At 67.9% G+C, this 56413-nt stretch carries 57 protein-coding genes (2 of these 57 only partly in view); 14 read left to right on the top strand and 43 right to left on the bottom strand.

What is annotated here, in order from left to right; genetic code table 11:
• The 4 genes from AMYHA_RS01385 to AMYHA_RS01400 all read right to left on the bottom strand — a co-directional run.
• Positions 1-238, bottom strand: the beginning of a protein-coding gene (locus AMYHA_RS01385; protein ID WP_231104590.1) for a redox-sensing transcriptional repressor Rex. It extends 590 nt beyond the left edge of the window; only the first 238 of its 828 coding nucleotides appear in the window; it begins with the start codon at positions 236-238; its stop codon lies off the left edge, out of view.
• A 227-nt stretch (positions 239-465) separates the two neighbouring features.
• The gene (locus tag AMYHA_RS01390; RefSeq protein WP_051400297.1) at positions 466-2034 is read right to left on the bottom strand and encodes a molybdopterin-dependent oxidoreductase; all 1569 of its coding nucleotides are present in this window, start codon (positions 2032-2034) and stop codon (positions 466-468) included.
• Positions 2035-2300: 266 nt separating this feature from the next.
• The gene (locus tag AMYHA_RS01395; RefSeq protein ID WP_034267165.1) at positions 2301-2537 is read right to left on the bottom strand and encodes a glutaredoxin family protein; all 237 of its coding nucleotides are present in this window, start codon (positions 2535-2537) and stop codon (positions 2301-2303) included.
• Positions 2538-2723: 186 nt separating this feature from the next.
• On the bottom strand, positions 2724-4232 hold the full coding sequence (locus tag AMYHA_RS01400) for an AMP-binding protein (protein WP_407919865.1): 1509 nt from the start codon (positions 4230-4232) through the stop codon (positions 2724-2726).
• Positions 4233-4689: 457 nt separating this feature from the next.
• Here AMYHA_RS01400 and AMYHA_RS01405 point away from each other — a divergent pair, with 457 nt between their 5' ends.
• From AMYHA_RS01405 to AMYHA_RS01415, 3 genes are all read left to right on the top strand, one after another.
• A complete protein-coding gene (locus AMYHA_RS01405; RefSeq protein ID WP_231104900.1) occupies positions 4690-5298 on the top strand; it encodes a sigma-70 family RNA polymerase sigma factor in 609 nt (202 codons plus the stop codon).
• Between the two features lie 187 nt (positions 5299-5485).
• On the top strand, positions 5486-6694 hold the full coding sequence (locus AMYHA_RS01410) for a DUF5667 domain-containing protein (RefSeq protein WP_034267171.1): 1209 nt from the start codon (positions 5486-5488) through the stop codon (positions 6692-6694).
• Positions 6695-6834: 140 nt separating this feature from the next.
• Positions 6835-7932 (top strand): HAD family hydrolase, encoded by a 1098-nt coding sequence (locus AMYHA_RS01415; protein WP_330758938.1) that lies wholly within the window; start codon positions 6835-6837, stop codon positions 7930-7932.
• Between the two features lie 37 nt (positions 7933-7969).
• On the opposite strand, the gene AMYHA_RS01420 is transcribed toward AMYHA_RS01415, so the two are convergent.
• The 12 genes from AMYHA_RS01420 to AMYHA_RS01470 all read right to left on the bottom strand — a co-directional run bounded on the left by AMYHA_RS01420 (position 7970) and on the right by AMYHA_RS01470 (position 19242).
• Positions 7970-9031: a lysophospholipid acyltransferase family protein gene (locus AMYHA_RS01420; protein ID WP_034267176.1), complete on the bottom strand. Its 1062-nt coding sequence runs from the start codon at positions 9029-9031 to the stop codon at positions 7970-7972.
• Between the two features lie 87 nt (positions 9032-9118).
• A complete protein-coding gene (locus AMYHA_RS01425; protein WP_034267179.1) occupies positions 9119-10168 on the bottom strand; it encodes an NAD-dependent epimerase/dehydratase family protein in 1050 nt (349 codons plus the stop codon).
• Between the two features lie 241 nt (positions 10169-10409).
• Positions 10410-10511: a 30S ribosomal protein bS22 gene (locus AMYHA_RS26155; RefSeq protein ID WP_005453035.1), complete on the bottom strand. Its 102-nt coding sequence runs from the start codon at positions 10509-10511 to the stop codon at positions 10410-10412.
• Positions 10512-10648: 137 nt separating this feature from the next.
• On the bottom strand, positions 10649-10861 hold the full coding sequence (locus tag AMYHA_RS01430; RefSeq protein ID WP_034267182.1) for a helix-turn-helix domain-containing protein: 213 nt from the start codon (positions 10859-10861) through the stop codon (positions 10649-10651).
• 272 nt (positions 10862-11133) lie between these two features.
• The gene (gene proC, locus AMYHA_RS01435; RefSeq protein WP_084036690.1) at positions 11134-12000 is read right to left on the bottom strand and encodes a pyrroline-5-carboxylate reductase; all 867 of its coding nucleotides are present in this window, start codon (positions 11998-12000) and stop codon (positions 11134-11136) included.
• Between the two features lie 118 nt (positions 12001-12118).
• Entirely contained in the window at positions 12119-12970 is an 852-nt protein-coding gene (locus AMYHA_RS01440; protein ID WP_034267185.1) for a thioesterase family protein, read from the bottom strand.
• A 25-nt stretch (positions 12971-12995) separates the two neighbouring features.
• Positions 12996-13922, bottom strand: a complete 927-nt coding sequence (locus AMYHA_RS01445; RefSeq protein ID WP_034275355.1) for a proline dehydrogenase family protein — start codon at positions 13920-13922, stop codon at positions 12996-12998.
• A 118-nt stretch (positions 13923-14040) separates the two neighbouring features.
• The gene (locus AMYHA_RS01450) at positions 14041-14814 is read right to left on the bottom strand and encodes a sugar phosphate isomerase/epimerase family protein (RefSeq protein ID WP_034275356.1); all 774 of its coding nucleotides are present in this window, start codon (positions 14812-14814) and stop codon (positions 14041-14043) included.
• A gap of 60 nt (positions 14815-14874) precedes the next feature.
• Positions 14875-16065: a hypothetical protein gene (locus AMYHA_RS01455; protein WP_157361698.1), complete on the bottom strand. Its 1191-nt coding sequence runs from the start codon at positions 16063-16065 to the stop codon at positions 14875-14877.
• A gap of 55 nt (positions 16066-16120) precedes the next feature.
• Positions 16121-17095 carry a Ppx/GppA phosphatase family protein gene (locus AMYHA_RS01460; RefSeq protein ID WP_034267188.1) on the bottom strand — a complete coding sequence of 325 codons (975 nt, stop codon included), beginning with the start codon at positions 17093-17095 and terminating at the stop codon, positions 16121-16123.
• Positions 17096-17296: 201 nt separating this feature from the next.
• Positions 17297-17995, bottom strand: a complete 699-nt coding sequence (locus AMYHA_RS01465) for a response regulator transcription factor (RefSeq protein ID WP_034267190.1) — start codon at positions 17993-17995, stop codon at positions 17297-17299.
• Complete coding sequence (locus AMYHA_RS01470) at positions 17992-19242, bottom strand: sensor histidine kinase (RefSeq protein ID WP_330758961.1); 1251 nt, start codon at positions 19240-19242, stop codon at positions 17992-17994. Before AMYHA_RS01470 ends, AMYHA_RS01465 begins: the two co-directional genes overlap by 4 nt.
• 184 nt (positions 19243-19426) lie before the next feature.
• On the opposite strand from AMYHA_RS01470, the gene AMYHA_RS01475 reads away from it, so the two are divergent.
• Complete coding sequence (locus AMYHA_RS01475) at positions 19427-20182, top strand: dioxygenase family protein (protein WP_157361700.1); 756 nt, start codon at positions 19427-19429, stop codon at positions 20180-20182.
• 70 nt (positions 20183-20252) lie between these two features.
• On the opposite strand, the gene AMYHA_RS01480 is transcribed toward AMYHA_RS01475, so the two are convergent.
• The 6 genes from AMYHA_RS01480 to AMYHA_RS01505 all read right to left on the bottom strand — a co-directional run bounded on the left by AMYHA_RS01480 (position 20253) and on the right by AMYHA_RS01505 (position 27043).
• Positions 20253-21002 (bottom strand): phosphoglyceromutase, encoded by a 750-nt coding sequence (locus AMYHA_RS01480; protein ID WP_034267196.1) that lies wholly within the window; start codon positions 21000-21002, stop codon positions 20253-20255.
• 488 nt (positions 21003-21490) lie between these two features.
• The gene (locus AMYHA_RS01485; protein WP_051399416.1) at positions 21491-22459 is read right to left on the bottom strand and encodes a DUF4349 domain-containing protein; all 969 of its coding nucleotides are present in this window, start codon (positions 22457-22459) and stop codon (positions 21491-21493) included.
• 77 nt (positions 22460-22536) lie between these two features.
• On the bottom strand, positions 22537-23055 hold the full coding sequence (locus AMYHA_RS01490) for a type III secretion system chaperone family protein (protein ID WP_034267198.1): 519 nt from the start codon (positions 23053-23055) through the stop codon (positions 22537-22539).
• On the bottom strand, positions 23052-24302 hold the full coding sequence (gene mshA / locus AMYHA_RS01495; RefSeq protein ID WP_051400301.1) for a D-inositol-3-phosphate glycosyltransferase: 1251 nt from the start codon (positions 24300-24302) through the stop codon (positions 23052-23054). The genes AMYHA_RS01490 and mshA overlap by 4 nt, the downstream gene beginning before the upstream one ends.
• A gap of 271 nt (positions 24303-24573) precedes the next feature.
• A complete protein-coding gene (locus AMYHA_RS01500; RefSeq protein ID WP_034267201.1) occupies positions 24574-25737 on the bottom strand; it encodes a L,D-transpeptidase in 1164 nt (387 codons plus the stop codon).
• 229 nt (positions 25738-25966) lie between these two features.
• Complete coding sequence (locus tag AMYHA_RS01505) at positions 25967-27043, bottom strand: UDP-N-acetylmuramate dehydrogenase (protein WP_034267204.1); 1077 nt, start codon at positions 27041-27043, stop codon at positions 25967-25969.
• 62 nt (positions 27044-27105) lie between these two features.
• On the opposite strand from AMYHA_RS01505, the gene AMYHA_RS01510 reads away from it, so the two are divergent.
• Positions 27106-27606, top strand: coding sequence for a DUF2505 domain-containing protein (locus AMYHA_RS01510; protein WP_034267207.1), 501 nt, complete (start codon positions 27106-27108; stop codon positions 27604-27606).
• Positions 27575-28507, top strand: coding sequence for a formyltetrahydrofolate deformylase (purU, locus tag AMYHA_RS01515; RefSeq protein WP_051399417.1), 933 nt, complete (start codon positions 27575-27577; stop codon positions 28505-28507). Before AMYHA_RS01510 ends, purU begins: the two co-directional genes overlap by 32 nt.
• Positions 28508-28553: 46 nt before the next feature.
• On the opposite strand, the gene AMYHA_RS01520 is transcribed toward purU, so the two are convergent.
• The 14 genes from AMYHA_RS01520 to AMYHA_RS01580 form a co-directional block, all read right to left on the bottom strand.
• Entirely contained in the window at positions 28554-29108 is a 555-nt protein-coding gene (locus tag AMYHA_RS01520; RefSeq protein ID WP_034267213.1) for a YbaK/EbsC family protein, read from the bottom strand.
• A gap of 5 nt (positions 29109-29113) precedes the next feature.
• Positions 29114-29416 carry a DUF2516 family protein gene (locus AMYHA_RS01525; RefSeq protein WP_034267216.1) on the bottom strand — a complete coding sequence of 101 codons (303 nt, stop codon included), beginning with the start codon at positions 29414-29416 and terminating at the stop codon, positions 29114-29116.
• 140 nt (positions 29417-29556) lie between these two features.
• Entirely contained in the window at positions 29557-30288 is a 732-nt protein-coding gene (locus tag AMYHA_RS01530; RefSeq protein WP_034267219.1) for a DNA recombination RmuC family protein, read from the bottom strand.
• Between the two features lie 54 nt (positions 30289-30342).
• Positions 30343-30765: a helix-turn-helix domain-containing protein gene (locus tag AMYHA_RS01535; RefSeq protein ID WP_034275364.1), complete on the bottom strand. Its 423-nt coding sequence runs from the start codon at positions 30763-30765 to the stop codon at positions 30343-30345.
• A 398-nt stretch (positions 30766-31163) separates the two neighbouring features.
• Positions 31164-31538 carry a VOC family protein gene (locus AMYHA_RS01540; RefSeq protein WP_034267222.1) on the bottom strand — a complete coding sequence of 125 codons (375 nt, stop codon included), beginning with the start codon at positions 31536-31538 and terminating at the stop codon, positions 31164-31166.
• Between the two features lie 64 nt (positions 31539-31602).
• Positions 31603-32253 (bottom strand): AAA family ATPase, encoded by a 651-nt coding sequence (locus tag AMYHA_RS01545; protein ID WP_034267225.1) that lies wholly within the window; start codon positions 32251-32253, stop codon positions 31603-31605.
• 4 nt (positions 32254-32257) lie between these two features.
• A complete protein-coding gene (locus AMYHA_RS01550; RefSeq protein WP_084036694.1) occupies positions 32258-32686 on the bottom strand; it encodes a TFIIB-type zinc ribbon-containing protein in 429 nt (142 codons plus the stop codon).
• A gap of 86 nt (positions 32687-32772) precedes the next feature.
• Positions 32773-34026 carry an ABC transporter permease gene (locus AMYHA_RS01555; protein ID WP_084036696.1) on the bottom strand — a complete coding sequence of 418 codons (1254 nt, stop codon included), beginning with the start codon at positions 34024-34026 and terminating at the stop codon, positions 32773-32775.
• The gene (locus AMYHA_RS01560) at positions 34014-34634 is read right to left on the bottom strand and encodes an ABC transporter ATP-binding protein (RefSeq protein WP_231104592.1); all 621 of its coding nucleotides are present in this window, start codon (positions 34632-34634) and stop codon (positions 34014-34016) included. The genes AMYHA_RS01555 and AMYHA_RS01560 overlap by 13 nt, the downstream gene beginning before the upstream one ends.
• Positions 34635-34708: 74 nt before the next feature.
• Entirely contained in the window at positions 34709-35896 is a 1188-nt protein-coding gene (locus tag AMYHA_RS01565; protein WP_034267231.1) for a peptidoglycan-binding domain-containing protein, read from the bottom strand.
• A gap of 10 nt (positions 35897-35906) precedes the next feature.
• Entirely contained in the window at positions 35907-36923 is a 1017-nt protein-coding gene (locus AMYHA_RS01570; RefSeq protein WP_157361702.1) for a hypothetical protein, read from the bottom strand.
• Complete coding sequence (locus tag AMYHA_RS26720; RefSeq protein WP_157361703.1) at positions 36898-37320, bottom strand: hypothetical protein; 423 nt, start codon at positions 37318-37320, stop codon at positions 36898-36900. The genes AMYHA_RS01570 and AMYHA_RS26720 overlap by 26 nt, the downstream gene beginning before the upstream one ends.
• On the bottom strand, positions 37317-38126 hold the full coding sequence (locus tag AMYHA_RS01575; protein ID WP_034267236.1) for a response regulator transcription factor: 810 nt from the start codon (positions 38124-38126) through the stop codon (positions 37317-37319). Before AMYHA_RS01575 ends, AMYHA_RS26720 begins: the two co-directional genes overlap by 4 nt.
• A 189-nt stretch (positions 38127-38315) precedes the next feature.
• Entirely contained in the window at positions 38316-39626 is a 1311-nt protein-coding gene (locus AMYHA_RS01580; RefSeq protein WP_407919866.1) for a DUF445 domain-containing protein, read from the bottom strand.
• A gap of 29 nt (positions 39627-39655) precedes the next feature.
• Here AMYHA_RS01580 and AMYHA_RS01585 point away from each other — a divergent pair, with 29 nt between their 5' ends.
• Positions 39656-40822, top strand: coding sequence for a pyridoxal phosphate-dependent aminotransferase (locus AMYHA_RS01585; RefSeq protein WP_034267239.1), 1167 nt, complete (start codon positions 39656-39658; stop codon positions 40820-40822).
• A gap of 243 nt (positions 40823-41065) precedes the next feature.
• Entirely contained in the window at positions 41066-41980 is a 915-nt protein-coding gene (locus AMYHA_RS25420) for a hypothetical protein (RefSeq protein ID WP_157361705.1), read from the top strand.
• A 458-nt stretch (positions 41981-42438) separates the two neighbouring features.
• Here the strand turns inward: AMYHA_RS25420 and yczR are convergent, their stop codons facing one another.
• Positions 42439-43902 carry a MocR-like transcription factor YczR gene (yczR, locus tag AMYHA_RS01595; protein ID WP_051399419.1) on the bottom strand — a complete coding sequence of 488 codons (1464 nt, stop codon included), beginning with the start codon at positions 43900-43902 and terminating at the stop codon, positions 42439-42441.
• Positions 43903-43988: 86 nt separating this feature from the next.
• Here yczR and yczE point away from each other — a divergent pair, with 86 nt between their 5' ends.
• On the top strand, positions 43989-44609 hold the full coding sequence (yczE, locus tag AMYHA_RS01600) for a membrane protein YczE (protein WP_034267242.1): 621 nt from the start codon (positions 43989-43991) through the stop codon (positions 44607-44609).
• A gap of 44 nt (positions 44610-44653) precedes the next feature.
• Here yczE and AMYHA_RS01605 read toward each other — a convergent pair whose 3' ends face one another.
• Entirely contained in the window at positions 44654-45700 is a 1047-nt protein-coding gene (locus AMYHA_RS01605; RefSeq protein WP_051399420.1) for a D-cysteine desulfhydrase family protein, read from the bottom strand.
• A gap of 296 nt (positions 45701-45996) precedes the next feature.
• Here AMYHA_RS01605 and AMYHA_RS01610 point away from each other — a divergent pair, with 296 nt between their 5' ends.
• Complete coding sequence (locus AMYHA_RS01610; protein ID WP_034267245.1) at positions 45997-46527, top strand: DM13 domain-containing protein; 531 nt, start codon at positions 45997-45999, stop codon at positions 46525-46527.
• A 241-nt stretch (positions 46528-46768) separates the two neighbouring features.
• Entirely contained in the window at positions 46769-47638 is an 870-nt protein-coding gene (locus AMYHA_RS01615) for a hypothetical protein (RefSeq protein ID WP_034267248.1), read from the top strand.
• Between the two features lie 61 nt (positions 47639-47699).
• Here the strand turns inward: AMYHA_RS01615 and AMYHA_RS25425 are convergent, their stop codons facing one another.
• Positions 47700-48524, bottom strand: coding sequence for a GAF domain-containing protein (locus tag AMYHA_RS25425; protein ID WP_051399421.1), 825 nt, complete (start codon positions 48522-48524; stop codon positions 47700-47702).
• 619 nt (positions 48525-49143) lie between these two features.
• Between AMYHA_RS25425 and AMYHA_RS01625 the strand changes: the two genes are divergently transcribed.
• The gene (locus AMYHA_RS01625; RefSeq protein WP_034267251.1) at positions 49144-49569 is read left to right on the top strand and encodes an archease; all 426 of its coding nucleotides are present in this window, start codon (positions 49144-49146) and stop codon (positions 49567-49569) included.
• A 143-nt stretch (positions 49570-49712) separates the two neighbouring features.
• On the opposite strand, the gene AMYHA_RS27720 is transcribed toward AMYHA_RS01625, so the two are convergent.
• The 3 genes from AMYHA_RS27720 to AMYHA_RS01635 form a co-directional block, all read right to left on the bottom strand.
• Positions 49713-50258, bottom strand: a complete 546-nt coding sequence (locus tag AMYHA_RS27720; protein WP_231104593.1) for a sigma-70 domain-containing protein — start codon at positions 50256-50258, stop codon at positions 49713-49715.
• Positions 50255-50671: a sigma-70 factor domain-containing protein gene (locus AMYHA_RS27725; RefSeq protein ID WP_231104594.1), complete on the bottom strand. Its 417-nt coding sequence runs from the start codon at positions 50669-50671 to the stop codon at positions 50255-50257. Before AMYHA_RS27725 ends, AMYHA_RS27720 begins: the two co-directional genes overlap by 4 nt.
• Positions 50672-50787: 116 nt before the next feature.
• Complete coding sequence (locus AMYHA_RS01635) at positions 50788-52248, bottom strand: bifunctional aminoglycoside phosphotransferase/ATP-binding protein (protein WP_034267254.1); 1461 nt, start codon at positions 52246-52248, stop codon at positions 50788-50790.
• Between the two features lie 278 nt (positions 52249-52526).
• Between AMYHA_RS01635 and AMYHA_RS01640 the strand changes: the two genes are divergently transcribed.
• Both AMYHA_RS01640 and AMYHA_RS25430 read left to right on the top strand, forming a co-directional pair.
• Complete coding sequence (locus AMYHA_RS01640) at positions 52527-54677, top strand: heavy metal translocating P-type ATPase (RefSeq protein WP_084036700.1); 2151 nt, start codon at positions 52527-52529, stop codon at positions 54675-54677.
• A 121-nt stretch (positions 54678-54798) separates the two neighbouring features.
• Positions 54799-56214: an HNH endonuclease signature motif containing protein gene (locus AMYHA_RS25430; RefSeq protein ID WP_169732883.1), complete on the top strand. Its 1416-nt coding sequence runs from the start codon at positions 54799-54801 to the stop codon at positions 56212-56214.
• A 12-nt stretch (positions 56215-56226) separates the two neighbouring features.
• Here AMYHA_RS25430 and AMYHA_RS01650 read toward each other — a convergent pair whose 3' ends face one another.
• A protein-coding gene (locus AMYHA_RS01650; protein ID WP_051399423.1) for a MerR family transcriptional regulator crosses the window boundary here: on the bottom strand, positions 56227-56413 show its 3' portion. 170 nt of this gene lie beyond the right edge of the window; 187 of the gene's 357 nt are visible here — the last part of the coding sequence; its start codon lies off the right edge, out of view; it ends in the stop codon at positions 56227-56229.

The following is a 56413-nucleotide window of genomic DNA, read 5'->3' on the forward strand; positions in this document are numbered from 1 at the left end:
TGGAGACGGTGACCGCACCCTGCTCTGCCATGCCGGACAGCACCCGCAGGTAGACGGCGAGCCGCGCGACAGCCGCTTCGGGAATCGCCCGCGCCTTGTCCGTTGCCATGGGCACCTTGCGCCCGTTCACCGAGCCAGTGACTGGCTCGCTGACTGCCGAGGGGTCCTGGTCCCGCACGGCGGGCAGCTCGGTGGTCGGCGCCGAGTCGTCGCCGCCATCACGCTGTACCCGTGCCACCTGCTCTCCTTGCTGACCGATTTGTCCGCGCACGCGACTGTGGGACAACCCCTGCGAGAAATGCAAAAATTGCGGAGGAAGCGCCGCGCGCGGCACAAGGTGTAGGTACCTACGGTAGCCGCTTGTGAATGCGTGCACAAAATCCGTGGTCGCGCCGGGTGAGCAGGCCCACGTCATCCCGGCCGCGGGCGGCTCACGCGCGGCCAACCGCACCGGCCTGTCGCGGCCTACTGTGCCGTGAACGTCACGCTGTGCCATCCGGTCGCACCATCCGGCGCCACCGGGGTCTCCACCTCCGGCTGCGTCGCCCCGGTGCGATCCGTCGCCCGGCACGTCACCGTGTTCCGCCCCGGCGACATCCGCACCGTAGCGCGCCACATCCGCCAGGTGTCGACGCTGACCTCGGTCGACAGCTCGGCCCGCTGCCACGGCCCATCGTCGACGCGAACCTCCACGGCGTCAATACCCACGTGCGGCGCCCACGCCGTGCCGGCGACGACGACATCGCCAGCCGTGATGTCGCCGAGTGGACCATCGATGCGGGACTGCGTCTTGACCGGCGCCTCCCGCGCCCAGCCGCGCGGCTGCCAGTAGCCCTGTTTGGCCTTCCACGTCGTCAGCTCCAGATCGACCAGCCACTTCGTCGCGGACACGAAGCCGTACAGGCCGGGCACGATCATCCGCACCGGGAAGCCATGCGAGACCGGCAACGGCTCGCCGTTCATGCCAAGCGCCAGCATCGCGCGCCGATCGGGCTCCATGACGGCGTCAACGGGGGTGCCAGCGGTGAAGCCGTCATGGCTGGTGGAGTAGAGCTGCTCCGCGCCGGGTTTGACGCCCGCTTCCCGCAGGAGGTCGCGGAGGTCGACGCCGATGAAGTTCGCGGTGGAGATCAGCGTGCCGCCGACTGGGTTGGACACGCACGCCAGCGTGAGGGTGCGCTCGACGAGCGGCCGCTGGCGCAGGTCGTCGTAGGTGAGGGTGATCGGGCGCTCGACCATGCCGTGAATCCGCAACGTCCACTCGTCGACCGGCACGCGCGGAACGACCAGTGCGGTGTGGATGGTGTAGAAGTCGCGGTTCGGTGTGATCAGCGTGGGTGTGCCGTTGGCGGCGAAGTCCGCGCCTGCCGGGATGGGCGGGGCGGTGGTCGCTGGGGCGAAGGGCGCGATGTCCGCACGAGACGCCTGGATGTCCGGCCCGGCGAACGTCTGCCCGGTGAGCCCCGCGACGCCCGCTCCCGCCGCGACACCGATCGTCGAGCCGAGGAAACGACGACGGGAGGCATCGGTGACGGCACGGGGCTCCCGCACCTCGACAGCACCGCCAGCGTCACCAGTTCCGGACACCGTCCTCGGCCCGTACGTTTCGAGCGCCAGCCGGTGCAACCACGGAAACACCGCGATGCCAACGAGGAAGCTGACGATCGGCGCGGTCACGGCGAGTTGCCCCAGTTCGGGGCGGGTCACCACGGCGGCGAGCCCTACCGCGCCCAGCGCGATGATCAGCCCAATCCCCGGCGCGGCCCTGCGCCGGGACACAGCGCCCGCGGCCAGCGCGATCAGCACGAGGGCGACGCCGATGCCGAGCAACAGGGCGAGCTTGTTCTTGGTGCCGAAGACGTCCTTGCCGAACTCCACCAGCCACGACGGCGCGAGGTCGATGACGCTGTTGCCGACAGCGAGGAACGGCGACGCGCCAGGCCCGACGAACGCCGCGACGAAATGTCCCGCGGTGAGCGCGGCGAGCAGCGCGAGCACGACGACGAGTACAGCCGTGCCCAGCGGCAGACGCATCGGCCCTTCCGACTCGGTACGCGTCGCGTCGTCCGGTCCAGGGCTTACGTCGTCTGGCAGGCCAGGCGAGGTGTCCATGTCTCCATCATCGCCGCGGGCTCGACGTCCGGCCCGCATTCGGCGGTTACGAGTGCCTTACGTCGTCAGAGCCGCTCACCTGCTCCGCCGTCCGAAGCCCAGCCACACGCCCGGCACCCATCGCGAGCAGACGATCTTGAGGCGTTTCGGTCGCCATAGCGACCACGACGTCTACAGATCAACACGGGTCACGACGTCAGGGCCTGGCGGAAGCGGTCTTCTTCGACGCGCCAGTAGCCGTGCTCCTTGCCGTCGATCAGGATGACGGGCACCAGGTCGCCGTACTCGGCGCGCAGCTCGGGGTCGGTGTCGACGTCGGTCAGCGACCACGGCACGCCCAGCTCGCCGCAGATTCGCTCGACCTCCTGCTCAGCCGTCACGCACAATGAGCAGCCCTGCCTCGTCATCACGGTCACCTCGTGCATGCGCCCCATCATGCCGGAGGGTGGCGCGCGATGGGTCTCGGCCGCACGCCGGGAATGAGGAACACAACGTCGTGAACGTCGAACACAACGTGTTGAGCGACGAACACGGCGTCCCGAATGCATGACACAGCGTTCTGAGTGTCGGACACGACGCAACGGGGGCCAGGCATCCCGCCGCGCCCGTCCCTATCGCAGCGGCGTGCGGCTGAGCTTGCCGAGGGCGGTGTAGGGCAGTTCCTCCGTGAACTCCACGAAGCTCGGCACCTTGTAGCGCGCCAGTTGCTCCGTGCAGTGGTCAATCACCTGTTGTTCGGACAGCGCCGCCGACGGCGCGACGACGACAACGGCCTTTACCGCCTCGCCGCTGCGCTCGTCCATCACACCGACCACGGCGACCTCGGCCACCCCGGGCAGCTCCGCGATGACGTCCTCCACCTCGTGCGGATAGACGTTGAAGCCGTTGACGATGATCAGGTCGTTCACACGGTCGACGAGGTGCAGGTCGCCGTCGGTGTCCAGGTAGCCGACGTCGCTGGTCTGGAACCAGCCGTCGGCGTCAGGACCGCCGTCGCCGTCCGGCCAGTAGCCGGAGAACAAGTTGTTGCCGCGCACCGTGACCAGCCCGGTGACGTCGTCCTCTTCAAGCAGGTCGTCGGGGTCGTCCTCGTCGAGCGGGACGGGACTGCCGATCTCGGCGCCGTCGTTGCCGATCAGCCGCAGCTCGACACCGGGGATCGCCTTGCCGACCGAACCAGGCTTCGGATAGCCGGTGACGATCGTCGAGGTCAGCACGGGCGCGGTCTCGGTCAGCCCGTAACCCTCGTACACACCGAGGCCGGTCGCGTTCTCGATCGCGGCAAGCACCTTCGGGTGCAGCGGCGCCGCCCCCGACGTCAGCAGTCGCACGCTGGCAAGCCCCGAGGCCAGCGCCTCGGCGGGCAGCTCGGCGAACTCGCGGAACATCGTCGGCACACCGGCCACGATGGTGATCTCGTGACGCTGGCAGTACCCCAGCGCCTTGGCCGCGTCGAACCGTTCCGCGAGCACCGCCGTCGCGCCCCGCGCGGCCACCTGCAGCAGACCAAGGCCGAAGCCGTAGACGTGGAACAGCGGGATCGCCACGAGCACCCGGTCGCCGTGCGCGACCGGCGCCGGCCGCAGCTGGCCCACCTGCTCGACGTTCGCGAGCAGCGCCCGGTGCGAGAGCATCACGCCACGCGGCGAGCCCTTTGCTGACGTCGTGTAGCAGAGCATGGCGATGTCCTCGCCGCTGGTCACCGGCTCGACCACGTCGGCGGGCGCGACATCGACGCCGGGCGGCGGCAGCACCGTGCCACGCTCCCCTGGCCACTCGACGTCCTTGGTGCTGATGACGGTGGCGGCTTCGCTGTGCGCGAGCAGCCCGCGCAGTTCGGCGACCGGCGACTGCGGCGACGACGGCACCGCGATCCCGCCAGCGCGCAGCACGCCGAGCACCGCGACGGCGTAGGCGGCCGACGTCGGCAGCCGCACCACCACCCTGTCGCCCGGCGCGACGCCGGACTCCCTGAGCGTGGCCGCGGCGGCGTTGACGGCGTTGTCCATGTGTTGCCAGGTCAGCGCCAGCTCGGACGAGCTGTCCACAAGCGCCGTCACGGCAGGCCAGTTCGCCGCCGCCGATGCGGCGAGGTCGGCCACGTTCGCGTCAGCAGCCACGGGTTCTCCTATCGGGTTTCGCAGTCCGTACGTTCACTCGCACGGCGCAGCGCGCAGGGGGGTCACCAGCATGGCAAGCGACCCACGAACCCACCACAGGGCCCCGATCGTCCGCGCGGTTATCGCCAACCGAACGAGCCCTTGTCAGCACTGGGGCGCGCGTAAACTGAAGCTTTACGCCCGCCATCAAACACGTCACGTAGTCACAGCAGCGCACAACCGTTACCCACAACACACCAAACTAGATGAAGTGTCCCGCGTCATAGGCCGATCGGATGAGCATCTCGTTATTGGTTCTGCCCGACCACTACCTAGGAGCGTGACCACGACGTATGCTTCCTACGCCCGAGTAGCTAACTCGGGCATCACTAGCCACTAGGTGTAACCGGCGCCGTGATCGAGGGAGACCATGTCGAATGCCCTTGTCAGCTTGGTGGACACCGGCGACGACATCGCGATGAAGTCGGCGGACAGCACGGACACCGAGGACACCACGTCGGAGCAGGCGTGGGGTCTGGTCCACGCGGCCCAGCAAGGCGACACAGCTGCCTTCGGCATGCTCTACGACCAATACGTCGACACCGTGTACCGGTACGTCCTGTTCCGGGTCGGCGACAAGGAGCTCGCCGAGGACGTCACCAGCGAGACGTTTCTCCGCGCGTTGCGCCGGATCACCTCCGTCAGCTATCAGGGCCGCGACGTCGGCGCCTGGTTCGTCACCATTGCCAGGAATCTGATCCTCGATCACGTAAAATCGAGCCGCTACCGCAGGGAGATCGCCACCGGCGAGATCGCCGACGCGGGCAGCGTGCCGTTTCTCGCCGAGAAGCAGGCGGACGCGGGCCCCGAGCAGCAGGTCATCGCGATGGCGACCAAGGACGAGTTGTTCCGATGTATCCAGGAACTCGGCGACGACCAGCAAGAATGCATCGTGCTGCGGTTCCTGCAGGGACTGAGCGTCGCGGAGACCGCGGAGATCATGGATCGCAACGAGGGCGCGATCAAGGCGCTGCAACACCGGGCCGTGCGAAGGCTCGCGCAACTGATGCCGAACGGCCTGCGATGAGGAAACTTCTCATGACACTCGAACGGGTTAACCTACGCCACACCTGGCAGCCAGGTCGTAACTACCACGACCCCGAGGTCGTTAAAAAGCAGCAACGAATCGACAGCCGGCAACGCGCGCAACACACGCGCACGGCGCCGGTGTCCGGTGACCACCGGACACCCCTCTTGGGAGGTGGGGACGCAGGGTGAACGAGCCCGTTTGGTATCGGCGCAACAGGGATAGAAGCGACCGCTTCGCCCGAGTAGTCGACAGCGCCGAAACACACGACGACCACGAGTTCGGCGACGAACTCGCTGTCGTCTCAGCGCTGCGCGAGCTCGGCTCACAGCCTGCTCTCGACAAGAGCGGTCGCGACCGGATCTTTGCCGCCATCGAAGCGAAGTCAGCCACCGCTGTCGTAGGCGACACAACCGACAGCGCGCAGGAGACGACCACCGACAGCGCGAACGAGCCTGTTCCCACACACACCCTCCGCAGCCCGGAGTCGCCCAAGCATCGCCAGAAGCGCAAGGCCTCGCTGCTCGCCGCCGCGACGGCGGCCAGCATCGTCGCGGCTGGGGCGCTCGGCATCGAACTCTCGCAGACCGCCATCCCTGGTGATCTGCTCTACGACCTCAAGCGCACGACCGAGTCGATCGCGCTCGACCTGACCTTCTCCGACGAAGGCAGGGCTCGCAAACACATCGAGATCGCATCCACTCGCATCGACGAGCTCACGGCGCTGGTCGAGCGAGACGACGCCGACGGCGGCGCCACGGCCGACGAGGCGACCGACTACCGCACGCTGCTGATCGACCTCGACCGCTCCGCGATCATCGCGTCCCGGGTCATCACGGACAACGCGGCCGACAACGACGACCGCGGCGACCTCACCATGCTGCGCGACTGGGCCATGCGATCAGGCGATCGGCTCGCGACGCTGCAGCCCTCCATCCCCGACACGGTCCTGAACCGTTTCGGACAGAGCACACAGCTGGTGCGCGACATCGAGGACAGGACCGTCGCGCTGCTGGGTCGCGCCCACTGCGATGCGATGGTCGCGGACGCGTCCGACATCATTGGCGTCTTGCCTGCGACAGGACAATGCGACACCGCGCAAGACGGGCGCGAACACGTCGCGGTGCAGCCAAAGGCGAGCTCGGAGTCGACGAAGACGGAAAAGTCGGGGCAGGACGCCGCGTCGCCACTTCCCGCGACGACAGCGCCGGATCTCGACCCGACCGGCAGGACAAGCGATCCCGAGAACACCGGCGACGACACCGCGGACGAACCGCTCACCGTGCCCGAGCTGCCTGAGCCGTCGCTACCAGGGACCGACGAGGAGCCGGTCGAGGAGTCCTCTGAGGCGAATTCCCCCGGCATCCCGCTGCTGCCGGAACTCGGCATCGGCTGACGGCGACACGGTGGTGTCTTACCTGCACACAGCCACTAACGGGGGTATGAAGATCGCTCAACCACCTCGGCGATCACCCCGCGCACAATGACACACTAGGAGCCAGCACTTTCCACATCCTTGACTGGAGGCTGGTGCGGGTGGCGCTGTGGCGTGGCAAGGACAAGAACCGCGAGCTAGAGCGGCTGGCGGCGATGGCGGGTGAAGCATCAGCCGAGGCCGCCGTGTCCTTAGAGCACGCGCGGACAACCGCCGATGATGGCGGGCCTGAGCCGGACGTCGTGCCGGGCACACTCCCCGATGGCGATCCGGACGCCGTCCCCGATGTCGAGCCGGAGCCGCTGGACGTCACCGCGGAACTCGCCGAGTCCGTCGACATCGAGAACGGCGAAGCGGCCGCCGAGAAGGGCCAAGCGGCAGCAGCCGCGGCGGAGAAGCTCGCCGAGGACGAACCGGGACCGCCTCAGCCGGTCGCCCCCGATCTGACCGCGGCGGCATTCTTCGACGTCGACAACACGATGATGATGGGCGCGTCGATGTTCCACTTCGCGCGCGGGCTCGCGGCGCGCAAGTACTTCACGACGTCCGATCTCGCCGGGTTCGCCTGGCAGCAGGTCAAGTTCCGGGTCGGCGGCAAGGAGGGCGACGTCGGGTCTCCGCGCGAGCAGGCGTTGTCGTTCGTAGCCGGACGCAGCGTGGAGGAGCTGAATCAGGTCGGCGAGGAGATCTACGACGAGCTGATGGCGGACAAGATCTGGTCCGGCACCAAGGCGCTCGCGCAGATGCACCTCGACATGGGCCAGCGGGTGTGGCTGGTAACCGCGACCCCGGTCGAGCTGGCGACCATGATCGCGCGCAGGCTGGGGCTGACCGGCGCGCTCGGCACCGTCGCGGAGCAGGTCGACGGCGTCTACACCGGCAGGCTCGTCGGCGATCTCCTGCACGGCAGGGCGAAGGCCCACGCCGTCCGCGCGCTCGCGGCGAAGGAGGGGCTGAACCTCAAGCGCTGCACCGCGTATTCCGACTCGCTCAACGACGTGCCGATGCTGTCCGTCGTCGGCACGGCGGTCGCCATCAATCCGGACACCGGCCTGCGTGACGTCGCACGGCAACGGCACTGGGAGATCAGGGACTGGCGCACCGGCCGCAAGGCGGCGAAGATCGGCGTGCCGTCCGTGCTCGGCGCTGGCGCCGTGGCGGGCGCCGTCGCGGCTGGCCTGGCGTACCGGAAGCGGTAAGGGGCGGTCTGAGCAGATCAGCCCGAGCCGCGGCCCGTCAATTCCCGAACACGCCACCGCGCTGCGCGAGGCGTTCGTACAACAACTGCTGCATGGACTCGCGCACCCGGTCGGTCAGCGACAACACGCGCATCGGGTCGTCCCAGGCGTCACCGTCTTCGAGGTCGGTACGGACCGGCTCGCCGAACTCGATGTGCCACTTCGTCGGCAGCGGCACGGCACCGAGCGGGCCAAGGAGCGGGAAGAACGGCGTCACCGGGAAGTACGGCAGCCCGAGCAGCCGCGCGAGCGGCTTGATGTCGCCCAGCTTCGGGTAGATCTCCTCAGCGCCAACGATCGCGCACGGGATGATCGGCACCCCGGTGCGCAGCGCGGCGGAGATGAACCCGCCCCGACCGAACCGCTGCAGCTTGTACCGCGCGCTGAACGGCTTGCCGATGCCCTTATAGCCCTCGGGGAACACCCCGACCAGCTCACCGCCACGCAGCAGTCGCTCCGCGTCGGGGTGGCAGGCCAGCGTGTGCCCTGTCTTGCGCGCGAGCATGCCTACGAACGGCAGCCGGAACAACAGGTCGGCACCGAGCAACCGCAGGTGGCGCTGCTTCGGGTGGTTGTCGTGGACCGCGACCATCGTCATCAGCGCGTCGAGCGGGATGGTGCCGGAGTGGTTGCACACCACCAGTCCGCCGCCACCGATCGGCAGGTTCTCCGCGCCGTGGACCTCGACCCGGAACCACTTGTCGTACAGCATCCGCAACGCGGGCAGCAGCATTGTCTCGGTCAGCTCGGGGTCGAAGCCGAACTCGTCGATGTCGTACTCGCCCGTCAGCCGCCCGCGCACGAAGTCGAGAGCCTTGGCGACGGCTTCGGGCACCGCCTCATCGGCACCTGCTTCGTGCCCAGGCAATGTCGGCTCGACGCGGACACGCTGGCCGGGGACATCGGCCGAACCGGGCAGGTTGACTACGGCGGCACCCCCGTACTGCTCGACGGCCTCAGCAGCGTGTCTCCTGCGCTGGCTACCACCCCGTTCCGCCGAGCGCAGCGGGATGACCTGGGCGGACTGGCCATCCTGAGCCTCGTCGCGCGCGTCCCTCACCGACGTCGCGCTAGTAGGCCCTGATCCGCTGACTGGGTTCCTGTCAACCATGACGGGTTTCTCCGAGCTTGTTGAGATCGGTTGCGATCACTGTGATGGGACGTGCTCGTTCGTCGAGGGCAGCGCGACCTTGCGCAGCAGTGCCGACAACGAGCGGCCGTCAATGACAGGACGCAACGCCCTGCCCTGGACATAGTCCTCGAACGCCTCGCGGGTCGACCAACGAGGCGCGTAGCCGAACTCCCGCTTCAGCAAGTTCGTGTCAACGACCCTGCCGAAATTGAGCAGCTTGAGTTGATCACGGGAGAAGTCGACCAAGTTGGCGCCGCGAAGCAGCCTGCTCACCGACGGCAACGCCGGCATTGGCAGCGGCAACTCTGCCCTGCCTGCCAGCCGGACGGCCTGCGACAGCGCGAGCACGCCATCGCCGCCGACGTTGAACACGCCGGGCTTCTCGCGCACCGTCGCTAGTTCAAGGACGCTCAATGCGTCGCTGGAATGCACCAATTGCATGCGCGCGTCGTAGCCGAGCACGGTCGGCACGACGGGCATCGCGAAGTAGCGCGTGGTCACCGTGTCGACCTCGGGGCCGATCATGCTGGTGAACCGCGCGACCGTAACCGTAATGTCCGGCCTGCGACGTTGCAGGCCGCGGACATAACCCTCCATCTCGACGGCGTCGGAGGCGAAACCTTTCGGCGACACCGCCATCAGCGGCGAGTCCTCAGTGAACACCGCTGGCGAGCGGGCGCTCGCGCCATAGACGGCAGCCGTCGACTTCACCACGAGCTTGCGCACCAACGGCGAACGCTGGCACGCGGCGAGCAGCCGCATGGTGCCGATGACGTTCATCTCCTTGACCGGCGTGCGGCGAGCCGGCCCAGGCGGGTGCGCTGTCGTCGAGGCGTGCACCACCGTGTCGACCTTCGCGGCGCTGATGATCTTGGCGATCAACGGGTTGCGAATGTCCGCCCTGACGAACTCCGCATTGCCCATGCGCGCGATGATCCGTTTCGGGGGCGGGCTGGTGTCGACGCCGATGACCCGCTCGAAATCCGGATTGTTGCCAAGCCGTGCGAGTAACTTGCCACCGAGTTCCCCCGAGACCCCGGTAACCAGCACGATATTCGACGGCATGGGTCTCCCTTACAAGCGAGATTGAAGATCGCGGGTCGCGTCACCGATGCGGGGTCCTGGCACTTGACGCAGTCGTGATCCTACCGCGTACATAGCCGTTATCGGAGGTCGCTAACAAGCTGTTAACCCGCGAGCGGGAATCTCGCCACGGAGACCACCCGGATGGCCGCAGAGCGTCCACAATGTGGACGCTCCGGCGGGTGGTGGAAGTCTGCCCGCGCTCAGGCGCGGGGAATGTGGGTTACTTGCCCTGCTTACGCCGCTGGACGCGCGTCCTCCGCAACAGTTTGCGGTGCTTCTTCTTCGACATGCGCTTACGACGCTTCTTGATCACAGAGCCCACGGGTGCTCCTAACACTGCGGCTACGGTTGCGGAACTAGGCCGACGGATATCACGTGGCCGACCAGCGGCGTGCCAGATTACCCGCAGTTCATCGCCCGGCGAGCAGCGGGTATGGCTACACCGGACGCGGCGGTCTTTCAGCCGACGTCGAAGTAGGCGCTCTCCAGGTAGTCGTGCACGGCTTTCTCCGGCACCCGGAACGACTTGCCGACCCGCAGGGCTGGCAGCTCGCCCGAGTGAACGAGCCGGTAGACGGTCATCTTCGACACCCGCATCAGCGAGGCCACCTCGGCCACCGTGAGGAACTGGACCTGCCCGGCGGCGGGCAGGTTATCGGAGTTGTGCGGCATGGTTCACCGTGCCCTTGATCATCCGGCACGTGTCGCGCCACCGGGCTTCCCCACCGGGTGGTACGGACACGTACACGTGCGTATGTCCGAGCCTAACGGGACGGGTGTGGCAATAGCGACGCGTGAAGCCAAGTTCGCACTCAAGTTGCAACGATCGTGGGCGTTTCGCTACCGCTCGGGTACCACTTGATGTGGTATTAGGCACCGTCTCCAACGAGCTGACCCGCCCGATTCGGATGTCGGGCGGGAGCCTCGCGACCCTGGGGCGCGGCTTACTCGTGCGCCTTGCCGAGTTCCACCGCGCGGTCCCTCGCGGCCTCGATCGCGGCGAGCAACGCCGCCCGGACGCCGTGTTTCTCCAGCTCACGGATGGCGTTGATCGTGGTGCCCGCTGGGGACGTCACGGCTTCGCGCAGGATGACCGGGTGCGTGTCGGAGTCCGAGAGCATCTTGGCCGAGCCGACCGCCGACTGGATGATCAGCTTCTCCGCGATAGCGCGCGGCAGCCCAAGCAAGATGCCCGCGTCGATCATGGCTTCGACCAGGTAGAAGAAGTACGCCGGGCCGGAGCCCGACAGCGCCGTCACCGCGTTGAGCTGCGACTCCGGCAGCTCAACGACCTGCCCCACGCAGGACAGCATCTTCTCGACCGTCGCCATGTGGTCCGGTGTCGCGTACGCGCCGGCGGAGATCGCGCTCATCGCCTCACCGACGACCATCGGTGTGTTCGGCATGACCCGCACCACCGGGACGTCACCGAGCCGGTTCTCGAACAACGTCGTCGACAGGCCAGCGCACAGCGTCACAACCAGCTTGCCCGGCGTCATCAGCGGCCGGAGCTTCTCCAGCAGCGGCTCGATATCCTGCGGTTTGACGGCGACGACCAAGACGTCGGCGCGCTCGGCCGCCTCCTCGATCTCGACGCTCCGGATGCCATAGGCGTCGGTCAGCTCGGCGGAGCGTTCCGGGTGTCGCTCGGTGAACAGCAGCTCATCGGCGGTGTGCCCGCCGTGCAGCAGGCCGGACATCAACGCCTCGCCGATCTTGCCAGCCCCGAGTACAGCGATCACGGGCTTGACCTGGTCGTCGTGCGCGGTGCCGGACGTGGCGAGGTTGTCGGACTTGTCGAACGCAGCCATGGGCTAAGCGTGCCAGACGCCGAACGGCGAGGCTGGTCAGGAGGGCGGGTGGGTGTCCGGCGGCACGTGTGGGCGCCGTCGCGCCGGTTCTCCAGGGCCAGAGTGGCGTCCGCGTCCCTTAACGCCCCGGAGTCACCGCCAGCTGGCGCATCTGGCACACCAACTGCCCCGCGGCGTCGATCACCGTCGCGTCGGAGTCGAACCACGGGCGGCTCACCGCGCGGGAATCGACGTGCACCCGGAGCCACCCCGGCGCGGGACGCGCGCGGACCAGCGCCGTCAACTGCACCGGCGGCGCGAACCCGCCGTGGCCGAGATTGGACGGCACCGGCGGGCTGACATCCCCAGCGAGCAGCGCGAAGTAGACGTCGGTCGGCCCGGACTTCGGCCGCACCCACAACCGCAGCCGCAGTCGGGGCACCTTCGCGTTGCCCGCCGTGACGGGCGGCCGCCGACCGGCGAGGAACAGCGCGGTACTGGCGTCCAGCCTGACCTCACAACCCTCCGTCAGCCGGGCGCCATCGCCGGACTGCGTCTTGCTCAGCGCGATGGCGTTGCTCGGGGGTTCCGCGGGCATCACCGGCAGCTCGGACCACACCGATCGCTGCCAAGGCAGCCTGCTGATCATCACGGTCGCTTCGACGCAACAGCGGCCGCGCTGTTCAAGCCGCACCCCGACCACCGTCAGCTGACCGCCTGCCTTGCGGACGTCGGTCCGCAGCAGCGCGGGCCCGAGACTGGCCGCGCGCAGGAACTCGACGCTGATCGAGATCGGGTCGGATGCCAGTTCGGCGTGCTCGGACACCACAGTGACCGCCGCGCGTGCCATCAGCGCGACGAGGAAACCGGCGTGCGGGTGGCCGCCGACCGACCACTCCGGCCGCAGGGTCGTCGTGAACGTGCCGTCGCCCAGCGAGCGCGGCACACTCGCGGCGCCGAACGGCACCGCCTGTTCGGCCACTGCCTTCACAAAATCACTCCCGGATGGAGCGCGATCATGAACGGGTCACCACCGACCGCAGGAAGAATGTCGTGTTTGCTGGGCGTTCGGCGAGCCTGCGCATCAGATACCCATACCACTGTTCGCCGTACGGCACATAGACCCGCACGTTCTGTCCCGCGTCAGAAAGTCGTACCTGTTCGTCCGGACGGACCCCGTAAAGTAGCTGGAATTCGTAGCCGTCGCGCGGCACGCCGTGCGCCGCTGCCCTGTCCCTGACCAGCTCGATCAGCCGAGGATCGTGCGTACCGAACATCGCGTACGCTCCCCCGGCGAACAACGCGTTGGCACACCGGACGAAAGCGAGATCGACGTCGTGACTGTGGGAAAAAGCCACATTGTGCGGCTCGGCGTACGCACCTTTGACTAATCGCACCCGCGAGCCTGGCACGGCAAGCGCGGCGACGTCGTCCTCGGTGCGGAGCAGGTACGACTGGAGCACCGCGCCGACGTCGGGCCAGGGCTTGCGCAGCTCGGCCACCGCGTCCAGCGTGTCGTCCGTGGTGGTGTGGTCCTCCATGTCCACGGTGACCGTGGTGCCGCATTGTTCGGCCGCCGCACAGATCCGGAAGGCATTGTCGACGGCGAGCCGCTGGCTGACCCGCTGCCCCAGCGCGGACAGCTTCACGCTCACCTCAGCGAAGGCGGCGAGCCCCGCGTCGTGCAGCCGGTCCAGCACGGTCAGATACGCCTGCACGATGCGCTCAGCCTGCGCCGCGTCGTGAGTGTCCTCGCCCAGGTAGTCCAACGTCGCGTACCGTCCGGTCTCGGCGAGTGCGGCGACGGCGTTGATCGCGTCGTCCACGCTCTCACCAGCGACGAACCGGTCGACCATGGCGCGCGTGCCCGGCGCCGTCGTGATCATCTTTCGGACAGCGTCGCTACCTGCGGCAGCGAGAATGATCGAACGCAGCGGGTTCACGGTGAGCACGATACGACGATCACCCGGTATGTCGCCGCTCAAGAGTCGCTGGACGTACCGGCGAGTCACCGGCCCAGCGCGCGTCGCGGCCCGGCCAGCCACACCGGAGCGCGGTCAGTTACTGGCCGAGGTGCAACCGCGCGAACAGCAGCGACTCGGCAAGCAACCGCGCGCGGTCAGCCGAGTTCCGCGCGCTGCGGGTGTTGACCTCGAGCACGACCTGGCCGTCGAAATCCTGCGCGACCAGCTTCTCCAGGATCTCCGCGCACGGCTGGGTGCCCTTGCCTGGCACGAGGTGCTCGTCCTTCGGCAGTCCCGTGCCGTCAGCGAGGTGCAGGTGCGTCAGATTCGGCCCCATCCGATCCGCGAGATCGAAGGCGTCCATCCCGGCTGCGGCGGTGTGCGACAGGTCAAGGGTGTAGTGCGCGTAGCCGACGTCGGTGGGGTCGATCGATGGCCGGAACGCCGATACCCTGCGGTTTCGGTCGCCCACCGGCGGCTTCACCTTGAACATGTTCTCCACGGCCACCTCGACGCCGCTGGCCTCCTCCAGCTCGGCGACCAGGTCGGGGAAGGCGTCGGCATAGCGGCGCTGCCACCGGAACGGCGGGTGGACGACGACGGTGCGCGCACCAAGTTCGAGCGCGGCGTCGACGGTCCTGCGCAGCCGCACCTCGGGGTCAGGCGACCAGATCCGCTGCGTAATGAGCAGGGACGGCGAGTGCACCGACAGCACAGGGACGCCGGTCTTCTCCGACAGCCACTTCAACGCCGAGACGTCCTGGCTGATCGAGTCGGCCCACACCATGACCTCGACGCCGTCGTAGCCAAGCTCAGCAGCCAGCTCGAACCCCGCGTTGGCGCGCAGCGGCCACACCGACGCCGTGGACAACCCAACCGGAACGCGCTTGATCGTTCCCCACGGTGTTTCGTTCAAGTACCTACGTCCCACTCATTTATCAAGCAAGAGCAGCGCGGCGGGTGACACCGTGACCACGACGCCAACCAGCACGGCGAGCACCGTCGTCTGCATGTCCTCCGCCTTGCGGATCTTGCGCACGATCCACACCAGGCCAACGACGACGGCCAGCGCCGCGACAAGCGCGGCGGCGGGGATCTGCATCCACAACCAGTTGAACAGCAGCCACACGCCAGCACCGCCGACGACGCCGAGGGTGAGCTGCGCGGCGACCGCCAGCCACTCCTTGCCGTGCGTCTCAGGTTCGTCGTCGGCGTCGAACCGCTCGACATCGGCCTTCGCGTCCGGCGGACCGACGGAGGCGATCACTCCCGTCGGGGCGCGTCCATCGGGATCACCGGGGATGGGCGGGCCGTCGACATCCCTCTGGTAGCCGAGTGGGTAGTCGGCCGGGTAGTCGTCCTCGTAGTCCTCGACGAAGCCGTAGGGGTCATCATGCTCGGCGGCGCCGGGGTAGCCGGGCGGGTAGCCCTGGTAGTCCTCGTCGTACTCGTCGTACTCGTAATCGTCCTGGAAGTCCTGGTAGACGGGATAACCGCCCTGGTAGTCCTCCTGGAAATCCTCGTAGCCGTAGGCGTCCTCCACCGGCGCGTCGACGGCGGGCATCTGGTCGGTGGCATCCTCGACCGGCGGCCGCTGCCGCGACGCGGCGAAGCCACCCAGCCGCGCGCCGAGACTCTGCTGCTGTTGCGGCGGCTGCTGCTGAGGTGGTTGCGGTGGCTCCGGCGGTTGCTCCTGCTTCGGCTGTGCCATGGCTGGCCACGACGGCGAGCTTGGCGGAGGCACCGTGCGGTTGTAGCCGCTAGCGGGTGGCTGAGGTGGCTGTTGCGGCGGCTGCGGGGCTTGCTGGGGCGCTGGCCGCACCGGTGGCGGCTGCGGGGCCCTCGGCTGGGCCGCGTGCGGTGGCGCGGGAGGTTCATCCGGCGAGGCGTGACTGTGCGGACCGCCGTTGCGACGGGTCGGGGCCGAGTCGGCGTCCGGCTGCTCGCTGTTGATGCGGTCGATGATGGCCTGCGGGGCCGTGGTGGTGAGCTCGTCCTCACCGTCGTCCTGCGCGGCACGACGACGATGCCTGCGCGGCGAGTTGGCAGGCTTCGCACCGTGTTGTTCGAGCAACTCCGCGACCGTGCGCCGAGTCGGCTGATCACCGCGTTCTCGCGACATCCCTTCCACCGTGCCTAGTGCCGATTCCGACATTCAACAGTGTTGCTGACCAGCCTCACTGCTTCGAGCTGGCTGGTTGCGTTGTGAGTTCAGTCTGATCCTCACCGTTGGCGTGGTCCAGCCTTCGAAGGATGACACCTTCCCGCAACGCCCACGGGCACATTTCCAGTTCCGGCAGTCCCAGCTCCGCCATCGTCGCCTGTGCGACGAGGGCTCCCCCGACCAACTGGTGCGATCGGCTGCTGCTGACTCCCTCCAACTCGGCGATGTCGGCCGCCGTCATCCGGGAGATGAAGGCGATCAGCTGCCGCAGCCCGACGTCTGTCAGCACCCTACGCACCCTCGGCCCCGCCGACGACGGGGCGGCCCCCGTCAACCTGGCCAACGAGCGGAACGTCTTGGACGTAGCGACGACGTGATCAGGCTCGCCATGCTTGGCGACCTGCTTGTGCAGCCCGGACAGCTCCTTCTCCAGCCACGCCGATGTGTCGATCAACTCGGAGCGCGACGGCGGGTCGTTGCTGAACATCGTGCGGGTGATCGTGCCAGCGCCGAGCGGCAGCGACGCGGCGAAGTCAGGGGCCTCGTCGATGCCCATCGCGACCTCGAGCGAGCCACCGCCGATATCGAGTACCAGGAGCATTCCCGCCGACCAGCCGAACCAGCGGCGCGCGGCCAGGAAGGTGAGCTTCGCCTCGTCGGCGCCGGACAGCACTCGCAGGTCGACGCCGGTCTCCTTGGCCACCCTGCGCAGCATCTTGCCGGAGTTGGTTGCTTCCCGCACCGCTGACGTCGCGAAGGCCAGCATCTCCTCGCAACCGAGCTTGCCCGCTGCTTTCTTGGCATCGTCGACAGCCCGCACCAGGTCGTCGGCACCGTCCTTGCTCAGCTCCCCCGACTTCGTGATGCGCTCGGAGAGCCGGAGCACGGTCTTCTCCGAGTGCATGGGGGTCGGGTGGGCGCCACGGTGCGCGTCGACCACAAGCAGGTGGGTCGTGTTCGACCCGACGTCAAGTACTCCTAGGCGCACACCCAGTCACGTTACCCTGCGCACCCGTCCTGAGCGCACTGTGATCTGCCCGACGTCCGGCAGGGTGCGGTGAACTACACCCTGGCTGCGCTGGGTGGATGCGCTGGCGATCATCTCTGGTGAATGCCGCCGTCCCGCGCTGAGTGTGGCGAACGACGCTTTCGCCGCGCCGAACGCGAAGAATACGTCAATATCAACGCATCAGACACCGGACTCGAACTTATAACCGAGGCCGCGCACGGTGACCAGGTAGCGCGGCGAGCCGGGGTCGGGCTCGATTTTGGCGCGCAGCCGCTTCACGTGGACGTCGAGGGTCTTGGTGTCGCCGACGTAGTCCGCGCCCCAGACCCGGTCGATCAGCTGCGCCCTTGTGAGCACGCGGCCCGCGTTTCGCAGCAGGTACTCCAGCAGGTCGAACTCCTTCAGCGGCAGCGAGACCTCGTCGCCGCCGACGGTCACCACGTGACGTTCGATGTCCATCCGCACCGGGCCAGCGGCGAGCACGGCGGGCACGCCGTCGGCCTCACCGCCACCGCCATCGGCCCCGCGCCGCAGCACCGCCCTGATCCGCGCGATCAACTCCCGCGCGGAGTACGGCTTGGTGACGTAGTCGTCGGCGCCGAGTTCCAGGCCGACGACCTTGTCGATCTCGCTGTCCCGAGCCGTCACCATGATCACCGGGACGGCGGCGCGCGCCCGCAGTTGCTTGCACACGTCGGTGCCGCTCATGCCCGGCAACATCAGGTCGAGCAGCACGATGTCGGCGCCATTGCGGTCGAAGTCGTCGAGTGCCTCCTGGCCCGTGGTGGCCACTGTCGCCGTGAACCCCTCCTTGCGCAGCAAGAACGTCAGCGGGTCGGCGAACGACTCCTCGTCTTCGACGATGAGAACCCTGGTCACAACATCCCTCCGTGGTTGGTTGGCTCGCTCGTCACGACGAGGCCGTGTGCCTTGCGTGTCTCCGCCGCCGAGCGCCCGCGCGGGCGTTGTTGCCCACGCGTATCCGACTCGGCCCCCTGTCGCTGACCCGAGCCGTCGTGTGCGGGTATGCACAGCGTGAACGTGGAGCCGGTGCCTGGCATGCTCCACAGCCGCACTTCGCCACCGTGGTTGGCGGCGACGTGCTTGACGATCGCGAGCCCGAGCCCCGTGCCCCCTGTCGCACGCGAGCGGGCCTTGTCGACGCGGTAAAACCGCTCGAACACCCGCTGCTGCTCGTCCTCGGCGATGCCGATGCCCCTGTCGGTGACGGCGATCTCGACCATGCCGTCGACCAGCCGCCGTGAGATCGACACCGGAGTGCCTGCCGGGGAGTACGCGACGGCGTTGGTTAGCAGGTTGGACAGTGCGGTGACCAGCAACGTCTTGTCGCCCTTGACCAGCAGGCCACTCTCGGCGTCTGTGGTGATGGTGCGGTCCTCGGCATCCGCGGTGAACTCGACCCTGCTGAGCGCTTCTGACACGACGGCGTCCACCTCGACGACGTTCATGTCCGGCAGCGGCTCAGCTCCCTGGAGCCGGGACAGCTCGATCAGCTCGGTGACCAGCGTGCCGAGCCGGGTGGACTCGGTCAGGATTCGCTGCGCGAAGCGGCGCACCTCGTCGGTGTCCTCCGCCGCGTCAAGCACGGCCTCCGCGAGCAGCGCCATCGCGCCGACTGGTGTCTTGAGCTCATGGCTGACGTTGGCGACGAAGTCCCGCCGGGTGGCTTCCAGCCGGACCGCCTCGGAGTGGTCGACGGCCTCGATGACGGTGTAGCCATCGCCAAGCGAAATCGCCTCGCCGAGCACCGCCTCCGGCTGCCTGCCACGCGCGCCGCCGAGCGGTGAGAGGTCGATCTCCACGCGTTCCTCGGTCTCCACGGCCTGTTCGGCGGCCACCCGCGCCCGCGCGTCCACCCGTCCGTGGCGGACCAGGCCGAGCTCCACCGCGCGGGGGTTGTGGAGAACCGTGTCGCCGAACTGGTTGACGACGGCGACGCCGCTGTGCGACGTCCGCACCAGCCGCAGCAGCAGCTCGGCGACAGTGGGGCCTGCCGGCCTGCTCGCGGCGGCACGGCGCCTGCCACGCGCGATGCCGAAGCCGATCAGGACGCCGGCGAGCAGCGCGACGGTGACGGCCAGTGCGAGCGTTGCGGACTCGGTCACGTGCGAATCGTAAGCATGCTGGTGGCCCATTGGCCTAGTGTTCGCCGCGTATCCGTGACGGTGATGACACCTGAGACGTCGATGTTCGCTGCCTGGACAGTCGTCGTTTACCTGTCGTCCTCACTCTGGTGGGTGAAGGAATACCCCCGCGCGTGGCGCCGTTGGCACAGTCGTGACGGAACGGATGCCGGTGATCTACCTCAGCCACGGCGCACCGCCGCTAGCCGACGACGCGCTGTGGACGGATCAGCTCGCCCGCTGGTCCGCGGAGCTGCCCCGGCCGCGTGCGATCCTCATGGTGTCCGCTCACTGGGAGAACGCGCCGGTGACCATCGGCGCGACCGAGCAGAAACCGCTCGTCTACGACTTCTGGGGATTCCCCGAGCGCTACTACACGGTCACCTACCCCGCGCCCGGCGCGCCGCGGCTTGCTGAGCGGGTGCGCCAGCTTCTCGGCACCACCCACGACGAGCCGGAGCGCGGGCTGGACCACGGCGCGTACGTCCCGCTGGTCGAGATGTATCCGGACGCCGACGTCCCGGTGCTGCAGATCTCCATGCCCACCCTCGACCCAGCCGAGTTGCACCGCATCGGCGCGCGGCTCGCGCCACTGCGGGACGAAGGCGTGCTGATCGTCGGCAGCGGGTTCTTCACGCATAACCTGCGCCAGATCAACCTGGGCGGGCCGAGCGACATCGCGCCAGCCGCGTGGTCATCGGAGTTCGACCACTGGGGTGCCGAGGCGCTGGCAGGCGGTGACATCGACGCCCTGCTTGACTTCGGCAACACCGCCCCTGCCGCGCGGATAGCGCACCCGCGCACCGAGCACTTCGCGCCGCTGTTCGTGTCGCTGGGCGCGGCCGAGGAGGCCCCGGCGGCACACAGCGTCATCGACGGCTATTGGTACGGCTTGGCGAAGCGCTCGGTGCAGTTCGGGTAAGCGACAGAGCCTGTAGGCGTTGTGGTCGCTATGACGACCACAACGCCTCAAGATCACGCCGGCAGCGCCGCTACCGGCCCTGCGCCGCGACGGCCGCGGCCGCATCGGCGGCGGCGTCAGGGTCGAGGTACGTGCCACCCGGGTTGAGCGGCGCGAGGTTCGCGTCCAGGTCGTAGCGCAGCGGGATCCCCGTCGGGATGTTGAGTCCCGCGATGTCGGCATCCGAGATCCCGTCAAGATGCTTGACGAGCGCGCGCAGCGAGTTGCCGTGCGCGGCGACCAGCACCGTCTTGCCGGAGCGCAGGTCGGGCACGATCGCCGACTCCCAGTACGGCAGCAGCCGCGCGACGACATCCGCGAGGCACTCGGTCAGCGGCATCTCCGCGCCGAGCCCGGCGTAGCGGACATCGGCGTCCTGGCTGAACTCGCTGCCCTTCTCGATCGGCGGCGGCGGGGTGTCGTACGACCGACGCCAGAGCATGAACTGGTCCTCGCCGTATTCGTCCAGGGTCTGCTTCTTGTTCTTGCCCTGCAACGCGCCGTAGTGGCGTTCGTTGAGCCGCCAGTCGCGGCGGACGTCGATCCAGTGCCGGTCGGCCACGTCGAGCGCGATGTTGGCGGTGGAGATGGCCCTGCGCAGCAACGACGTATGCACGACATCGGGCAGCATGCCGGTCTCGGCGAGCAGTTCGCCGCCGCGCCGCGCCTCGTCCTCCCCCTGCGCCGAGAGCGGGACATCGACCCAGCCCGTGAACAGGTTCTCCGCGTTCCAGGTGCTCTGGCCATGCCGCAGGAGCACCAGCGTTGACTTCTCGCCCATGGCAAGAAGGCTATGCGAGGCAGTCAAGGCGACCACTCCGCGGTGTGGAACTCACGACATCCACCTACCCCTGGTGTGAAGTTGACCACGCCATAGAGGGACGCAGCCCACAATTCGGCGGTATCGGGCCACCCAACTCGCCAGTAGTGATTGCACTGGGTGGAGGATTTCAAGGGAATACACTCGAAAAGAGTAGTGCCGGTGGTTGTGGCCACTTGTCACATCTGACAAGTTGTCATCCAACCGCCCGACCGGTCTCCACGCACTCCCCGGCTCTGGGCGGGAGAAGCAGCTCGTCTCCCCCTGCCGAGCTGCGTCCGCCTGCAGCGGCCCCGCTGGCCTCCCCTCGTCCGCGGGGCTTGCGAGGCGGAGTACCACGCGGGGCGGCCCGAGTCTTCGCGACTCCCCCTCCCTCGGGCCGCCCCGCGTTGTTATCTCACCACTCAGCTATCGCGCCGACTCCGGCATGACTACCGTCGAGCAGGCGGCTACGCCTCCGAGCCCGGCGCCGCGGCATTCGTCGGGGCCGCCCCCGCTGCCGATCCCATCGCATGCTTACGCCACCGCCACAGCAGCAGCGCGATCCCGGCCAGTACACCAGCCAGGACGACGAACGGCAGCGCGGCGCCGAGTACGACCGCCGTCCCGCCGAGCAGCGCGGTGAACGCGGCCCAGCCGGATGCGAGCCCGCCGAGGAATCCGTCGTCGTCCTCGTCGTTCGCCACGGATTTCTCGCGCAGCGTGAGCGAGATCGGCGCCATGGCGACCTTGCCGCGCAGCGAGTCCTGCCGCGCGAGCAGCGACTCCAGCTCGGCCTCCCGCTCCGCCAGCTCGCGTTCGATCGCGACCAGGTCCGAAATGGATTCCGCCTGATCAAGCAGGTCCCGCACCCGGCGCACGCTCTCGCGCTGCGAGGTCACCCTGCTGTCGACGTCAATGATCTGGTCCGTCAGGTCTTCGACGTCGATCTGCCGTTCCGTGCGTTCGCCGAGGTCAGCGAGCTTGTCCAGCACGGCGTCCATCTCCTCGCTCGGCACGGTGAGCGTGAGCGTCGCCCGCTTCTCCCGCGAGCGTTCCGACGCGACGTAACCACCAGCATCGCTCGCGATCCGGCGCGCCTCGGTCGCTGCGGTATCGACGTCGTCGGTGCGCAGCGACATGCGCGCGGAACGGGCCAGCTTGCGGTCCGCGAGCTGCGTTGTGGACACCCCTTGCGCGCTGCCGTCGGACTGCGCCTTGGCGGCCCCGGACGACCGGTCCGCGGCCTCGCCAGCAGGTTCCCGCGCCGCACCGTTGGCGGATTCCTCGGTCATCCCGCCAGCACCGTCGCCCGACTGCGTCGATACCGCGCGCGACCCGTCCGCGCCGCCTGAACACCCGGCCACCAGCACCGCCAGCATGCCAACGGCCAGCGCTATGCCGATGCGCGTGCGTCCCGCTTTGATCGCCCTGCCCATGTCGTCACCTTCGTCCGTTCGGCGTCTCGTTACTGAGCAGGACGAGCAGACAGCAACAGGGCGTTGCAGCCGTCAGGTCACGAATCGCTCACGGGACGATGCTCGCCGTTCGACGGCTCGATGAGGTGCTTGAACGCCTGGAGATTCGCCAGCGACTCGCCGCGCGAGACCCGCCAGTCCCACTCACGCTTGATCGACGACGCGAAGCCGATCTCCAGGAGGATGTTGAAATCGCCGTCGGCCGCTTCCAGCACCTGGCCGAGCAGCTTGTCCAGCTCGGCCTCGGTGACCGATTCGAGCGCGATCCGGCCGACGAGGTAGATGTCCCCGATCTTGTCGATCGCATAGTGCACGCCGTACAGCGTGGTGTTGCGCCGCAGCAGGTAGCGGTAGACCTCCTCGTGCGCCTCGTCGGGGCGGCGGCACACGAACGCTTCGACGGCGAACGAGTTGTCGCCCTCGATCAGCCAGCAGTTGGTCTGCAGCTTCTTCTCACCCGGCAGCGTGACGAAGTACCGGCCGGGGCCGTGTTCTTTGTACGTCAGCTCCAGGTTGGCGAGCGTGTCCTCGACAACCGTGCGCACTCGGTCGCTCATGACGCCTCCTGCGATGTCCGCATCGCGTGCTCGTACTCGGTCACCGCCGAGGCGTAGACCGCCAGCAGCGCGTCGGTCGTGCGCCGCCAGGAGAAACCCCGCGCGTGGTCAACGGCACCTGCCGACAGCTCGGCACGGTATCCGGTATCGCAGGCGACCGCAGCGAGGGCGTTCGCCCAGTCGTCCGCCCGGTGTGATGGCACGAGCAGCCCGGATATCCGGTGCGCGACGGCAGTCGGCAGCCCGCCGACCTCGGCGGCGACAACCGGCGTTCCGCACGCCTGCGCCTCAAGCGCGACGAGTCCGAACGATTCGTTGTAACTGGGTACGGCTACCACGTCAGCGGCGCGAAACATCCGCGCGAGCTCGGACGCCGGTTGTGGCGGCAGGAACCGGGTGTTCGCGGCGATGCCGAGCTGGTCGGCCAGCTCCTTCAGCCCTTCCGGCTGCTCGAGTCCGGTCCCGGACGGCCCACCGACGACGAGGACGACCAGCCGTCGCGCCAGCTCCGGGTCGCGGCGGACCAGCTCGGCGGCGGCACGCAGCAAGACGTCCGGCGCCTTGAGCGGCTGGATGCGCCCGGCGAACGCGAGCACGACGGCGTCCTGCGGAATGCCGAGCCGGTCGCGCGCGGCCGACGTCGACCCAGGCGTGAAGGAGCGCAGGTCAACGCCGGGTGAGACGGCACGCACCGTGCCAGGCACCGCGCCGTACAGCTCGACGAGTTGGCGCGCCTCGACGTCGGTGTTGGCGACGAGCCGGTCGGCCTCATCGACGACCTGCTGCTCGCCGAATACACGGGTGCGTGGTTCCGGGGTGTCGCCGTCGGCGAGCGCGGCGTTCTTGACCTTGGCGAGCGTGTGCGCGGTGTGGACCAGCGGCACGTTCCAGCGTCCGGACGCCAGCCAGCCGACCTGACCAGACACCCAGTAGTGCGAATGCACGAGGTCGTAGTAGCCGGGCGGGTGGAACGCCTCCGCGCGTAGAACACCAGCGGTGAACGCACACATCTGCGCGGGCAGCTCATGGCGGCCAAGCGGCTCGAACGGTCCAGCTGGGACGTGCCGGACAAGCACGCCCGGCGCGAGTTCCGCGATCGGCGGCTGGTCGGACGACGTCGCCCGGGTGAAGACCTCGACCTCGATTCCCCTGCGGGCCATCTCGCGGGCCGTCTCCGCGATATAGACGTTCATGCCGCCCGCGTCGCCGGTGCCCGGCTGCTCCAGCGGCGAGGTGTGCACCGACATCACCGCGACCCTGCGCGGCACCCTGCCGACGGTTCCCGCGACCGCGCCGGGGATCGGCACGGTGCCGCCCCTCGCTCCGAATAGCGCTCCAGCATGCACCGTCCCGCGCGCTGCGGTCATCCCCGTCTACTCCTCGCTGACTGACTTGACTGCCTTCGGGCCTTAACGCGGGCGGCGGCCGTGATCTTCCCTGCGCCGTATATCTCTCGCGAAAGACTAGGTCACAGCGTTGTGACGGGGCGAGCGGTGTGACCGTCGTCGCCATTGGCGGCTAGAGCGCCGACATGGACTTCCAGGTCTCCCAGTCGAACAGCCAGTCATTGACGTCTGACGTCGTTGGCATGTCCTTCTTCGCACCGGTGACCTCGACGGGGTCGCCGATCATCGCGGTCTGGTAGTACTCCTTGGCGTCGTCGTTCACGAGGTTCACGCAACCGTGCGAGGTGTTCTTCTTGCCGATGTTGGCGCGGTTGTCGTCGTTTTCGTGGATGAACTCGCCGTGGTTGGAGAACCGCACGGCCCACTTCTTCCAGACGTTGGTGTAGCCGTAGCGGGCGTTGTCGAAGCGCGCCTTCTTGTGCTTCGCCATCACGATCATGGTGCCGTTGGGCGTGTTGAGGTCCGGGTTCTTGTCCTTGCCGTTGCTCGACGGGTACGTCGCGTACAGCTCACCGTCGCGGTAGACGCGCATCTCGTGGTCCGGCGTGTGGATCTTGACGACCTGGTTGCGCCCGATGCTGAATTCCGTTGTCAGGTCTGCGCGGCCGTACGCGCCGCCGCCGTAGTGCACGCCATACAGCATCGCGGCGGCTTTGACCTTGGTGCCCTCCGGCCAGTACTCGCGGGGCCGCCAGTCGGCCTGCCGGTCATGCAGCCACGCCCAGGAGCCCTCGACCTCGGGCGTCGACGTGACGCTCAGCGCCCGCTCGGCGGCGGCCTTGTCGGTGACCGGCTCGTCGAACCGCACGCTGATCGGCATCGCGACGCCGACCGTGGCGTCATCGATCGGATTGATGGTGGCCCTGACCGCACTCGCGGGAGTCAGGGTGGTGAAGCTGCCGGTGACCTCGACTTCCTTCTCGTCGGTCCCGATGGCTCGCGCGGTGTAGCTGTACTTCGTGCCGAACCCGAGCGGCTCCTCGACGCGCCAACTGCGCTTGTCCTCGGCGAAGGCGCCCTCGACCTGCTCCCCGTCCGGATTGGTGAGGGTGACGTCCCGCAGCGTGCCCTGCTCGACGCGGACGACGATCTCGTCCTTGACGCCGACGTCGGTAGCGCCGTCCGCGGGCGTGGTGCTGATGGCCGCGACAGGCTTCGGCGCTGGTTGCGCGCCACCGCTGTCCCCCTCGTCACCGGTGCACGCGGCAGCGCTCCCCACGGCGACACCGCTTCCCGCCACCGCGGCGGTACGCAACACCGCCCGCCTTCCGATCACCAACGGCCCCTTTCTCGTGCCTACCCCTCCAACTTTGCCACGGTGCACCGACGGTGTGGGACGCCGAAAATGGTCGATTCGTCACTCTTAGTCGGGCCGCGGGGGCACGCGACTGATTCAGCACGACGGACGAGCGTACGGCGGACATCCGGCGCGCGATCTTGATGCTCTTTGGCGATCCGTATCGCCAGAGAGCATCAAGATCGCGAGATTCCGGACGGCGTAGGCCCTACAGCGCGCAGCCGATGAGCAGCGGCTCGGGATGCAGGGTGACGCCGAAGCGCTCCGCGACGCCGTCGCGGACCTCGCGAGCCAGCGCGAGCAGGTCGTCCGTGCTGGCATCGCCTCGGTTGGTCAGCGCCAGCGTGTGCTTGCTGGACAGGGCCACCCGTCCGCCAGGACCCGCATGGCCCTTGCCGAAGCCGGCACGCTCGATCAGCCACGCGGCGGGCAGCTTCACCCCGTCCCGCGCCGGAAACCGCGGCACTGCGACGTCATCGCCGACGACGTCCGCGATCCGTGCCAGCACGCCGGGCAGGTCCGCCTCGGCGATGATCGGGTTGGTGAAGAACGACCCGGCGCTCCAGGTGTCCTTGTCGTGCTCGTCGAGCACCATGCCCTTGCCACGCCGCAACCCGAGTACGGCCTCGCGCACGGCAGCGGCGGGCACCCGTGTGCCCTGCTCGACGCCGAGCGTGCGCGCCAGCTCGGCGTAGCGGACCGGTTGGCCATCGCTATCGGCGTACAGCGCGAAGCACACGCTGAGCACAACGGCATCGTCGGTGCCCTTGAACCGGCTCGTCCGGTAGGCCAGCCCAAGCTCGTCGACGTCCAGCGTGGCCACCTCGCCGGACGTCCGGTCGTAGATCCGCACCCAGCGCAGGAACTCGCTGACCTCCCAGCCATACGCACCGACGTTCTGGATCGGCGTGGCGCCGACCTTGCCGGGGATACCGGACAGCGACTCCAGCCCGGACAGCCCCGCGTCGATGCTGCGGGCGACGAACGAATCCCAGTCCTCTCCCGCGGCGACCTCGACCGATACCCGGTCGGCGTCCAGCGGCTCGACGCGCTCGCCGTCGGTCGCCACGTGCACCACGGTGCCGTCGAATCCGGCGTCGGCGATCACCAGGTTCGACCCGCCGCCGAGCAGCAACACCGGCTCGCCAGCCGCATCACACTTCGCGACGGCGGCGGCAAGGTCGTCCTCGGTGGTGGCGGCGATCATCCTGGTCGCGGGGCCGCCGAGCCGCAGCGTGGTGTACTCGCCGAGCCGAGCGCCGTGGGAGGTCGCAGGGCTGTTCATGACTCGAAGTCTGGCATTCACAGCTTCCGGCGCCCCAAGCGACACCGGGTAATGTGCGCCCCATGGCATCCCGGATCGAGCACAGCACCGAGTTCCCGTATCCGTTCGAGCAGGTGCTGGCCGCGTTCACCAGCGAGAGCGCCCTGCGGAAGCGGCTTGCCGACATCGGCGGCAAGGACGCCGAACTGCTCGCGCACGAGAAGTCGGCGAGCACGATCAGTTACCGGATGCGCCAGGGCATCCCCGGCGAGAAACTGCCGAGCGTGGTGCGCGGGGTGCACTCCGGTGACCTGCACGTCGAGCGAGAGCAGCAGTGGCAGGTCAGCGATGAGACCGCGAAAGGGACGGCGACGGCGAACGTCACCGGCGTGCCTGGTTCCATCACCGCGCGTTCCGAGCTGACACCGCGGGGCAGCGGTACCGCACTACGGATCACCGGCGAAGTGAAGGTCAGCGTCCCGCTGATCGGCGGCAAGATCGAGCGCACCATCGCGGAGCACGTCGGGCAGTTGCTTGACCGCGAGTCGCGGCATGTCGCGGAGACGCTGGACAAGGACGGCTGACGTGCATCCGTCGGAGCGTCGCTACGTCATCACCTTCGGCTGCCCGGACCGCACCGGCATCGTGGCGCGGATCGCCGGGTTCATCGCCGAGGAGGGCGGCTGGATCGTCGAGGCCGCGTACCACACCGACCCGGACACCGGCTGGTTCTTCACCCGTCAGGAGGTGCGGGCGGACTCGCTGCCCTACGACGTCGATGAGCTGCGGGAACGCTTCGGACCGGTGGCCGAGTCGCTGGGCGCGGACGAAGACGTCGAAGGCGGCGCGGGCGGACTGCACTGGCGCATCGACGACACCGGGACCCGGCGCCGCGTCGTCGTGCTGGTGTCCAAGGAGGGCCACTGCCTCTACGACCTGCTCGGCAGGGTCGCGGCGGGCGAACTAGACGTCGACGTGAGCGCGGTGATCGGCAACCACGACGTGCTCGCCGACGTCACGCGCGCGCACGGCATCCCGTTCCACCACGTGCCGTTCGGCACCGACGCCGCGAGCAAGGCCGAGGCGTTCGCACGGGTTGCGGAGATCACCGACGCCGCCGACCCGCACGCGATCGTGCTCGCCCGATTCATGCAGATCCTGCCTGAGCACCTGTGCCACGCCTGGACGGGCCGCGCGATCAACATCCACCACAGCTTCCTGCCATCGTTTGTCGGCGCGAAGCCGTACCACCAGGCGCACGTGCGCGGGGTCAAGCTGGTCGGCGCGACCTGTCACTACGTCACGGCCGAGCTGGACGCTGGCCCGATCATCGAGCAGGACGTCATCCGGGTGGACCACGGCGATTCCATCCCTGACATGGTCCGCAAGGGCCGCGACATCGAGAAGGTCGTGCTCGCGCGGGGGCTGCGCTGGCACCTCGAGAACCGCGTGCTGGTGCACGCGGGTCGCACCGTGGTGTTCTAGGCGCGGCCTGAACCGCCGCTACCGGGCGGGGCAGCCTGCCGATGCGCTAGATGATCGGCTTGGCAAGGCCGTCGATCACCTCGGCGGCGGGCAGCGATGCCAGCAGCTCCCCGGTGACCAGCAGCTTGCCGTTGCGGGTGCCACTGCCGATAACCACCTCGGGCGCCTCAGCGACGGCGGTGTCGAGAAGCACCGGCCAGTCGTCGGGCAGCCCGATCGGCGTGATGCCGCCGTAGGCCATGGCTGTCTGCGCCACGGCGTCCGCCATGGGCGCGAAGGATGCCTTCCGGACGTCGAGCCGGCGGCGGATCACGTTGTTGACGTCGGCGCGGGTGGTGGCGAGCACCATGGCGGCCGCATAGCGCACCTCGCCCCCACGCTTGCCTGCCACGACGACGCAGTTGGCCGACGCGTCCAGCGGCGAGCCGTAGGTCTCGCAGAACTGCTCGGTGTCAGCGACCTCGGGATCGATCTCGACGACCCCGGCCTCGGTGTCCGCGCCGAGTTCGCGCAGCGCCTTCGCCACCGGCTCGGCGAGTAGATCGGGCCGCTCCGCGGCGGGGACGACGTCAAGAGTTCCGGCGATGTTCCAGCTACGCATGGCGCCTACCAGTTGTGGCCGCGCTGCACTTCGATCAGCTTCGGCCGTACGTCGACGATGTAGACCAAGACCGCGACGAGGCCCGCGATCCAGAACAGCAGACCAGGGCCACCGCCGCCGAACGCACCGAACAGGATCATCGCGGCGGTGCCGCCGCCGGTGATGCCCAGCCAGGCGGGCTTGGTCATGCGGTCCGCCGCCGTGTAGGCGTCGGCGCGCTGCGTCACGGCGTGCGCGAAGGCGTAGATGCCGACCGGCACACCGGCCACTTGTATCAACCACAGAATCTGAAGCGAGAGCGGTGCCACGAGACCAGCCTACGGCGATCGACAAGTGAACTCACAACCGCGGCACGCCGGACAGCACAAGGCCCCGGCTTCCCGATGAGAAGCCGGGGCCTACATGGTGCCGCGTCCCGCTGACTGCGGCGGACAAACCGGTCAGACCGTCACTTGGTGTTGTTGGTGGTCTTCTTGGCAGGCGCCTTCTTCGCGGTCGTCTTCTTGGCCGTGCTGGTGCTCGCCTTGGCCGTCGTAGTCGAGCCGCTGCTCGCCGCCGTGGTGGTGGCCTTCTTGGCCGTCTCGCTGGCCTTCTTCGTGGCCTCGACGGTCTCATCGGCGGCGGTGGCCGAAGCCTGCTTCGCGGTCTTCGCCGCGGAGTCGGCGGTGGACTTGGTCCGGTTGGTCACGCGGCCGACGATCTCGTCGAACCGGCCCCGCACGTCACCGGTGGTCTCCTCGACGCGCTTCTCGGCGTTGTCGATGGCCTCCTGAAGCTGCTCGATCGCCCGGCGGACCTGCGGCTGCTCCAGCAGGTGGTCCCAGGCCTCCTCGCCGGACTCGGCGAGCCTGTCGTACAGCTTCCGCGCGGACTCGGTGTACTCGTCGACCAGCTTGCGGAACTCGGCAGGGTCGAGCCGCTCGCGAACGTTCTCCCGGACGCCCTCGACGTCCCTGGGAAGCTCGTCGAAGCTCTGCTTGGCTTCGTCGAAGTTCTTCCTCGCGCGCTCGCGCAGGGCCTCGACGTCGACATCCTTGGCCTTGCTCACGGCGTCGGCGACGGCCTGGCTCGCCAGGTTGCCAGCGCCGAGCGCGGCGAACAGCGGGGTGCGCACCTGCTCGATCGCGGTGTTCAGCTGCTCGCGCACCTTGTTGGCGTCTTCCTTAGTGGGACGGGTCATCGAAGATCACTCCTCATTGGCTGCAGCCCCTGTTGGGCTGAGGCAGCGGTGGACTTACTGTGCGTTGTGGCGGTCCGTAGCGGCGGGAGCGTCATCGCTTCCCTCCACTGTGGACGGTTCCTGGGACGATTCCGCAGCGTTTTCCCTGCGGAACGACTCGTAGACATCGAGCAGAACCTGCTTTTGACGCTCGGAGAGCTCGGTATCCGCCCTGATGGCGTCGGCTACCGGGCCTCCGGTTGGCACATCCAAGATTCCCGCCTGTACGTACAGCGCCTCTGCGGAGATGCGCAGCCCCTTCGCGATCTGCTGCAAGATCTCCGCGCTGGGTTTACGTGAACCTCTTTCAATTTGACTCAGGTATGGGTTCGACACACCAGCCAATTTGGAAAGCTGACGCAACGAGATTTTCGCGTTTTCCCGCTGCTGCCGGATGTACTGCCCGATATCGCGACCGATGTCGGCGACCTTGCCGATCGGCTTGCCAGTCGAGGCATCCGTCGTGGCGGATTCCCCGTCCTGACCCGTGGAGTGAACACCCGAGTTCGTGGTGATGTCTGATTCGGGCATCCAGCCCACCTCCTTGCGATAAAAGCCAGTCTACGCAGCGGTGCTAGCAATTGCAAGCACTCTGCTTGCAACTATCGAGTGTTAGGTGAGACACCCACGACCCGAGCGGTCCAGGTCACAGACCTATACCGCGCCAACGCCCGCCACGTCCCGCAAACGGTATCCGGTTCGAAAGCTACGAGGAAAAGCGTGCTGGCTACTCCCACGGTGCATCAGCAGTTTTCGTAAGGAGTACCCAGCACGCCGTTTCTCGACACCTGTCCGTGCGGTTTCGCCGCCCACGTGAAGGGGCAGCGAAATACGCGCTACTCGGCGCGCACGAGGCAGAACGGGTGGCCGTCCGGGTCGGCGTAGACCCGGAACGTCGTCGGGCTGTCGTCGAGCAGCCGCGCGCCGAGCCCCAGCACCCGGTCGTGCTCTGCCTCGATATCCGGCACGTCGAAGTCGATATGCAGCATCTGCGGGCGCTCCTTCGACGGCCAGGTCGACGGCTGGTAGTCCGGATCGCGCTGGAAGCAGATGTCCGCGCCGCCATCGGGGTTGAGCAGACTCACCCAGTCGTCATCGGGCGAGTCCTGATCGTCGATGCGCCAGCCGAGCAGTTCGCCATAGAACTGGGCGAGCCGCCACGGGTCGGGGCAGTCCAGCGCGACGCAGCCAAAAGAGATGCTTCCCGGCATCGTTCCCTCCAGAGTTGGTGTGTGGGAACCATGCTGCCCGGCACCCCTGACAATTCCGAGCGGTTTACGGCCCTGCCGGATCAGCCGTCGGCGGCAGCAGCTCACGCACCCAACGGCAGGCGACATCGACCGCGGCGCCCAGCGGGACATCGCTCGTGTCGAACAGCCGCACCGGCGGGCGCATCTCGGCCGCTGTCTCCCGTAACCACGCGGCGAACGCCAGCATCTCCGCGACGCGCTCCTCGTCGTCCCACTGCCGCCATGCGGGCCGGGCGGCGAGCCGCTTCGTGAGGACGTCGTCGTTCGCGACGAGGGCGAGGTAGTGGATGTCGGAGAACAGCGCGCGTTCCGGCAACGGCTCGAACTCGGGAGGCACCACCGTCCCGCACAGCACCACCGGTCGCCCGCTCTGGTGAATCATCGCGGCCATCCGCAGCCAGGTGGAGCGAAACGCGGGATGCCCGTCGACATCGTCGCGCAGGCCACCAGTCCACAGCACATCCTGCTCCAGCACGACGGCGTCCTCCCGGAGCAGCCTGGCCAGCTCAGGGCCAACGGTCGACTTCCCGCCCCCGCTGGGACCGGTCAGCGCGAACAGCGGCAACCGCAGGAACGCCCACCGGTGCTCGCAGCGCGCGCAGAGCAACTCATCGCCTGCGACGATGGGCGCGTCCGCCCGGTCACCGCAGCGGGGACAGATGGTCGGATCGAGCATGCTCCTAGAAGTCGAACAGGTTCTCGAGGAAGTTGCCCTTGCGCTTGCGGTGCCCGTACTGGCCGTGGCCGTACGGCTTTGGCGAGTCCCGATAGCCGCCGCGATACGGCTTGGGTGAGTCCTTGTAGCCACCCTTGTATGGCTTGGGCGAGTCGCCATAGCCATACCCGGGCATCTGCCTGGTGGGCGGCGTGGGCTGCTGCGGTGGCATCTGCTGCGGCTGCTGTCCCGGCGCGGGCCCGCTCGGGTTGTACGGCGGCGGCGCGGCACTGGCGCCACCGGCGGCGCCAGCGTAGAACGCCGCCTCAGCGCGGGCGACCTGCTCCATCTCGCCGCGGTCGAGGAAGACCCCGCCGCAGCCCTCGCACTGTTCGATGTGGACGCCATCCTTGTCGACGGTCTTCATCAGGTTCTGGCACTTAGGGCATATCACGGCCCCTAGCCTACGGAAGCGCGCCAGCCCGTGTCAGAAGAACAGCTCGGCGCGTGCGCCGGGACAAACCACCTGGACGCACGAACTCACCGCTGAAGCGCTGCGACCGGAGGGATTCGCATGGCACGCAGCGCGGGCACCAGCCCAGCGAGCAAGCCCGCGACCGCACCGCCCGCGGCCGCGAGCAGGGCGGCGCGGAGATCCACCACCGGCTGCCAACCGTTTGCCAGCGACGCACCGACCGTCACAAGCAGCCCGAGCAACGCGCCGATCACCCCGCCGAGCGTGCCGAGCAACGTGGTCTCCCCGAGCAGTTGGGTGAACACATGCGAACGTTTCGCGCCCATCGCGCGACGCAACCCGATCTCCGGAATGCGCGCGGCGATACCGGCCGTCGCCGCGTTACCGATGGACACCGCGCCGATCGCGAGCGCGACAACAGACAGGATAAGTGACAGCTGGCGGACATCGCCCTCGATCGCCATACGCAGTGACCGAGGGTCGGGCGGCGCGATGGCACGCACGGAATCAGGAGCGTGCGGCGCGAGCACGAGTGGCGCCTGGCGACCGACCTGCTGCGCCGCACCCGGCTCAGTCTTGACGATGACGTCGTAGGTCGTCGCACCCCGGTTGGCGGCAGTCAACAGCCGTGCGGCCTCGAACGGCATAACGACCGACAGCAAGGTCTCGGGACGGCTGGCGACGTCGTCGAAAATCCCCACCACCGTGAAGGCGCGGCTGTTGATGAACACCGACATCCCCGCGCGGGAGACTCCGAGTTCCCGCGCGACACTCCCAGACAGCATGACGACCGGTGCACCGGTCCGGTCGTGGAATGCGCCGAACGTTCTGCCATGCACGACGCGCGGATCAATGCCAGCGAGGGCACCTGAGTCGACTCCGGTGACCGCGGCTGACGTGACCACGGAGCCCGGCTCGGCGAACCGGTTGATCACGGTTTCGCTGAGCCGCACCCGCCTGCCGGCCGACTCGACACCGGCCAGCGTCCCAAGCCTGCGCATCGCATCCTCGCGTAACCAGCTCGCGACCGTTCCCCGATTACCATCCGCTCCTGCCGCGCCGCGCTCCGCTTCCGTCGCCGCCCGCACCGTGACCTCGGTGGCCCGCTGGAGATCGAATGTTGACGACACCTGCTGCGACATGGTGGAGGACAGCCCGAGCGTCGCCACGAACGCCGCGGCGCCGAGAACGGTGCCGATGGCGGTCAGCAACGAGCGGGCGGGCTGCCCGCCAATGGACAGCAACGACTCCCGGGCGAGATCACGCAGCCGCAGCCTGGGTGCGACCAGCTCGGCACCACCGACGCTCACCCTGCGCATGTCGTCGCCTCCGATACGCGCCCGTCCACGACCGTGACACGCCAGTCGGCCCGCTCGGCGACCAATTCCGCATGCGTGACTACCACCAGCGTGAGGCCGTCCGCATGCAGCTCATCAAGAAGCGCGAGTATGTTCTCCGTGTTGGCCGAGTCCAGGTTCCCCGTCGGTTCATCACAGAACAACACCTTCGGACGTCCCGCGATCGCCCGGGCGATCGCGACGCGCTGTCGTTCGCCACCCGAGAGAGTGCGTGGGTCGGCGTGCGACCGCTCGGCGAGCCCGACCCGCCGCAACGCCTCCGCCGCGAGGTGTCTACGTTCTTTCGCGTTGTGTCGGCCGTAGAGCATGCCGAGCTCGACGTTCTCTCGCGCGCTGCGCCCGGCCAACAGGTGGAACGCCTGGAAAACGAAGCCGAACAGCTCGCTGCGCATGGTCACGCGGAGCCGTTCGCTCGCGCCGACGGTCTCCGTACCGTGCACCAGGTAGCTGCCCATATCCGGCGTATCGAGCAGCCCGAGCACGTTGAGCAGCGTCGACTTGCCCGCGCCGGACGGTCCGGTAATCGCGACGTAGTCCCCGGCCCGCACGCGCAACTCGACGTCACGCAATGCATGGATCGGTACACCATCATGATACGTGCGCCCAATTCCAGCGAGCTCGATCACGGTTTCCCCGTCCCGCATCAGCCAGGCTTCGAGGTGGCAGGGGCGGATCGCTCGGCTGACCATCCAACGACGACGGCGGCTCCCGGCCGTAGCCCGCTGTCCGCGTCGACCGGCTCCACCGCGACCCAGCCATCAGCGGAGTCACCGGTGTCTACGTCGACATCGCGCCGGGCGTCGGCGAGCGTGACGTAGGTACTGCCGTCCGCGCTGGTGAAGATCGCGGTGACAGGCACCGCGAGCACCGGCGCCGGCTTGGCGCTCTCCCCGATACTGACCCGGACGCTGTGGTTCGGTGTCGGCCGGAGCGGCGTGCCCGTGAACGTGAGCGTCACGGGGAACCCAGGTTCTCCGTTGCTCGCTCTCGGTTCCTTGGCGACCGACGTGACAACGGCCCCCGACGTGGCGTCACGGATCTCGTCCTCGATCCGCGCCTTCGCGCCCTTAGTCACGCCCACCGCCTGATCAGCGCTCAGGGTCGTCGTGACCATGTTGTCGGCGGCGTCTAGCGCGAGGATCGTCGTCTCCTGCGTCAGTACGGTGCCGACCTTCACCGGAACGCGCGAGATCTCGCGCTCTACCTTGTCGATGTGGATGACGTGGGAGCGCAGCAGCATCGGCTTCGGCTGCGTTCGCTTCTTCCCGTCGGCGCGTTCGGCCACCCCACTGGACGACTCCGGCACCGCGTAGCCCCTGTCGGCGTAGAACCGCCGGAGCGCTGCCCGCGTCGCCGCGTCGAAGACCTCCGTCGTCGGGGCGCCGTAGCCGAGCCGCCGCAGCGCGAGTTGCACCTCGCGGACGTCAGGGCCGGTCATGCCCGCACCAATGTCCCGATACAACGGAAACGGCGTGGCGAACGGAAACACCGGTTCGCCCGCGACTTCCAGCACGACCTCGCCTTCCTGAACCATGGTTCCGCGCTGGGCGATGACATCGGTGACGACCGCGGTATCACCCATCAGCCCCGGCGGTGGCGGGATCCGGGTGGCTTTGCCTCGCACCACCGTGCCGCGGGTTAGCAGCACGTCGGACAATGTCCTGCGTTCGGCCGTCGCCGTCACCACGGAAGCCGCTGGCGGTTCCGCCTCCGCCACGGCCTGTTCAGGCGACTTAAGTCGCGCGCCAAGCACGACGCCACCCAGCGCGATCACGATGACGAACGCACCGAACAGCGCGAACCCGATCGTCCACTTCTTTCTTGCTGTCATCGCGAGCTGGTCACTTTCCGACCAGTCCAGCTGCCTTCTTCGCCAACACCTTGATCTTCGGGTTCAGCTCGGCGAACTCCGCGGCGTGGTCCTCGATGATCGCCTGCTGCATTCCCTCCCACCGCTCGTCGACCTCGGCGAACACGCCCGTCCGCTGGCCGCACCGCACGAACGTGACCGCGAAGTCCGACTCCTCTGTCGTGGGAACGTAAGCGACCTGCTCAGGGAGGCCTGCAGCACCGTCACCAGCTTCGGCATGCTCACCGGCCTCGCCACGCGTATAGCTTCCTGTCGAAATGCCGAACTGCCGTGGACCCTCTTCCGCATCGAGGTCACCACCGTCAGCACGCTCGTAGCCCTTCTCGCGCAGGCACTCAGTGAGCTTCGAGGCGAATTTGCTGAGAATCTCGTCCGCCTCATCGTTCATCTCATGGGTCAGGGTGTTGCGCAGATTCCCGTACTGGCCAACTACCTCCTCGAATCCTTCGGCACCGCCGAGCCGTTCCTTGGCCTTCGCCATGCACTCGTCGTATGCCCGGGAACGCGCTGGGTCGTCGTCAACGACTTTCCTGGGCTCGCCCTGTCGTGGTTTGAGCGGCATTCCGAAGCCGTACTTCCTGGCGCGCTCCACCGTCCTCGGTTGCAGTGGTTTACCCATCAACGGCCCGTTTTCCAGTTCGGATTCGTCCACCGAATCGCGCCGCGCCGAAAAGCCAGCGTCAGCGAGACAGCGATCGGTGAGGACATGCATAACCTCCACGATCAAATCTGATTCCCGCTGCAGGTAGAGATCGAATGGCTCCGTCGCTCCCTGTGGCATCGGAGGTAGGTCGGTCGCCCCGTTCTCGCCCGAGCAGCCCGTAGCGGATACGGCAGCCACGCAGATCACGAGCAGCCATGCCAGCGCTCTTCCGGACGGTCGGATCATGCTTAACAGCCTTTCATCACCACAATGGCCGGGGCAGGCCGAACTGCCGGCCCACCCCGACCATTCTTTTTCATCAAGTCCAGCAACCGCCGTATTCATCTATACGCCAGTGACTGTTGTTCTCATCATTGAGATCCACGTGAAAGTTTTTCCAAATGGAATCGTTTGAGAACCACCAAGTATCATTGGTCCAGTCGCCAGATTCCTTGACGCACACGGGCGATGACGTGTCACGGTTCCTGATGGAACTGGCGTTGTGCCAGAACGTAGTCCCGGTCGGGTAAAAGTCGCCCTGCTCCTCATGATAGAACCAACTCTCATAGAAATGACGCGCCCCGCCACCGCCGTCATAATGTTCCGCGAAGCAAATTTCGCCACCGAAACATGAAGGGGTTCCGTCACCATGGTCGTGATTGGCACTTGCCGTACCCATCGATGCGAGTGCCATCACCGCCGCACTCGCCACAACCAAGCCTGCTCTGACAGAGGTATTCATTTAACTGCTCCCGCGTGTGTCTCGCGTTCTTTTCCGGTATCGCCGAAACTCGACGACCGACACGAGCACACACGGTCGACAACTTGGCTGTCACGTGTCGTTCGGTCAGGTTCTTCAGGGGCGATCGCGACGTTCGCTGGCAGATCACCTGTCCTTATGGCCAGGTTGACAAGATGAGCACGGTTGCGTGCCTGGAACTTTGTCAGCAGATTCGAGACGTGATACTTGATCGTTCGGCCAGTGCGACGAGTCTGCTCCGCGATCGTCCGATCGGTGTAGCCATCCGCAACCAGATGGAGCACCGAGCGTTCAGTGGCCGTCAGACGCGGACCGGAAACCACGACTGCCTGATCAGGGTCACCGGCGATTGAACCGCCGTCAGAACGTGACCAGGATAGATCAACACCACGCAGAACATGCGCACCCAGCGCTGGGCTTACCCACACGGAACCGCGGTGGGTTTCTCGAATCGCACGCGCCACATCGTCCACCCGGTTGACGCGCACGATTCCGTCCAGTCCTGCCTTGATCAGGTTGGACAGCGTCCGCACCGGCGGCGCTTCACCATTCAAGAACCCAACTACCGCTGGGAAAGCAGCCTCGCTCTTTTCTCTCAGCAGTTCAACGACAACGTCGCCCATATCAAGGTCGATGACGACGACGTCGACGGGCGTCGATCCCATTGCCACCCGCAATTCGTGACCGGAATCCGCCGTCGCCACGACCCCGATTTCCGGTTCAGCCGCCATCAGGCAAGCGATACCCGCCCTGACAACGGACTCGGGCGTCGCGACCGCGATCCGCATCGTCGTTTCTGCGTCATCAAGATGACCCCCACAGTAATGACCGGCATCGACTGACACTGCTTCCCCTCATAGTCGGCCTGATTCAGGCGACGCGGACAGTATCGACATCAATAGAAAAACGTCAAGATCCGGCCACTTTGGTTCTGCTCACATATACCTGATATCGTGCGCGAACTTTCCGCTAGTGAATTAGAACACCAACTCGGCAACGGTGTAGATCGCCAGCCCGGCCAGTGCGCCGACCACGGTGCCGTTGATGCGAATGAACTGCAAATCCCTGCCGACCTGCAGCTCCACCCGCCGCGACGTCTCTTGCGGATCCCAGCGCGCCACGGTGTCGGTGATCAACGTCGTCAGCTCGTTTGAGTAGTTGGTGACGACGTGTGCGGCGGCGTCCTCGATCCACGCCTCCACCTTCGTAGCAAGCGAGTCTCTCGAAGCCAGCCGCTCGCCCAGTCGGCACAGCGCCTGCCGCACCCGCTGCCGCAGTTCGCTCGACGGGTCCTCGGTCGCGGTCAGCAGCATGTCCTTGCCGGTCGCCCACGCGGCACCGATCAGCTTCTGCACTTCGGGATGTTCGATCACCTGCTGCTTGACCTGCTCCGCGCGCCGGATCGTCTCCTGGTCCTCGCGCAAGTCAGTGGCGAAGTCGGAGAGGAACCGGTCCAGCGCCATCCGCATCGGGTGGTTGACGTCGACCTTCACCGCCCACGCGAAGGACAGCACCTCGCCATAGACCTTGTCCGCCACCAGTTCGTCGACGAACTTCGGCGACCAGGTCGGCGCGCGGTCGGAGACCACCCGCAGCACGGTGTCGTGGTTGTCTCGCACCCACTCGTAGGAGCGGTCGCAGACCAGGTCGACCAGCTTGTGGTGCGCGCCGTCGATGACGATCTGCCCGAGGATCGCGCCGAGCGGCGGGCCCCATTCCTTCTCGATGATGCGCTTCGTGACGGCCTGCTCCATCACGGCCTGGACATCCTCGTCGCGCAGCACCGTCACCGCGCCGCGCAGCACGCTCGCCAGCTCGGCGGTCACCCGTTCGGCGTTCTCCGGCCGCGCGAGCCAGCCACCGAGGTTCGTCGCGATGTCGGCGCTGCGGACCTTCTCCCTGACGACGTCAGGCGCGAGGAAGTGGGTGCCGACGAACTCCCCGAGACTGTCCCCGATCTGCTGCTTGCGGGTCGGGATGATCGCGGTGTGCGGGATCTTGATGCCGAGCGGGTAGCGGAACAGCGCCGTCACCGCGAACCAGTCCGCGAGCGCGCCGATCATGCCAGCCTCGGCCGCGGCGCGCACGTAACCGACCCAACCCGGCCAGCCAGCGGCCTGCGCCCAGCTCGTCAGCAGGAACACCACGGCCGCGCCAACAAGGAAGCCGAGCGCGACCCCCTTCATCCTGCGCAGGCCGCGACGCTTGGCGTCCTCCGCGCCTGGCCCGCCCGGCAGTGGCGGCGGAGGACGCCTCTCGGCTGAACTGATTGTGCTGGCTTGCTTCACACCACCATTCTCCGTGAAGATCACACCTCATGTCGGAACCTGCCATCGTGCCGCGCCTGCGGCCGTTCGCGTCCACCGTGTTCGCCGAGATGACCGCGCTCGCCGTGCGCACCAAGTCGGTCAACCTCGGTCAGGGATTTCCCGACTCGGACGGCCCCCGCAGCATGCTCGACGCGGCGAAGCAGGCCATCGACGACGGCATCAACCAGTACCCACCCGGCCAGGGCAGGCCAGAACTCCTGGACGCGGTCGCCGAGCACCGCACCCGCTACGGCACGCACTACGACCCCGCCAGCGAGATCCTGGTGACCACCGGCGCGACCGAGGGCATCACGGCAGCCGTGCTCGGCCTCGTCGACGCGGGCGAGGAGGTGATCGTGCTCGAGCCGTACTACGACTCGTACGCCGCAGCGATCGCCATGGCTGGGGCTACGAAGCGGGTGGTGTCGCTCGCTCAGCGCGGCGAGGGCCGGTTCGAGGTCGACGTCGACGCGCTGCGGGCCGCTGTCACGTCCCGCACCCGCGCGATCATCGTGAACTCGCCGCACAACCCGACGGGAACGGTGTTCACCCGCGACGAACTCGCCGGGATCGCACGGGTCTGCGTGGACAACGACCTGATCGCCATCACCGACGAGGTGTATGAGCACCTGGTGTTCGGCGACGCCGAGCACATTCCGCTCACCACGCTGCCAGGCATGGCTGAGCGCACGGTGTCGGTGTCCAGCGCGGGCAAGTCGTTCAACTGCACCGGCTGGAAGATCGGCTGGGCGTGCGGGCGTGCGGAGCTGATCGCGGCGACCCGCGCGGCCAAGCAGTTCCTGACGTTCGTCTCCGGCGCGCCATTCCAGCCCGCCGTGGCGCACGCACTCCGCACCGAACTGGGCTGGGTCGAGCGGCTGCGCGACTCGCTGTCCGAGAAACACGACCGGCTCGCCGAGGGGCTCGCCAAGGCCGGGTTCGGGGTGCTTTCGTCAGCGGGGACGTACTTCGTGTGCGCCGACGTCCGCCCGCTCGGCTACACCGACGCGACCGAATTGGCCTGGCAGCTGCCAGAACGCATCGGCGTCGCGGCTGTTCCGGTGAGCGCGTTCGCCGAGAGCGGAGGCTACGAGCACCTGCTGCGGTTCGCGTTCTGCAAGTCCAACGAGGTAATTGACGAGGCCATATCGCGCCTGCATCAGCTCGCTCCGTAGTCAACTCACACTCGAACCGGTCAGTTCGCACCAATCTTCTTGCCGACAAGGGCTGGATCGAAGGGTTGCGAGGTGTAACACTCAGACCCTGCGCCGTTTCGTGACGACGGCGTGTTCCGCATGTGTGCACAGCAGTGACCTGCCGTGACGAGGACGTGAGGTGGTGACGCGGTGAGCGCTGCATCGACGTCACCTCACCGTGTCATGCCTGGCCACGGCATCGCGATCGCTACCATCGCCACTATGGCCGCGCGGATAGCGATCATCGCGGGATTCGCGCTCATCGGCTGGTTCATCGCCGCGCTACTGAGCACGGCGGCGTCCGCGGACGGCGACACGACCGAGGCGACCGAGACCGCGCCGACGTCGGAGGCTTCGGAAGCCTCGGATGCCTCAGACGCGTCGAACGCCGACTCGAAGGCTGACTCATCGCGGTCCGGCGGCCTGCTCGGCGGGCTGACAGGCGGGCTAAGCGACACCCTCGACACCACGACATCCGTCACCGATGGCCTCACCGACACCGTCGATGCGACGACGGGCACCGTGACCACGACGCTGGACACCACCACCGGCGGGCTGACGAAGACCGTCACCGACACGGTGGACAACACGGTCGGCACGGTCACCGGCACCGTCGACACCACGCTCAACACCGTCACCGGCACGGTCAACAACACGGTCAACACCGTCACGAACACCGTCGGCACCGGCGTCCTCGGCGGTACGGCCCCCGCGCCACCGCAGGACACGTCGGCGACGTCCCGTAAGCCAGCGGCGACGCAACCGGCAGCGCCCACGAAGCAGAGCAAGCAGGGGCCCACGCAGCGCAAGGCCACGAAGCCGCAGCCAGTCACGCTCCCGCAGCAGCCGGCGCTGAGCACGCCGCCCGCGCCGGTTCCAGTCAGCCACGACCCAACGACCATGGCGGATCACGCCAGCCACGGCGGCGCCGGTAGCGCGGGCGCGCCGTTCATCCCCGCCGCGCCGGGCTCGGCAGCGGCGGCCGCAACCGGCGACACCGGCACGGGCAAGAACCCGTTCGCCGTGCTCGCCGACGACGCAGTCGCCTCGTCCGGCGGCAACACCGGCGGCCCCGTCGGCCACCGCGCCCTCGGCGCTGGCGCCGACGCCGCGCTGCCGTGCACCTCACCTGACTGACCCCGCCTCATCCGGGGGATACCCGCGTCTTTAGCCGCTCCTCCACACGGTCCAGCGCGCTGCACCTTCTGACGCAACTTCGCTGATCAGCACTTTCCTGACGTGAACTCACTCGTTGAGGCATACACATGACCACGTACTTCCCGATCGGCCTACCGCGCCAGGCCGATTCGGGCTCTGGCTCCGACGCCACGTCGCCTCCCTGGACGAATTCGTGGCGTCGGAGCCCCCACACCATCCGCGCCGTCCCCGCTGACGCGACGGCGGACCGGTCGGCGGTAGCGGATCACCTCCCGCCGCGAACCGCCTGCCACCCCACCGTCGTCGAGGGAACGGCCCGAATGAGGCGTGCGACGCCCTGCGGCTTCACCGCGCCGAAGCCGCACCGGGCCCACGCCTGAGCGGCGGTGGCTTTCCGGCGCACCGAGGGGCTGCGCCGGAAAGCCACCGCATCGCCATCACGCCACCGGCACGTCCTCCGGCGGCTCACTCGCACCTCCCCCGCCCCGCACCGACCCGGCAGCGGACCCCAGCCTCGCCACGGCCTCAGCGAGCCGATCGTCCGGCAGCGCGTAGGGCAACCGGAGCCACTGTTCGAGGCCACCGTGCACGCTGAACCGCGATCCGGGCGCGACCCGCACGCCGTGGTTGAGCGCCGCGACGGCCAGCCGAGTGCCGATCGGTTCGTCCAACCGGCACCACAGCGACAGCCCGCCGTCTGGCTGCTCGAACGTCCACTGTGGGAAGTGGGTCCGCACCGCGTCGACAAGGGTGTCCCGCATCCCGGCAACCTGTGCTCGCCTCGCAGGCAGGACGTCGTCGAGCGCCATCAGCCTGGCGAGAACGAGTTGTTCCAGCATCGGTGAGCCAAGGTCCAGCGCCGACCGCGACGAGACCAGCCCCGCGAGGAACTGCCTGCTCGCCCTGATCCAGCCGATCCGCAGCCCGCCCCAGTACGTCTTGGCAGCGGATCCGACCGAGATCGCCCAGTTGCCGCCGACGCCATCGCCGGTGAACGCGGCCAGTGGCGGCGGCCCGGACGCCGGATCACCCTCGTGGTCCAGCTCAACCATGGTCTCGTCCACGACAACCGGCGTGCGGGCGCGCACCAGCGCCGCACCGAGCCGCTGGCGCGTCGCGGCGTCCATCCGCAGACCGGTCGGGTTGTGGAAGTCCGCGATGAGATACGCCAGCCTCGGGTTGGACTGCTTGAGCGCGGCCTCGATGCCCTCGACGTCCCAGCCGCGCTCGACGGGCACCGGCACCGGCAGCGCGTGGGCGGCGCGCACGGCCGCGATGGCGTTGGGATAGCTCGGCTGCTCGACAAGCACCCGGTCGCCCGGACCCGCGAAGTGCCGCAGCGCGAGCACGAACGCGTGGTGCGCGCCGTTGGTCACCAGGATGTCGTCGGGTGACGTCGGCAGGCCCCGCTCGGTGTAGCGGGCGGCGATCCGTTCCCGCAGCGTCGGCAGTCCGCGTTCGCTGTACCCGGTGCCTGACGCCAGCGCCGCCAGCTCCGGCATCGCCTCGTTGAGGGTGGGCACCAGCGCGGGCACCGCGGGCGGGGATGCCCTGGCGAAGTCGATCGCGTCGCCGTCCGGCTCGGCCTCGACAGGCAGTCCCGAGGTGCGCGGCACCGTGATCCAGGAGCCTGACCCGCGCTTGCTCGCGACAAGGCCTTTCTCCCGCAACCGCTCCAGCGCGGCGCCGACCAGAGTGCGGCTCGCTTCGATGGCACTGGCCAGCTCGCGTTCGGCGGGAAGCCGCGTGCCCGGCGGCAGCCGACCCTCCCGCACCTGCCACTCGACGGCAGCCGCGAGGTCAGCGGCGCCGTGATGCGGGCCACGTCGTCGCCACTGCCCCAGAACAGTAGCCAGTTTATGCCCGGAAATGCGACCACCAGGCGGCATCGAGGTTGTCATCAAGACCAATTCTTCTCGATTGGTTATGGAATTGCCAGCCAATCGTCGGCGAGCCTGGTCAGGTGACCACACCACGCCTAGCCCCGATGCCCCTCACCGTCTCCCCCGCCGCGCGCCTGACCCAGCTGATCGCCGGCCTCGCGCTGTACGGCACGAGCATGGCGATGATGACCCGCTCCGGGCTCGGGCTCAGCCCGTGGGACGTGCTGCACGAGGGTCTGACCGTGCGCACCGGCCTCAGCTTCGGCATCATCACCGCGATCACGTCTGGTGCCGTGCTGCTCGCCTGGGTGCCGCTGCGGCAACGTCTCGGTCTCGGCACCATCGCGAACGTCATCGTCATCGCGGTGACCGTGGACCTGGTGCGTCTGGTGCTACCGGAACAGCACGACCTCGGCTGGCAGATCACGCTCCTAGTCGGCGGCGTCGTGCTCAACGGCATCGCGACCGCCGCCTACATCGGCGTGCGGCTCGGCCCCGGCCCTCGTGACGGCCTGATGACCGGACTCGTGACGTCCACCGGACGCTCGGTCCAGGTGGTGCGCACCGGGATCGAGGCAGGCGTGCTGCTAGCCGGGTGGCTACTCGGCGGCACCGTCGGGGTCGGCACGGTGTTGTACGCCCTCACGATCGGCAGCCTGACCCAGTTCTTCCTGGCACGGACGACCTGGCGCGACCGGGAACCAGCCGTCACCCGCGGCGCGTGAGACCGCCGCGTCGTGTCCGACACTCACGACGCTGTGTCCGACACTCAGGACATCGTGTCCTGCACTGCGGACGTCATGTTCGACACTGCGGCCAGCTCGGTGGACGCCTCGGACGCGTAACCGAACAGCCCCGGCATGCCCCCGGTGTGCAGGAAGACCACCGGGGCGCCGCCGCCGCTCTCGCTCACGGTGTCGATGAGCAACGCGGCTGCCTTACCGGAATACACCGGGTCGAGCGGGATACCCGTCATGGTGCCGACGAGTCGAATCGCCCGCCACACCCGCTCATCCGGAATGCCGTACCCCGCGCCGAGCACGGAGTCGTCGAAACTGACCCGATCCAGCGATGGCGTGTGGACGCCGAGCATGTCGGCGGCGTCCGCGAGCAGTGTGGCGACGGTGTGCTCGGTTTCGCTGGCACTGTGGGAAACGCATGCGGCGTGGATCATCAAGTCACTGCCAAGCAGCGCCGTGCCGAGCACCAGGCCAGCGACGGTGCCACCGCTGCTGCACGGCACGACCACCTTGCTCGCGGTGGTGCCGCGCTCGGCAAGTTGTCCGGTGAGTTCGGCCGCCGCGTTCGCGTAGCCGAGCACGCCCACCGCGTCGGACCCGCCGAGCGGCAGGACCGCGACGTTCCGGCCCTCCTTCTCGGCCTCGGACATGAGCCGCTGGAACGTCTCGACCGTTTCGTCCTCGCCCGGACAGATGTGCACCTCGGCCCCGAAGACGGTGTCCAGCAGGATGTTGCCGGAACGCAGGTAGGCGTCATCCGAACGCGGGACCAGTTCGGTGAGCACCAGCTGGCACCGCAGGCCAAGGCGCGCGCACGCGGCCGCCGTCTGCCTGCCGTGGTTGGTCTGTACCGCGCCGAATGTGATCACGGTGTCCGCGCCGTCCGCTTGCGCCTTGCCGAGCAGGTATTCCAGTTTGCGAACCTTATTGCCACCAGCACCGACGAGGGTCGCGTCGTCGCGTTTGATCAGGATCGGCGGTCCGCCGAGGTGTTCGGCCAACCGAGGACAGTCCTCCAGCGGCGTCGGCAACGGCGCCAGCTCCGCCCTCGAAAACGACCCGAGATCAACACGCATCCACAACCTCCACTACGCCGTGTCCCCCGCTCCTGCCGCCGTGTCCGCCACTCAGGACGCCGTGTTCGTCATTCAGGACGCCGTGTTCAACGTCCGGGACGTCGCGTCCCTCTCTCGCCACCCCGTGTTCCACTCTGGCACCACACCCGCCGAGCCGCCACGGCACCGCCAGCCCACCACCGAGACGGCGAGACCGAACCACACCACCGTCAGGCTTTCGTAAGCCCGATCGAGCCCCCACGGCCAGCCACTCCCGCGAGACTGGTGACAACGACCGAAAGTCAGGGAGTTCCGTGATGCGTAGAAGGATTGTGTTGTCCGCTGTTGCGATCGTCGCTGTGATCGGGATCAGCGTCGGGTTGTGGGCGTTCCAACCGTGGAAGGCCTTCACCAGCAGTGAGTTGCACGAAGCATCGCCGCTCGCGACGGAACAGGCCGCCGGTGAGCCCGATCAAGCCGACGAATCCGACGACGCCACCGGCCCGCAGCCGCTCGCGTCGGGCACGTTCGTCAGTCAGGAGCACGAGACGTCCGGGAAAGCCCTGGTCATCGAACGTCCGGACGGAAGCAGAGTCCTCCGGCTGACCGGCCTGGCCAGTTCGGACGGCCCTGACCTGCACGTTTGGCTCACCGACGCCGCAGCGGGACTCGACGAGTGGGGCGCATACGACGATGGCCGCTACGTGGCGCTCGGCGAGCTCAAGGCGACGCACGGCAGCCACAACTACGCCATCCCTACCGACGCGGACATCGACGGCCTGCGCAGCGTCGTCATCTGGTGCGACCGGTTCAACGTCGCCTTCGGGTCAGCGGCACTCGACCTCTGAGTCCTGCCACCACGCGAAGCCCTTTCCGCAGACGAGGGTTAGAGCAGCGCCGCACTGGCGGCGGTGATGATGCTCAGGACGAGGATCGCGGCGAACACCATGCCGATCGCAACAAGCCGGGACGGCGAGGCGAGCGTCGCGGTGACGCGCGGCTTCCAAGTTGACTCTTCCTCCGCGTAAACCGAAGTGATACGGTGATTTCATTTACCGAAACCATCGCGTGAGTGGAAGGTCTGCTGAAATGCTCGGAAAGAACTTCACCTCCGGTCTGACCTATCGCGACGGGAACCACTGGGTGCGCATCAAGACGCGCGGCCCCGTGATCACGAGAGGCGTCGACGAGCCAACCGTGCGGCTGACGATCGAAGAAGCCGACGGGACGACCCGCCGGACCAAGATCTACGCCAACCACCAGTACGAGACACGCGACGACGGCACCGCCGCGAAGCGCACTCGCCGCGAGTGGATCCTCCCAACGGGCGCCTCCATCAACCCGCACGACTACGAACGGCGAGACATCGACCTACTGCCAGAAAACCCCAGCTCACACCACCCGTCACCGGTGCGGCAACAGCTCAGGGCGCCGACGAAACCCCGTCGCAGACGGCCGCGTCCCGCCTCGCTGTCCGACCGGCCAGCGAGACCCCGCGCCACAACAACGGGAACCAGCGCCGCGGAGCCGCCGCCCATCGTGGCGGTACCGGAGAACGAGTACTGCGACGAAGCCTGTTACTGGCTGCCTCCGAACACCCATCACGTCACCGCGGCCCAGTACGCGATCTTGGAAGCGCTGTCCGAACTGCTGTGGGTGGACGCCCCAGCCGCGCTCTGGCGGGACGGCGAACTCATCGAGCACGACGCACCCGCTGGCTACACCGGAAACGAATTGGCTGCATTAGTTCACGGTGTGGAACAAGCGAACCCCCGCCAAGTGCGTGCCCTCGACCGCACGATCCGCGAACTGGTCCAACGTCGTCTCATTGAGCGAACCGGAGGGCGCTGCCGGTTGCGCGGTTGGGAATGCCTACACACGCGGCGCAGGAAGACCCGGCGCGCGATCGAACAGGGTGGCGGACGCGCGTTCTACGCCTACGTCCGACACAGCGCCTGACCAACAGACCCTCTGACCCACAGCGCGTGAGCTGGCGCGTCTGAACCACACGCGCCAGGCACTATTCGGAACGGTTCGATCCTGTGCGGTCCCCGAGCGGATCGGATGCGGTTTCCCGCGCTCGCCTGAGCTGGTTGAGCTGCTCTTCGTAGACCCTGGGGAACTGTGTCCACTTCTGGTGCGCCTTGTTGTACTGGTCGATGATGGCGTCGATGCAACCGGACAGGTCGTCGTCGCGCCGTGAACGCACGGCATGCTCCTCGGCTGCAGTGGAGTGTTCATCCCCCGCGGCGTGCTGACACGCGCGGCGGAGCTGGAGCATGCCGATCGTCGCGGCGTCAGTGAGCGCGCAGGCTAAGTCGTCGTCCGCTGGAACGAGCGTGCCTGGCCACACCGAATAGAGGGTGAGTGCGCCGTGCGTGCGCGCGCGGTGCCACATCGGCACGACGTGGATGGCCGACATCCCTGCCTCGTGAACGATGGGCGCGAACCGTGGCCACCACCGCTCGGCGACGTCGAGGTCGGGGCAGCGCAGGGTTTCGCCCTGCTGGCAGCACGTCACCGCGGGTCCTTCTGCCAGCTCGATCTCGCGCTCGGCCAGTGCCCGGGTTCGCTCGGATGACGCCGCGACCACCGTCGGCGCACCGCTGCTGTCAGCGACAACCACCGCTGCCTCGAAGACGTCGATGAGCTGCACGGCGACACGGCACAGCCGCTGCAAGTGCGTACCGAGGTCCGTGTCCAGAGTGTCGGTGAGGTCGATGAGCGCGCGCCAGCTGGCCCAGACCGATGCTGGCACTCCGTCGCATCCGCCTGGCGCGAGCGCGGCGGTGATGCTGCCACTGTAAGACGGACTCGCTACCACGATGCCTCCCGCGACTGGCATGAGAGGCACGGGCCGGAGCGTTGCAGAACCTGCCAGGTCCGAACGCCATTCGCCTCGGCCTCCCAATGATTCGGGGTACCGGCGGCTGTGGCTTAACCGCGATGCCCCGAGCGTAAATGTGCGACCGCACCGCAACAATGGAGCGGACGGCGAATCACGCGGCAAGCCCAACTCCGCCGAGCAGGCCAACCGTACGTGTACGGGCGAAATGCCCGATCTCAATGGTCAGTCCGTCAGCTGATCACTGACCGCGATCACGCGACATCCCAGTCGCTGACCGAAGTCGGTTGAAGTTCTTCGACGCAGTTCCCGCAGACTTCGTCGTCCGGCATGGGATCACCACACTCCGGGCAAATGTGACCTGGGTCGTCGTCGAAGTCTCCAGGAAAGATAGGGAGGGACATCCTCACTCCTCTCGACGTGCTCGCTGACGTGACTAACGACACACACCGCCCGGAGGGTGCGCGTTATGCCCGAATTCTGGCTACACACCGTTAACAGGGTGATTGACAGTGAGCTGACCAGCTGGTGACCGACGGTCCGTGAGAGGTTGAGGCATTTTGACCCTCCCGCCGTCGCGCCGCGAGGTCTACGGTCGGAGTGGCGTAAGGAGTGCACCGTGGGATCAGCTGGAACTGAGTCCGGGTATCGCTGGCTGCGGCACACCGCCGATCTGCGGATCGAGGCGTGGGCGCCCAGCAGGGAGAAGTGCGTCGCGGAGGCGGTCCGTGGCCTTGTCGACAGTGTCGTCGAGGCCACTGGCGATCCGGTGTCGACGGTGGAGTTCGAGGTCGGCGGCGAGACCGACGAGGATCTGCTCGTCGGCGTGCTGGACGAGGTGATCAACCGGATGGACATGTCCGGACAGGTCCCAGTGACGAGCACGGTACGGGCAGGCTCACGCGGACTCGACGTCACCTGTGGCATGGCCGAACTGGCCAAGACGGAGCCGGTCGTGGGCGTACCCAAGCCCACCGCACTCCATGGGCTGCAGCTCAGAAAGGGACCCAACTACTGGAGCTGCGCGGTGGTTGTCGAGGTCTAGCGCCGACCCCCGGCCTTGACGTGACGGACCCGCCCGAGGTCGCCCTCGGGCGGGTTTCCCCGACACCATCAGCATCGCCCGCGGATGCACCGCAGGCGTGAGTCCAAGGTCCCGACTTCCCGGGCCACATGGCCTTTCACGCGTCACGCCACCAGCAGCGCCTCGCGCTGATCGGTAGCACGCAGCTCGTCAAGGGCGTGGCGCTCCAGCCGTCGCACCCGCTCGCGGTGCAGGCCAAGGTACTGCGCGGTTTCCTGCAGCGTGTGCGGATTGCCGTCGTAGAGGCCATAGCGGAACGCCAGAACCCGCGCGGCAAGCGGTTCCAGTACGCCGAGCACCTGGTCCACCAGCTCCGCACGTTCGGCGGCGGTTTCCTGCGGCTGCTCAACGTGCTGATCCGCGATGAACTCGCCGAGGCTCGCCTCACCGTCGTCGCCAATCGGGACGTCGAGGCTCGCGGTGACCCGCGAGACGTGCCGCATCCGCCCGACCGCGTCGACCGGATAGCCGCTCTCCTCGGCCAATTCCGCATCTGTGGGATCGCGCTCAAGCCGTGTGATCAATTCCCGCTCGGCGCGATTCAGTTTCGCGATCTGTTCCGTCAGATGCGTGGGCAGCCGGATAGCACGGCTCAGAAAAGCATTGCCGCGCTGCATCGCCTGGCGAATCCACCACATCGCGTAGGTCACATCGCGTAGGTCGAGAACTTGTACCCCTTCGCGTAATCGAACTTCTCGACCGCACGCATCAGCCCCAGGTTTCCCTCCTGGATCAGATCCAGCAGCGACAAGCCGCCCTGCCGTTTCTTAGCCGCCGCCACAACCAGCCGCAGGTTCGCGCGAATCATGCGCTCCTTCGCGCGCATCCCTTCGTCGGCGATCACGCGCAGGTCGCGGCGATCTCGGCCGCCTGTCTCGGCGTCGGTACGCAGCAGGTAATCCGCGTAGACGCCCGCCTCGATGCGCTTGGCCAGCTCGACCTCTTCCGACGCGCTCAGCAACGGAATGCGGCCGATCTCGTTCAGATAGCTCCGAACCGGATCAGGCTCAGCGTCGGCATGCGCCTCACGCGGGTGCGCGCGGACCTTCACGTCAGATGCCACGTATTCCTCCCACAGCCGCGACCGACTTCACGGCGACTACTCCAAACAACGCACAAGGACACCGCTGAATTCCCGATATGTCCACTTCATCGACCCCGCATGCGCACCGCGCCCAATCAGGAGGAATTCGTCACCGCCCGCAGCGCCTCGGCCGTCGTCGCGCTGGGTGCCTTGACGGTGTCGAGTGCGACGGCGTCCGGCCACCGGTCGGTGTGCGCGGCCATCGCGGCGGCGATGTCGGCGTCGGCGTCCGATGCCGAACCCGTACGGCGTCGCATTCGTTCGGCCGCGACGTCGGTAGGCGCGTAGCACCGCAGCTGCGCCAGCTCACTGTGGGTCTCGTCAGCCACGGCGCGGGCCGCGTCCCGGTGTGCCTGCCGATGCCAGGACGCGTCGAGTACGACGGTTTCGCCCCGCTCGAGCAGCGACCGCGCCCGCCGCAACAGCTCGTCGTAGGTGCGCTCGGTGTGCTCGGCATCGTAGATCCCGCCCCCATAGGGCGACATCGCGCTGTCGTTCGGGTCGCGGCCAGCAAGTTCCTTGCGCAACCGGTCACTGGACAGCAGCACCGCGCCCAGCTCGTCGGCGACCGCACCAGCGACCGTGGTCTTGCCCGTCCCAGGCAGCCCACCGACGACCACCAGCCGGACCTGTCCCTTGCGGAGGTGATCGACGGCGATGGCCGCGTACCGCTTGGCGTCGTCCGCTGCGGCCGCGTTGCCTTGTGCGTGCCGTAGACACGCCACCTTCACCCGTACGAACGCTCGGTAGGCGATGTAGTGGTGTCGCAGTGACGCCGGCGCCGAATCGGCCGCGAACTCCGCGTAGCGCGCCAACAGCCGCGCCGCCAGCGCAGGCTCGCCAAGACGTTCCAGGTCCATGGCGAGGAACGCGATGTCGTCCAGCCCGTCCAGCCAACGCAGCTCGTCGTCGAACTCGAGGCAGTCGAGCACGCGCGGGCCGTCGTCGAGACAGAAGATGTCGTCCGCGAGCAGGTCACCGTGGCCATCGACGATCCTGTCCTCGGACATCCGCGCCTCGAACAGCGGCTCCCTGCCAGCGAGGAACGCCTCGGTGAGCGTCTCGACCTCGGCGATGACCGAGCGATCCACGGCGGGATCGTCGAGCTCACGCAGCTCATCGAAACTCGCCCGCCACCGGCCCAAGATCGCGTCGCGTGAGCCATGCGCGGTGATCTCAGCCGACCGCTCCGCCGACGCGTGACAGGCGGCCATCATGCGCGCGAGCTGGCCGATGACATCCGCCACCTGCTCACCAGCCGCGACCAGCGTGCTCAGCCGCCGTTCCTCCGGCATCCGTCGCATCACAACAAGGTGGTCGCACACCGAGCCGTCGACGTCGGTGACCTCGGAAAGCCCGAGGTAGACGTCGGGCGCGAACCGCCGGTTCAGCGCCACCTCCCTGCGGCACACCGCGAGCCGCCGCTCCAGCGTGCGCAGGTCCAGAAAGCCGACGTCGACCGGCTTCTTCAGCTTGTACACCCTGTCCCCGACCAGGAACAACACCGCGACGTGCGTCTCGCGGACGTCGGCGAAGGGGATATCCGTAGACGGCATACTCACGCTCACGCGAACGGCAAGCCTGCATTCTGGTCAGGCTGTGTCCAGGATGCCACCGCGACGAGGCGCTGGCACAAGTTTTCGTCGTCGCGTCCATCGCTCGGCGACGTCGTGCTCCCTCGGTCTCATCCGGCGCGGCAGGGCCTTCGTGCTATGTCTCCGGCCACTGGTTCGGTGACGGTGACGGGTGGCACGGACCGCGAGCGGGTAAACCCGAACGGGGACCACTGGGGTCACACCGACGTCGGCCGATACGACACGTCGAGGAGGCGGTCATGAACGCGCGGGAAGCGGCAGTCCAGCACGGCACGGACGAGCACACCGAAGCAGGACACGAAGCGCACGACCCGCACGCAGCGCATGGCGGCGATGCCGGTGACGGGCACGCCGGGGACCACGACGCACACACGGGTCACGACAAGCACGAGGGCCACTCGCCCGCGATGTTCCGCGACCGGTTCTGGCTGTCACTGTTGCTGACGCTGCCGGTGGTGTTCTACGCCGACATGATCCAAGAGTGGTTCGGTTACACCGCGCCGACCTTCCCCGGCTCGACGTGGCTCGCACCGGTACTCGGCACCGTGATCTTCTTCTACGGCGGCTGGCCATTCGTCGTCGGCGCGATCCAGGAGATCCGCTCCCGCGCGCCGGGCATGATGCTGCTGATCGGCATGGCGATCAGCGTGGCCTACGTCGCCAGCCTCACCGCGAGCATCGGGCTGTTCACGGTCGAGGTGTGGTGGGAGCTGGCCCTGCTGATCGTGATCATGCTGCTCGGTCACTGGATGGAGATGCGTGCCATCGGCCAGGCACGCGGGGCGCTCGCCGCGCTGGCCGAACTGCTGCCGGACGAGGCGGAGCGTGTCGCGGACGACGGCAGCATCGAGACCGTCCACATCGGAGACCTCGCGGTCGGCGACGTCGTCCTCGTGCGGCCGGGTGCGCGGGTGCCAGCCGACGGCCAGATCGTGCAGGGCACCGCTGACCTGGACGAATCCATGATCACCGGGGAATCGAACCCGGTAACGCGCGGCGAGGGCGACCGCGTCATCGCCGCGAGCGTGTCCACTGACAGCTCGATCAGAGTGCGCATCGACGCCATAGGTGAGGACACCGCGCTAGCGGGCATCCAACGGCTCGTCGCCCAGGCGCAGGGATCGACGTCGCGCACCCAGGTGCTCGCCGACCGGGCGGCGGCGCTGCTGTTCTACATCGCGGTGTCCGCCGCCGCGATCACCATCGTCGTGTGGGCGCTGCTCGGTGACACCGACGCCGCCGTTGTGCGCTCGGTGACGGTCCTGATCATCGCGTGCCCGCATGCGCTCGGACTCGCGATTCCGCTGGTCACCTCGATCTCGACGTCCAAGTCCGCGCGGAACGGCATCCTGGTGAAGGATCGGCTCGCGCTGGAGCGGATGCGCAACGTCGATGCGGTGCTGTTCGACAAGACCGGCACGCTGACCAAGGGCGAGCACGCGGTCACCGGCGTCGCGGCGACCGACGGCGACGACAACGCACTGCTCGGGCTGGCCGCCGCGGTGGAGTCCGAGAGCGAACACCCACTGGCCCGCGCCATCGTCGCTGCGGCGGCCGATCGCGGGGCCGAGGTGCCGAAGGCGTCCGGGTTCCACGCGATGACCGGCAGGGGCGTACGGGCGACCGTCGCCGACGATGACGTCGCCGTCGGTGGTCCCGCGCTGCTGCGCGAGCAGGGCATCGACATCCCGGACAGCGTGGCCAACGACGTCGCCGGCTGGCGGGAACGCGGCGCCGCCGTGCTGCACGTCATCAAGGCTGGCGAGGTCATCGGCGCGATCGCGCTTGAGGACCAGGTTCGGCCGGAGTCGCGGCAGGCGATCGACGTCCTGCACCGGCGCGGCGTGACCGTCGCGATGATCACCGGCGACGCACAGCAGGTCGCGAACGCCGTCGCGCGCGACCTCGGCATCGACGAAGTGTTCGCCGAGGTGCTGCCGGAGGACAAGGACTCGGCGGTGGCCGACATGCAGCGGCGCGGGCACACCGTGGCGATGGTCGGCGACGGCGTGAACGACGCGCCCGCGCTCGCCCGCGCTGACGTCGGCATCGCCATCGGCGCGGGCACCGACGTCGCGATCGAATCCGCGGGCATCGTGCTGGCGTCGGACGACCCACGCGCAGTGGTCGTGGTGAGCACGCTGTCGGCCGCCAGCTACCGCAAGATGACGCAGAACCTGTGGTGGGCAGCGGGGTACAACCTCGCCGCGATCCCGCTCGCGGCCGGGGTACTCGCCTGGGCTGGCATCGTGCTGCCGATGGCCATCGGCGCGGTGCTGATGAGCCTGTCGACGATCATCGTCGCGCTCAACGCCCAACTGTTGCGACGGGTGGACCTGCGGCCCGCCGCGGTGTCGCCGGGCGCCAAGGCATCGGCCCCTGCTTCGTAGCACCGAACGCCACGCTGACTGGGTTGAGGGGCGCTCCGCACTCCGCACATTGCCCCTGCGGATCCTCCACTCGCGCACCATAGCGACTTGATATCGAACCTGTGTTCGATAAACTGTGACCGTGACCACATTCATCGAAGTCGGCTCCGGCGCCGGGTATCTGCACCTGCCAGACCATCTCGTCGATCCACGCCCGATCGACGTCGAGCGGTTCACCGATCACCGCGTGCTGTTCAGCTCTAGTGAGGAGATCGCGGGGTTCGACGACGGCGAGGTGATCGACACCCTGGCCGCGGTGCGCAGACTCCGAGCCCGCGCGGACGCGATCGAGGCGCACGCGCTGACCAGGCTCGATGAACTACGGGATGGCTCGCGCTACGTACCAGACGAAGCCGCGCTCGAACTGCGGATCAATCGGCACGCCACGGCTGACCGGGTAGCCACCGCACGCATGCTTACCGACGACATGCCCCAGCTGCTGGCAGCCATGGAGTCCGGGCAGATCGAGCGCCACCCTGCCACGAAGATCACCAACACGGTCACGCATCTCACCGGCCCGCGACGCCGCGAGGTCGACCAGCGACTCACGGACAAGCTCGCCACCGGCAAACTGTCCTGGCTGGACCCCGCTCGGTTGGTACGGGCGGCTCGACGCCTGGTCACGAAGGTCGATCCGGACGGACAGACCGACCGCGCCCGCCGGGCGCGCACCGAACGGAGGGTCGAGCTGATCCCCGGCGAAGACGCCATGTCCACCCTCGCCGCACAGTTGCCCGCTGAGCTCGCCTCGGCAGCCTATGGCCGCATCGACGGCATGGCACGCAGCTTGCGCAACAAGGGCGATGCTCGCACCCTCGACCAACTCCGCGCCGACGTCTACGCCGACCTGCTCCTCGGCAATGACCCCGGCGCACAGCCACCCGCAGCCGCGGCGACGGTGTTCCTGCACCTCCCGGCCACTACCGCGCTCACCATCGGCGACGACGGCGCGGAGCTATCGGGCTACGGCCCGCTACCCGGACCAATCGCCCGCGAGATCATGACCCGACCGAACAGTGTCTGGCGCAAGGTCCTCACCGACCCTGGCACCGGCGCGCCGATGGACCTCGGCGCCACTCGCAGGCGCCCCACTCAAGCCATTCGCGACTTCGTCGCCGTCCGCGACGTGGAATGCACCGTGCCCGGCTGCCACCGCCCCGCCCAGCGGTGCGACTTCGACCACCGCATCGAGTGGCAACACCGCCCGGACACCAGCAGCGACAACGGCGCACCCAAGTGCGAATACCACCATTACCTGAAGAGCCAGCCCGACTGGCACATCGACTTCGACCCGAACACGGGCACCGCGACCATCACCACACCGTCCGGACGTAGCTACGAGCACCACCCACGACCGCCACGACCCACCGGCGCCGACACTGACGCAACGGCGACCAACGGAACCGCGCCAGGCACCGCGGCGGCCAGATCGACCACGGCATCAGGCGAACCGATCACCACCGACGCCTCATCGACCGGCGACGACCCGCCGTTCTGACCTGGTCGCGTACTACCCGCCGCGCCTCTCCGTGTATCCGAGTCGCTGCCGCAGTTCGGATATCTCGTCGTAGGCGGCGGCCAGTTCGTCCTCCAGCCAGAGGATGCGACTCGCCGCCGCGAGGGTGTGCCCCTGGTCGAACAGCTCGCGCATCCGCGCGACGAACTCAAGCTGCTGCTTGGAGTACCGGCGATGCCCG

Source organism: Haloechinothrix halophila YIM 93223 (assembly GCF_000504245.1).
GTDB lineage: Bacteria > Actinomycetota > Actinomycetes > Mycobacteriales > Pseudonocardiaceae > Haloechinothrix_A > Haloechinothrix_A halophila.

What these genes read in the sequence shown, in the direction of transcription:
- AMYHA_RS01390 (WP_051400297.1), bottom strand. Translation starts at nt 2,034, where the DNA reads ATGCGTCTGCCGCTGGGCACGGCTGTACTCGTCGTCGTGCTCGCGCTG.
- AMYHA_RS01395 (WP_034267165.1), bottom strand. Translation starts at nt 2,537, where the DNA reads ATGCACGAGGTGACCGTGATGACGAGGCAGGGCTGCTCATTGTGCGTG.
- AMYHA_RS01405 (WP_231104900.1), top strand. Translation starts at nt 4,690, where the DNA reads ATGAAGTCGGCGGACAGCACGGACACCGAGGACACCACGTCGGAGCAG.
- AMYHA_RS01425 (WP_034267179.1), bottom strand. Translation starts at nt 10,168, where the DNA reads ATGCCGTCGAATATCGTGCTGGTTACCGGGGTCTCGGGGGAACTCGGT.
- AMYHA_RS01430 (WP_034267182.1), bottom strand. Translation starts at nt 10,861, where the DNA reads ATGCCGCACAACTCCGATAACCTGCCCGCCGCCGGGCAGGTCCAGTTC.
- proC (WP_084036690.1), bottom strand. Translation starts at nt 12,000, where the DNA reads ATGGCTGCGTTCGACAAGTCCGACAACCTCGCCACGTCCGGCACCGCG.
- AMYHA_RS01455 (WP_157361698.1), bottom strand. Translation starts at nt 16,065, where the DNA reads ATGTCGCGAGAACGCGGTGATCAGCCGACTCGGCGCACGGTCGCGGAG.
- AMYHA_RS01475 (WP_157361700.1), top strand. Translation starts at nt 19,427, where the DNA reads ATGCCGGTGATCTACCTCAGCCACGGCGCACCGCCGCTAGCCGACGAC.
- AMYHA_RS01480 (WP_034267196.1), bottom strand. Translation starts at nt 21,002, where the DNA reads ATGGGCGAGAAGTCAACGCTGGTGCTCCTGCGGCATGGCCAGAGCACC.
- AMYHA_RS01485 (WP_051399416.1), bottom strand. Translation starts at nt 22,459, where the DNA reads ATGGGCAGGGCGATCAAAGCGGGACGCACGCGCATCGGCATAGCGCTG.
- AMYHA_RS01490 (WP_034267198.1), bottom strand. Translation starts at nt 23,055, where the DNA reads ATGAGCGACCGAGTGCGCACGGTTGTCGAGGACACGCTCGCCAACCTG.
- mshA (WP_051400301.1), bottom strand. Translation starts at nt 24,302, where the DNA reads ATGTCGGTGCACACCTCGCCGCTGGAGCAGCCGGGCACCGGCGACGCG.
- AMYHA_RS01505 (WP_034267204.1), bottom strand. Translation starts at nt 27,043, where the DNA reads ATGAACAGCCCTGCGACCTCCCACGGCGCTCGGCTCGGCGAGTACACC.
- AMYHA_RS01510 (WP_034267207.1), top strand. Translation starts at nt 27,106, where the DNA reads ATGGCATCCCGGATCGAGCACAGCACCGAGTTCCCGTATCCGTTCGAG.
- purU (WP_051399417.1), top strand. Translation starts at nt 27,575, where the DNA reads ATGTCGCGGAGACGCTGGACAAGGACGGCTGACGTGCATCCGTCGGAG.
- AMYHA_RS01520 (WP_034267213.1), bottom strand. Translation starts at nt 29,108, where the DNA reads ATGCGTAGCTGGAACATCGCCGGAACTCTTGACGTCGTCCCCGCCGCG.
- AMYHA_RS01530 (WP_034267219.1), bottom strand. Translation starts at nt 30,288, where the DNA reads ATGACCCGTCCCACTAAGGAAGACGCCAACAAGGTGCGCGAGCAGCTG.
- AMYHA_RS01540 (WP_034267222.1), bottom strand. Translation starts at nt 31,538, where the DNA reads ATGCCGGGAAGCATCTCTTTTGGCTGCGTCGCGCTGGACTGCCCCGAC.
- AMYHA_RS01545 (WP_034267225.1), bottom strand. Translation starts at nt 32,253, where the DNA reads ATGCTCGATCCGACCATCTGTCCCCGCTGCGGTGACCGGGCGGACGCG.
- AMYHA_RS01555 (WP_084036696.1), bottom strand. Translation starts at nt 34,026, where the DNA reads ATGCGCAGGGTGAGCGTCGGTGGTGCCGAGCTGGTCGCACCCAGGCTG.
- AMYHA_RS01565 (WP_034267231.1), bottom strand. Translation starts at nt 35,896, where the DNA reads ATGACAGCAAGAAAGAAGTGGACGATCGGGTTCGCGCTGTTCGGTGCG.
- AMYHA_RS01570 (WP_157361702.1), bottom strand. Translation starts at nt 36,923, where the DNA reads ATGAATACGGCGGTTGCTGGACTTGATGAAAAAGAATGGTCGGGGTGG.
- AMYHA_RS26720 (WP_157361703.1), bottom strand. Translation starts at nt 37,320, where the DNA reads ATGAATACCTCTGTCAGAGCAGGCTTGGTTGTGGCGAGTGCGGCGGTG.
- AMYHA_RS01575 (WP_034267236.1), bottom strand. Translation starts at nt 38,126, where the DNA reads ATGCGGATCGCGGTCGCGACGCCCGAGTCCGTTGTCAGGGCGGGTATC.
- AMYHA_RS01585 (WP_034267239.1), top strand. Translation starts at nt 39,656, where the DNA reads ATGTCGGAACCTGCCATCGTGCCGCGCCTGCGGCCGTTCGCGTCCACC.
- AMYHA_RS25420 (WP_157361705.1), top strand. Translation starts at nt 41,066, where the DNA reads ATGGCCGCGCGGATAGCGATCATCGCGGGATTCGCGCTCATCGGCTGG.
- yczR (WP_051399419.1), bottom strand. Translation starts at nt 43,902, where the DNA reads ATGACAACCTCGATGCCGCCTGGTGGTCGCATTTCCGGGCATAAACTG.
- yczE (WP_034267242.1), top strand. Translation starts at nt 43,989, where the DNA reads ATGCCCCTCACCGTCTCCCCCGCCGCGCGCCTGACCCAGCTGATCGCC.
- AMYHA_RS01605 (WP_051399420.1), bottom strand. Translation starts at nt 45,700, where the DNA reads ATGCGTGTTGATCTCGGGTCGTTTTCGAGGGCGGAGCTGGCGCCGTTG.
- AMYHA_RS01610 (WP_034267245.1), top strand. Translation starts at nt 45,997, where the DNA reads ATGCGTAGAAGGATTGTGTTGTCCGCTGTTGCGATCGTCGCTGTGATC.
- AMYHA_RS01615 (WP_034267248.1), top strand. Translation starts at nt 46,769, where the DNA reads ATGCTCGGAAAGAACTTCACCTCCGGTCTGACCTATCGCGACGGGAAC.
- AMYHA_RS25425 (WP_051399421.1), bottom strand. Translation starts at nt 48,524, where the DNA reads ATGCCAGTCGCGGGAGGCATCGTGGTAGCGAGTCCGTCTTACAGTGGC.
- AMYHA_RS01635 (WP_034267254.1), bottom strand. Translation starts at nt 52,248, where the DNA reads ATGCCGTCTACGGATATCCCCTTCGCCGACGTCCGCGAGACGCACGTC.
- AMYHA_RS01640 (WP_084036700.1), top strand. Translation starts at nt 52,527, where the DNA reads ATGAACGCGCGGGAAGCGGCAGTCCAGCACGGCACGGACGAGCACACC.